Source organism: Enterococcus sp. MMGLQ5-1 (genome assembly GCF_013155265.1).
Classification (GTDB): Bacteria; Bacillota; Bacilli; order Lactobacillales; family Streptococcaceae; genus MMGLQ5-1.
In genome coordinates, this window is sequence record NZ_JABJXU010000007.1 from 115,344 (window position 1) to 168,778 (window position 53,435).

General features: G+C 35.5%; 47 protein-coding genes (1 of these 47 only partly in view). 11 read left to right on the forward strand and 36 right to left on the reverse strand.

The features are described from left to right. The 3 genes from HOY35_RS08650 to gla form a co-directional block, all read right to left on the reverse strand. Nucleotides 1-1,185, reverse strand: the 5' portion of a protein-coding gene (locus HOY35_RS08650; protein ID WP_349627500.1) for a PTS sugar transporter subunit IIA. The gene continues 714 nt to the left of window position 1, outside the view; the window shows 1,185 of its 1,899 coding nt (coding positions 1-1,185); the start codon lies at nt 1,183-1,185; its stop codon lies off the left edge, out of view. Next, entirely contained in the window at nt 1,166-1,966 is an 801-nt protein-coding gene (locus tag HOY35_RS08655) for an SDR family oxidoreductase (RefSeq protein WP_172212435.1), read from the reverse strand. The genes HOY35_RS08650 and HOY35_RS08655 overlap by 20 nt, the downstream gene beginning before the upstream one ends. A 919-nt stretch (nt 1,967-2,885) precedes the next feature. Continuing rightward, nucleotides 2,886-3,698: an aquaglyceroporin Gla gene (gene gla, locus HOY35_RS08660; RefSeq protein WP_349627497.1), complete on the reverse strand. Its 813-nt coding sequence runs from the start codon at nt 3,696-3,698 to the stop codon at nt 2,886-2,888. Between the two features lie 366 nt (nt 3,699-4,064). Here gla and HOY35_RS08665 point away from each other — a divergent pair, with 366 nt between their 5' ends. The 3 genes from HOY35_RS08665 to HOY35_RS08675 all read left to right on the forward strand — a co-directional run bounded on the left by HOY35_RS08665 (nt 4,065) and on the right by HOY35_RS08675 (nt 8,199). Next, on the forward strand, nt 4,065-6,050 hold the full coding sequence (locus HOY35_RS08665) for an ATP-binding cassette domain-containing protein (RefSeq protein ID WP_172212452.1): 1,986 nt from the start codon (nt 4,065-4,067) through the stop codon (nt 6,048-6,050). Between the two features lie 127 nt (nt 6,051-6,177). Further along, nucleotides 6,178-6,876 carry a gamma-glutamyl-gamma-aminobutyrate hydrolase family protein gene (locus tag HOY35_RS08670; protein ID WP_172212454.1) on the forward strand — a complete coding sequence of 233 codons (699 nt, stop codon included), beginning with the start codon at nt 6,178-6,180 and terminating at the stop codon, nt 6,874-6,876. 60 nt (nt 6,877-6,936) lie between these two features. Beyond that, nucleotides 6,937-8,199, forward strand: coding sequence for an NAD(P)/FAD-dependent oxidoreductase (locus tag HOY35_RS08675; RefSeq protein ID WP_172212456.1), 1,263 nt, complete (start codon nt 6,937-6,939; stop codon nt 8,197-8,199). Nucleotides 8,200-8,665: 466 nt separating this feature from the next. On the opposite strand, the gene HOY35_RS08680 is transcribed toward HOY35_RS08675, so the two are convergent. From HOY35_RS08680 to HOY35_RS08740, 13 genes are all read right to left on the reverse strand, one after another. Further along, a complete protein-coding gene (locus HOY35_RS08680) occupies nt 8,666-10,444 on the reverse strand; it encodes an ABC transporter ATP-binding protein (protein ID WP_172212458.1) in 1,779 nt (592 codons plus the stop codon). A gap of 2 nt (nt 10,445-10,446) precedes the next feature. Continuing rightward, nucleotides 10,447-12,186 carry an ABC transporter ATP-binding protein gene (locus HOY35_RS08685; protein WP_172212460.1) on the reverse strand — a complete coding sequence of 580 codons (1,740 nt, stop codon included), beginning with the start codon at nt 12,184-12,186 and terminating at the stop codon, nt 10,447-10,449. 227 nt (nt 12,187-12,413) lie between these two features. Further along, a complete protein-coding gene (locus HOY35_RS08690) occupies nt 12,414-13,460 on the reverse strand; it encodes a 2,3-butanediol dehydrogenase (protein WP_172212462.1) in 1,047 nt (348 codons plus the stop codon). Nucleotides 13,461-13,825: 365 nt separating this feature from the next. After that, entirely contained in the window at nt 13,826-15,082 is a 1,257-nt protein-coding gene (locus HOY35_RS08695) for a dihydrolipoamide acetyltransferase family protein (protein ID WP_172212464.1), read from the reverse strand. Between the two features lie 15 nt (nt 15,083-15,097). Further along, a complete protein-coding gene (locus tag HOY35_RS08700; protein ID WP_172212466.1) occupies nt 15,098-16,123 on the reverse strand; it encodes an alpha-ketoacid dehydrogenase subunit beta in 1,026 nt (341 codons plus the stop codon). Nucleotides 16,124-16,144: 21 nt separating this feature from the next. Then, on the reverse strand, nt 16,145-17,113 hold the full coding sequence (locus tag HOY35_RS08705; protein WP_172212468.1) for a thiamine pyrophosphate-dependent dehydrogenase E1 component subunit alpha: 969 nt from the start codon (nt 17,111-17,113) through the stop codon (nt 16,145-16,147). 21 nt (nt 17,114-17,134) lie between these two features. Beyond that, the gene (lpdA, locus tag HOY35_RS08710; RefSeq protein ID WP_172212470.1) at nt 17,135-18,487 is read right to left on the reverse strand and encodes a dihydrolipoyl dehydrogenase; all 1,353 of its coding nucleotides are present in this window, start codon (nt 18,485-18,487) and stop codon (nt 17,135-17,137) included. Nucleotides 18,488-18,794: 307 nt separating this feature from the next. Next, entirely contained in the window at nt 18,795-20,585 is a 1,791-nt protein-coding gene (locus tag HOY35_RS08715) for a sigma-54-dependent Fis family transcriptional regulator (protein ID WP_349627498.1), read from the reverse strand. A 187-nt stretch (nt 20,586-20,772) separates the two neighbouring features. Next, the gene (locus HOY35_RS08720; RefSeq protein ID WP_172212479.1) at nt 20,773-21,657 is read right to left on the reverse strand and encodes a diacylglycerol kinase family protein; all 885 of its coding nucleotides are present in this window, start codon (nt 21,655-21,657) and stop codon (nt 20,773-20,775) included. A 150-nt stretch (nt 21,658-21,807) separates the two neighbouring features. Further along, nucleotides 21,808-22,899 (reverse strand): SLC13 family permease, encoded by a 1,092-nt coding sequence (locus HOY35_RS08725; protein WP_172212481.1) that lies wholly within the window; start codon nt 22,897-22,899, stop codon nt 21,808-21,810. Between the two features lie 133 nt (nt 22,900-23,032). Continuing rightward, nucleotides 23,033-23,557, reverse strand: coding sequence for a GNAT family N-acetyltransferase (locus HOY35_RS08730; RefSeq protein ID WP_172212483.1), 525 nt, complete (start codon nt 23,555-23,557; stop codon nt 23,033-23,035). A 158-nt stretch (nt 23,558-23,715) separates the two neighbouring features. Beyond that, complete coding sequence (locus tag HOY35_RS08735) at nt 23,716-24,177, reverse strand: MarR family winged helix-turn-helix transcriptional regulator (protein ID WP_172212485.1); 462 nt, start codon at nt 24,175-24,177, stop codon at nt 23,716-23,718. A 283-nt stretch (nt 24,178-24,460) separates the two neighbouring features. After that, nucleotides 24,461-26,737 (reverse strand): bacterial Ig-like domain-containing protein, encoded by a 2,277-nt coding sequence (locus HOY35_RS08740; protein WP_172285827.1) that lies wholly within the window; start codon nt 26,735-26,737, stop codon nt 24,461-24,463. Between the two features lie 295 nt (nt 26,738-27,032). Here HOY35_RS08740 and HOY35_RS08745 point away from each other — a divergent pair, with 295 nt between their 5' ends. Then, entirely contained in the window at nt 27,033-27,791 is a 759-nt protein-coding gene (locus tag HOY35_RS08745; protein ID WP_172212487.1) for a LytTR family DNA-binding domain-containing protein, read from the forward strand. 14 nt (nt 27,792-27,805) lie between these two features. Then, nucleotides 27,806-29,074, forward strand: coding sequence for a GHKL domain-containing protein (locus HOY35_RS08750; protein ID WP_172212489.1), 1,269 nt, complete (start codon nt 27,806-27,808; stop codon nt 29,072-29,074). 174 nt (nt 29,075-29,248) lie between these two features. On the opposite strand, the gene HOY35_RS08755 is transcribed toward HOY35_RS08750, so the two are convergent. Continuing rightward, a complete protein-coding gene (locus tag HOY35_RS08755; protein WP_172212491.1) occupies nt 29,249-29,983 on the reverse strand; it encodes a LytTR family DNA-binding domain-containing protein in 735 nt (244 codons plus the stop codon). Nucleotides 29,984-30,115: 132 nt separating this feature from the next. Next, the gene (locus tag HOY35_RS08760) at nt 30,116-30,919 is read right to left on the reverse strand and encodes an AP2 domain-containing protein (RefSeq protein ID WP_249641515.1); all 804 of its coding nucleotides are present in this window, start codon (nt 30,917-30,919) and stop codon (nt 30,116-30,118) included. Between the two features lie 265 nt (nt 30,920-31,184). Between HOY35_RS08760 and HOY35_RS08765 the strand changes: the two genes are divergently transcribed. Then, entirely contained in the window at nt 31,185-31,610 is a 426-nt protein-coding gene (locus HOY35_RS08765) for a hypothetical protein (protein WP_172212493.1), read from the forward strand. After that, nucleotides 31,597-32,055, forward strand: a complete 459-nt coding sequence (locus HOY35_RS08770; RefSeq protein WP_172212495.1) for a MarR family winged helix-turn-helix transcriptional regulator — start codon at nt 31,597-31,599, stop codon at nt 32,053-32,055. The genes HOY35_RS08765 and HOY35_RS08770 overlap by 14 nt, the downstream gene beginning before the upstream one ends. Nucleotides 32,056-32,181: 126 nt before the next feature. Here HOY35_RS08770 and rplS read toward each other — a convergent pair whose 3' ends face one another. From rplS to HOY35_RS08820, 10 genes are all read right to left on the reverse strand, one after another. Further along, nucleotides 32,182-32,532: a 50S ribosomal protein L19 gene (rplS, locus tag HOY35_RS08775; protein ID WP_172212497.1), complete on the reverse strand. Its 351-nt coding sequence runs from the start codon at nt 32,530-32,532 to the stop codon at nt 32,182-32,184. Nucleotides 32,533-32,698: 166 nt separating this feature from the next. Next, nucleotides 32,699-33,763: an ABC transporter substrate-binding protein gene (locus HOY35_RS08780; protein ID WP_172212499.1), complete on the reverse strand. Its 1,065-nt coding sequence runs from the start codon at nt 33,761-33,763 to the stop codon at nt 32,699-32,701. Further along, nucleotides 33,747-34,532 carry an ABC transporter permease gene (locus HOY35_RS08785; RefSeq protein ID WP_172212501.1) on the reverse strand — a complete coding sequence of 262 codons (786 nt, stop codon included), beginning with the start codon at nt 34,530-34,532 and terminating at the stop codon, nt 33,747-33,749. The genes HOY35_RS08780 and HOY35_RS08785 overlap by 17 nt, the downstream gene beginning before the upstream one ends. After that, nucleotides 34,516-35,331, reverse strand: coding sequence for an ABC transporter permease (locus tag HOY35_RS08790; protein WP_172212503.1), 816 nt, complete (start codon nt 35,329-35,331; stop codon nt 34,516-34,518). The genes HOY35_RS08785 and HOY35_RS08790 overlap by 17 nt, the downstream gene beginning before the upstream one ends. Further along, nucleotides 35,312-36,454: an ABC transporter ATP-binding protein gene (locus HOY35_RS08795; protein WP_172212505.1), complete on the reverse strand. Its 1,143-nt coding sequence runs from the start codon at nt 36,452-36,454 to the stop codon at nt 35,312-35,314. Before HOY35_RS08795 ends, HOY35_RS08790 begins: the two co-directional genes overlap by 20 nt. Nucleotides 36,455-36,495: 41 nt before the next feature. Beyond that, nucleotides 36,496-37,398, reverse strand: coding sequence for a UDP-N-acetylmuramate dehydrogenase (gene murB, locus HOY35_RS08800; RefSeq protein ID WP_172212507.1), 903 nt, complete (start codon nt 37,396-37,398; stop codon nt 36,496-36,498). Nucleotides 37,399-37,687: 289 nt separating this feature from the next. Then, nucleotides 37,688-38,857, reverse strand: a complete 1,170-nt coding sequence (locus HOY35_RS08805; RefSeq protein ID WP_172212509.1) for a phosphoglycerate dehydrogenase — start codon at nt 38,855-38,857, stop codon at nt 37,688-37,690. 13 nt (nt 38,858-38,870) lie between these two features. After that, the gene (gene serC, locus HOY35_RS08810) at nt 38,871-39,962 is read right to left on the reverse strand and encodes a 3-phosphoserine/phosphohydroxythreonine transaminase (RefSeq protein WP_172212511.1); all 1,092 of its coding nucleotides are present in this window, start codon (nt 39,960-39,962) and stop codon (nt 38,871-38,873) included. A 312-nt stretch (nt 39,963-40,274) separates the two neighbouring features. Further along, nucleotides 40,275-40,616 carry a P-II family nitrogen regulator gene (locus tag HOY35_RS08815; RefSeq protein WP_172212513.1) on the reverse strand — a complete coding sequence of 114 codons (342 nt, stop codon included), beginning with the start codon at nt 40,614-40,616 and terminating at the stop codon, nt 40,275-40,277. A 47-nt stretch (nt 40,617-40,663) separates the two neighbouring features. Beyond that, nucleotides 40,664-41,881 (reverse strand): ammonium transporter, encoded by a 1,218-nt coding sequence (locus HOY35_RS08820; RefSeq protein WP_172212515.1) that lies wholly within the window; start codon nt 41,879-41,881, stop codon nt 40,664-40,666. A 397-nt stretch (nt 41,882-42,278) separates the two neighbouring features. Here HOY35_RS08820 and HOY35_RS08825 point away from each other — a divergent pair, with 397 nt between their 5' ends. After that, nucleotides 42,279-43,715 (forward strand): hypothetical protein, encoded by a 1,437-nt coding sequence (locus HOY35_RS08825; protein WP_172212517.1) that lies wholly within the window; start codon nt 42,279-42,281, stop codon nt 43,713-43,715. Between the two features lie 287 nt (nt 43,716-44,002). Here HOY35_RS08825 and HOY35_RS08830 read toward each other — a convergent pair whose 3' ends face one another. The 4 genes from HOY35_RS08830 to HOY35_RS08845 all read right to left on the reverse strand — a co-directional run bounded on the left by HOY35_RS08830 (nt 44,003) and on the right by HOY35_RS08845 (nt 47,874). Continuing rightward, a complete protein-coding gene (locus HOY35_RS08830; RefSeq protein WP_172212519.1) occupies nt 44,003-44,716 on the reverse strand; it encodes a GntR family transcriptional regulator in 714 nt (237 codons plus the stop codon). Between the two features lie 200 nt (nt 44,717-44,916). Then, nucleotides 44,917-45,900 carry a peptidylprolyl isomerase gene (locus HOY35_RS08835; RefSeq protein ID WP_172212521.1) on the reverse strand — a complete coding sequence of 328 codons (984 nt, stop codon included), beginning with the start codon at nt 45,898-45,900 and terminating at the stop codon, nt 44,917-44,919. Nucleotides 45,901-46,038: 138 nt separating this feature from the next. Further along, a complete protein-coding gene (locus HOY35_RS08840; protein ID WP_172212523.1) occupies nt 46,039-46,755 on the reverse strand; it encodes an O-methyltransferase in 717 nt (238 codons plus the stop codon). Between the two features lie 24 nt (nt 46,756-46,779). Continuing rightward, nucleotides 46,780-47,874, reverse strand: coding sequence for a hypothetical protein (locus HOY35_RS08845; RefSeq protein ID WP_172212525.1), 1,095 nt, complete (start codon nt 47,872-47,874; stop codon nt 46,780-46,782). Between the two features lie 219 nt (nt 47,875-48,093). On the opposite strand from HOY35_RS08845, the gene HOY35_RS08850 reads away from it, so the two are divergent. Together HOY35_RS08850 and HOY35_RS08855 are read left to right on the forward strand one after the other, a co-directional pair. Further along, complete coding sequence (locus HOY35_RS08850; RefSeq protein ID WP_172212527.1) at nt 48,094-49,137, forward strand: ring-cleaving dioxygenase; 1,044 nt, start codon at nt 48,094-48,096, stop codon at nt 49,135-49,137. A 21-nt stretch (nt 49,138-49,158) separates the two neighbouring features. Next, entirely contained in the window at nt 49,159-49,770 is a 612-nt protein-coding gene (locus tag HOY35_RS08855; RefSeq protein WP_172212529.1) for a flavin reductase family protein, read from the forward strand. A 136-nt stretch (nt 49,771-49,906) separates the two neighbouring features. Here the strand turns inward: HOY35_RS08855 and HOY35_RS08860 are convergent, their stop codons facing one another. From HOY35_RS08860 to rpiA, 3 genes are all read right to left on the reverse strand, one after another. After that, entirely contained in the window at nt 49,907-50,374 is a 468-nt protein-coding gene (locus HOY35_RS08860) for an RpiB/LacA/LacB family sugar-phosphate isomerase (protein ID WP_172212531.1), read from the reverse strand. A gap of 79 nt (nt 50,375-50,453) precedes the next feature. Continuing rightward, on the reverse strand, nt 50,454-51,431 hold the full coding sequence (locus HOY35_RS08865; protein ID WP_172212533.1) for a Gfo/Idh/MocA family protein: 978 nt from the start codon (nt 51,429-51,431) through the stop codon (nt 50,454-50,456). Between the two features lie 39 nt (nt 51,432-51,470). Then, nucleotides 51,471-52,133, reverse strand: a complete 663-nt coding sequence (gene rpiA, locus HOY35_RS08870; RefSeq protein ID WP_172212535.1) for a ribose 5-phosphate isomerase A — start codon at nt 52,131-52,133, stop codon at nt 51,471-51,473. Between the two features lie 155 nt (nt 52,134-52,288). On the opposite strand from rpiA, the gene HOY35_RS08875 reads away from it, so the two are divergent. After that, entirely contained in the window at nt 52,289-53,116 is an 828-nt protein-coding gene (locus HOY35_RS08875) for a MurR/RpiR family transcriptional regulator (protein WP_172212537.1), read from the forward strand. 73 nt (nt 53,117-53,189) lie between these two features. Here HOY35_RS08875 and HOY35_RS08880 read toward each other — a convergent pair. Beyond that, nucleotides 53,190-53,435: IS3 family transposase (locus tag HOY35_RS08880; RefSeq protein WP_172285821.1), on the reverse strand; the 246-nt coding region annotated here is incomplete at its 5' end.

Genomic DNA, 53,435 nt, shown 5'->3' on the forward strand with positions numbered 1-53,435 from the left:
ACGTTTCGAAATTTGTAAATTCTTTTGTAAAAACAATTCAAAATAAATAGCAAGATAACTAATTTCTGTTTCTGGTGGCACACGACCCACAATATTTCCTAATGCCTCTAAAGCAACCTTTGCCATCTTATAGGCGAAAGGATAGGAATTAACAATTTCATCAATAAAAATATCTGTTGTCTGAATATGAAATAATAAGCGATTCATCATCATCATTAAGTGGTATTTTAGCTCTTGAAATAATCGTGACTGGTCAATTTCTACATAGTATTCCTTCTGAATTTCAGCCATCATCTGATTAAAAATATTCGCTAAGCGCTGCTCATCCAGCTCAGTAATTTCAATTTGTGAAAAATGATTGATGTATATTGGAAATTGAATGAATTCACGTTCATATTGGCTTAATGAAAAGGCAAACTCTGTTTCGACTTCATAAAAGAAATGCTCTAGGCGAGATTCATCAATAATCCGATTATAGTAGTAGTGAATTGCCGATTGAATTGCAGCATTATGCTTAATACGATGCATGGATACTAATAAGCTTTTTCTTAATAATGAATAATTGGCCTTTTCAATATGTAAATCATTACATAAATTTATTAAAGTCTGTTCAATTTCATCGGATAATTCAAATTGCTCTGGAAAATAATCAATAACGTGTTGAATCATCAACAATCTTAAATCAAATTCCTCACCCTGAAGCTGTAAGCCTTTATTCGGTGTGCCCTGCAAATTGATACCATATTCCTTAAGAAGACTACGTAAGCCTCTCAAGTCCTTATTCATTGTGCCACGACTAACATCTGTGCGCTCAGCCAAGTCATCGATTAAAACATAATCCTTTTCAAGCAATGACTTAATAACATAAGCAATGCGCTTAGTTGAGGAATTAAAATCACTTTGCCCCTTTAACGAGCCATCCATTATCTGATCAAATTTATTTTGATTTAATATCACAATTTGATAATTATTTAAATCAGCTTGAATGCGAGCAATACCTTTCAATTGATCATTTAACATTTGAATTCCAGTTTTGATATTATGTCGACTAAAACCCGTTTTTTGACAAAGCTCTTGAATAGAAATTGATTGAGAAAGTATGAGTGTATTTAAAATTTGATACCAACGATTAACTAACACCTTAAAAACTTCCCCCTCTCTCAAGCTATCCTCTTGTTTTTCCACCAGCAACGTTGGTAGTAACTCCCGTAATATAACTCGAACGGTCCGATAAGTAATAGCTCACCAAATCTGCTACCTCGGTCAATTTACCACTTCTTCCCATTGGCGTCGCACTCGTATTAGTATATCCTTTTCTAAGCTGTTCCACTGTAATACCCCGAGTATAAGATAAGGCCGTTTCGTAAGCAAGCGTTCTCAAGCCTGTTTCCTCCATGATACCTGGCGCAATGCCCACCACTCTGACATTATATTTTCCAAGCTCCTTTGCCCAAGAACGTGTAAAGCCGTTGACAGCTGCCTTGGTTGCCGCATAGCAGCTTTGTCCCTCTGAACCTTCTAGTCCACATTCAGATGACATATTAATGATAACACCAGCCTTTTTTTCAACTAAAACTCGACCTACGGTCTGAGCGACTAAAAATAATCCTTTTTGATTAATTGCCACCATCTTATCAAAAATACTATCTGACAATTCATATTCACCATGTGGTTTTTTAGGATCTATTAAAAGTCGAGGAATATTAATCCCAGCGTTGTTGACAACACCGTCTATGGTACCAAATTTTTCAACACCCTGTCTGACTGCATTTTCAACCTCTGCTCGATTTGTAACATCCGTTTGAATAAATAATAGCTTGTCATCAGTCAGGCTACCCTCTCGAATATCTAAATTGATAACGTTTACATTTTGTGTCAATAATGATTTAACAATTGCGTGCCCGATTCCAGAAGCACCTCCCGTCACAACAACAACCTTACCACTAATTTTTAACCAGTCTGACATTTTAATCACTCCTAATTTATTATTTAGTTAGCAAAAATTTTTTAACTGCTTAAAACTTATCCTTGCTACAATTTAAGTATAAATATCTGAAATAATAAATTAAGACACACTTTTTTGATTAATCAAAAAAAATGATAAACGAATTACTGGACAAAAAAAGGAAGTGGGACAAAAGATGTTTAACGACGTAAAAATGTTGCTTTCTCTCTCCGATTAAAACTGTGAAAAATAGACAAGTCATTCGTTTATTCAGTCAGACGCTTTCTGTCTGACCGGATGACGTATCTATTTGAACAGTTTTGAGAGAGAGCCTGCCAAAACGAGTCGTTTACGCTTTTTAGACAATCTAGCTTCAACGGCTTGAAAGTATCGGCATAAACTGAAAAAATAGATAGGCAAAGAGCGCCTTTTACTATTTTTCAGTCTTATGCTCAACTTTCAAAACAAGCCGTTTACGCTTTTTAGGCAATCTAGCTTCAATGTCTAGAAAGTTTCACATAAGTACACTCTGCGCTCGGGCAAAGTCTGCCTGAGTAAATTTAGCTTATGTTTCAACTTTCTGAGCAAGGCATTTCAGCATCTTAGATAAGCTCGTTTACGCCTTCTTTCTAAATTTCTACAACAATAAGGTGTTAAATCAACTCTCTCAGAAAAGTGTGGACCAGCTAGGCTTGCATTCATTCACTTTGGCAATTTGTGCCAAAGTGCAGGACGTATTTGTATCGATACTTTTCTAGTTGATTTAACCCATTCACGCTAAACGAGTATTTCAGCGACTTACGTAAAAGCTAGTGACAACGTGCCTTAGCAGATTTTCTGCTTAGGTATTGACTAGTCGTTGTCGCATTGTCCTTCGTAAGTTACAAACAATACAAAAGGGGCTAGGACTTTTGTCCCAACCCCTTTTCAAATACTCGATTTATAAATAAATTAATTTAAATAATGCCACACCTGCAGTTGCACCCAAAATTGGTGCTAAAATTGGTACCCAAGCATACCACCATTGAGAATCACCCTTATGCTCACCTAGAATAGATTTCGGTAAGAATTGGTGTAGTAAACGTGGACCAAAGTCACGAGCTGGATTTAAGGCTGGACCTGTCGGACCACCAACAGAGGCAACCAAAGTCATCACCAAGAAGCCTAGTGCTAGATGACCAACCTCTAAGGCACCACCATGAATTGCTGCTAAGCCATGCTCAGTAATCCCATTAATCCCCGCTAAAGCTTCACTGCTCGCTTGTGCACCAAAGAAATTTTTAGTAATGGCGACCGCACCAAAGAAAAGCACAAATGAACCAAAAAATTCATTTAAAAAACCATTTAAGCGAGTCCCTGCATTATCAATCGTTGCAAAAGTACCCAAAATATGATTTTTATTATCTGTTTTCAAGTAATATGGGCGGTAAATTGCAACAACGACTAATTGACCCGCCATTGCTCCTAAAAGCTGCGCAATAATATATGGCAAAACATGTGCCCATGGGAATAAACCTGAAATCGCTAAACCAAGCGTAAACGCTGGATTAATATGATTACCTGAAACATTACCAAACATTAAAGCAGGAATCATAACCCCACAGCCATATCCCCATGCAATTGTCATCCAACCTGATGCAAAACCCTTTGTTCCTTTTAAGTCAACATTAGCTACGGCACCATTACCTAAAATTAATAAAATTGCCGTGCCCAGAAATTCTGTAATGTACTTGACTGTCCAAGAATAGTCCACTTTTTTCCTCCTAAATAAATAAAATATTATTATAATTACCATTTGCAATAAGTGCTTGCAATATGAAATTCTATCAATTTTTGCAGGTATTGTAAACGTATTTTTTGAAATTTTCTTAAAATTTTCCTTATATTTTCATTAAAATGTAAAATGCTACAATTTTTGTCAAAATAATGAACGAACTAATAAAAATAGCCACCCCTAAATATTTTAAATGAAGTACAAATTAAAACGATTAATTAAAAAAATGAAAGCCTTTTCTAAGATTTTAGCACAATTTATTAAAAATAATATCTATTTTGTAAATAAATGAAGTATAATTTTAGTAACTATTTCTATAATTAATTGATAAATCAAGGAGAAAAAATGAGCTACTTAGAATTAAAAAATGTTGAAAAAAAATATCAACTGGAAAAGGCTGAATTTCAAGTATTAAAAGGCATTGATTTATCACTTAATCGGGGCGAGTTTGTCTCTATTCTTGGAGAATCAGGTGCTGGAAAATCAACATTAATGAACATTATCGCTGGTTTAGACCATGATTATACCGGAGATGTTATCTTAGATGGCGTTTCAACAAAAGACTTTAATGAAAAACAAATGGATGGTTATCGCCGTCAAACAATTGGGTTTATCTTTCAATCCTTTAACCTTATTAATCATTTAACCGTTTTGGATAACGTATTAATTAGCTTAGAGATGACGACACTCAGTCATGAGGAACGCCAAAAAAGAGCACTTGCTTTACTCAAACAGGTTGGTTTAGAAGATCATGCCAAAAAACACCCCAATCAATTATCTGGCGGACAAAAACAAAGAGTTGCGATTGCCCGTGCCCTTTCAAGTGATCCAGACATTATTATTGCTGATGAACCAACAGGTGCATTAGATGCCAAGACAACACTTGAAATATTAGATATTATGCAGGAAATCGCTGAAGCCGGAAAATTAGTGATTGCTGTAACACATTCTCAGGAGGTCGCAAAATTCGGAACAAGAACAGTTCATATCTCAGATGGCAAAATTGATGAAGATATCATTCAAAAAGCAAGCTATCCTGTTCCAGAAAAAAGAGAGGTCTTAGTTTCTAAACCCTTATCGAGATTTTCAAGCTATAAGAACGCATATAAGCATCTAATGCATAATTTTTGGCGTAATTTTTTAATCATGCTAGGGACAGGTATTGGCATTTTTGCCGTTCTTGTTTTCTTAGGACTTGGCAATGGTATTAATCGCTTCATCCAAGCGCAAATTAATTCTCTAATTAATCCACATTCAGTTACGGTCGTCAAAAATCCAAAGGGAACAAAAATTGGGAGTAGCCAAGACTATCAAGAAGCCGTAGCTGAGTTTCAAAATGATCCTAGTAAAATGGTAATTGATGATAGTTTAATTCAAAAAATCAAAGCAATTAAAGGTGTCAATCAAGTTGAGCCCGGCTATCAATTTTCGAGCTTTATCTTAAGCTACGATGGGCAAAATGTGAATGGGCAAAGCTTTCAGACATGGACAAGGGCTTTCAAAGAAAACAGCATTAAAGCAGGCAGTAAAACGCTTGGCGACAATGAAATTATCATTGATAAAACACAGGCTCTGAAATTTAATCCTGATGATTATAAAGCAATGATTGGACAAACGGTCACACTGACACTTAATTCAATTACAGCTGAAGGCCTACCTACTCAAATCAAAGCTGATTTAAAAATTAGTGGTATTGCCGATGGCGGACAAACCGGCGCAATTACCGTCACTAATTTTGATACAATGCAGTCCATTTTGAAAAATAATCAAGCACTTTCACAGGCAAATTACGTTTCAGTTAATGTAGAAAACCTTGATAATGTTGAAAATGTTGCTAAAAAAATTAATGAAATTAAAGTTGATGGTCAATATCAGCTTTATGGTATTACGGTAGGTAATATTCTCGATACAGTCAATCAATATGTTGAGGTTGCTGCCATAGCCTTGGCTGCTATTGCTGGTATCTCATTAGTTGTCTCAGCATTAATGATTATTGTTTCAATGTATATGTCTGTTTCAGAAAGAACAAAAGAAATCGGTGTCTTACGCGCATTAGGTGAAGGTAAGGCAGACATCCGACGATTGTTTACAAGTGAATCATTGCTGATTGGTGCATTTTCCGCAGTAATTGCCTTAGCTTTAGCATATGCCGCCAGTTTCTTACTAAATAAGGTTCTTTACTCAATTGTCAAATTTAATTTAGTGCAAATTACCGTGAATAATGTTATATTTGCCTGTATTATTGCCTTAGTTATCGCTTTCCTTGCCGCATTATTGCCAGCAAGACGTGCAGCAAAAATGGACCCAATCAAGAGTTTATCTGTTGAATAATTTCAAAAAAACAGCTTAATCAATGATAAAGGTCTGCATCACATTTTACAAATTCATATCGTGCCAGTCCTTTTCTATGCTAAAATAGAGGAGGACTTTTATTAATTAAGCAAAAGGAGGCAATTAATTGGCACAAATTATCATCGGAGTCGCTGCAAATGAACGGAAAGATTCTGGACAGGAAATGGGACATATGCCAATTAGCTATAATCCTTCAGGCTATATAAAGGCGGTTCAGCTTGTCGGAGGATTACCGATTATGATTCCAATTGGCGATCCGAACACAGTAAAAACTTATGTATCCATGATTGATAAGCTGATTTTAGCAGGCGGTCAAAATGTGGCACCTGAATTTTATGGTGAGGTTGAATTAATAGAATATGCCGATTATAATCGAGAAAGAGATGCCTTTGAGCTGGCGTTAGTCAATGAAGCGATTAGACAGGGCAAACCGATTCTCGGCGTCTGCAGAGGAATGCAGCTCGTTAACGTAGCTCTAGGCGGTACAATTAAACAGAAGATTAAGGGGCATTGGCAAACTGAAAATTTCCAATTGCCAGTCCATCCAATTAATATTGAAAGCGACAGTGTGCTGGAAAAAATATATGGTAAAAAGGTATCTGTTAATTCCTTTCATCGTCAGGCAGTTAAGCAGGTCGCCAATCAATTAAAGATTGTGGCAAGCTCGGAGGATGGCATTATTGAGGCGGTTGAATCTAGTGATCCAGAAATTCATTTTTTAGGTGTTCAATGGCATCCAGATTTTATGTACTCTGTCCGAAAAGAAGATTTAAATATCTTTCGCTATGCCGTCCATCAGTTATAATCGTTTTCGCTTATAAATATCTTATTAATAAGCGAATCGCTAAACAATAAAGGAAAATAAATGAATTCAAAATTATATGATGTCATTGTAATTGGCGGTGGTACAAGCGGAATGCTTGCTGCCTATAGTGCCGCTCAAAATGGGGCTTCCGTTTTATTATTAGAAAAAAATAAACGTCTCGGTAAAAAATTACGCTTAACTGGTGGCGGACGCTGTAATGTGACGAATGCCAAATCACCGGAGGAAGTCTTACAGCATATTCCTGGAAATGGCAAATTCCTATATAGTGCTTTTTCGCAATTCAATAATTACGATATTATTCAGCTATTCACCGAAAATGGTGTTGAGCTAAAAGAGGAAGATCACGGTAGACTCTTTCCAACTACCAATCGTTCAAAAACAATTGTTGAAACACTGGAAAGGCTTTTAACACAAGCCAAGGTCAATATCTTCTATGAAGCGAGCGTCAGTAAAATTTTAGTCAACCAAGCAAATCAAGTAGGCGGAGTTAAACTAACTGACCAGCAAGAAATTTATGGACGTGCTGTTGTGATTGCAACGGGTGGGAAAACTTATCGTTACACTGGTAGTACGGGAGATGGCTATGAGCTTGCAAAACGACTTGGCCATACGATTACAAAATTATATCCAACTGAGGTCCCTTTATTATCTGAGGATGGCTTTATCAAAAAAAATGCCTTGCAAGGCTTAAGTTTGCAGGATGTGGCGCTTTCAGTTTTAAATAATAAACAAAAAAAATTGACAACTCAACGCTTAGATTTATTATTTACCCACTTTGGCCTTTCAGGACCAGCTACTCTGCGCTGCAGTAGTACCGTTGTAAAATTACTTGAAAAACAAGACTTAGTAACCGTTTCACTAGATATTTTTCCAGACCAAGCGCCAAGTGAAATCGAAGCATTTTTAGTCCAAAATGCACTAGATCAAGCACCAAAGTCAATTAAAAATGGCTTACGCCTCTGGCTACCGGAGCGCTTATTAGCCTATCTCTTAAATCAAAGCTCACTCTCAATTGAGCAGCCTATTCAACAGGTTACTCAAAAGCAATGGCAGCAGCTTGCCCAGCTTGTCAAGGCCTTCAAAATGTCGATTAACGGTACTTGGCCATTAGACAAAGCGTTTGTGACAGGAGGCGGAATTTCTCTCAAAGAAATCAATCCGAAAACGATGGAGAGTAAGCTGATTGATGGACTTTATTTCTGTGGTGAAATTCTAGATATAAACGGCTATACTGGTGGCTATAATATCACTGCTGCCTTTAGCACAGGCTTTGTAGCAGGTAAAAATGCCGCCACAATCTAAAAAAAAGCGAACCTCTGTTCAAGGTTCGCTTTTTCGGCTCTAAATTGGCCGGATTGATATTTCTATCCAATTTTTATTTGTCTTAAAATGTTAAAAAGGACAGAGCATCCTACAGTGAAATCACACTAATATTGGCGCATAAGCCAATATTTCCGATAACGCGTGAAAATGGTATTGTTTCAGAGAAACAATACCATTTTCACAATAAGCACCAGCTATTAAGCTCAAAGCTGGTGCTCTAGTGTATCATGCTGGACGGGCTAATATTTAACAATATTATTAGTAGCCCTATGAGAAGGTTCGCAGCTTTGTACGAACAAAGTTGCATACGTTCACGATGGCCCTTGTTAAATCAGATCAAGTCCTACGAATTCAAAGATTTAGAGGGCACATGAAAAGTGCTGCCTCATGACAATTAATCTTTTTTGTCAAAGCAGTTCGATTATTCATCGAACCACTTTTTTAATTAAGCTTGCAATAAATTATATTGTGATTGATAGAGCTGATAATACTTACCTTTTTTATTAAGCAATGTTTGATGATTACCTGCTTCAATAATTTGACCATTATCAATATAGAAAATTTTATCGCTATTCACAATGGTTGACAGGCGGTGCGCAATAATAAATGATGTTCGTCCCTTTAGCAATTCTTGTAAGCCTTTTTGAAGATATGCTTCCGTTTTAGTATCAATACTTGAAGTTGCTTCATCTAAAATTAGAATCTTAGGATCAGCAAGCAATGCACGTGCAAATGAAATAAGCTGGCGTTGACCAGAAGATAGCGTACTCCCTCGCTCTTCAACCTGTGTGTGATAGCCGTCCTTTAAATTTATGATAAAATCGTGTGCATGGACAACCTTTGCTGCTGCAATTACTTCTGCTTCCGTCGCATCCAATTTACCATATAAAATATTATCGATAATCGTACCTGAAAAAATAAAGGTATCCTGCAGCATCACACCCATCTGAGAGCGAAGCGAATTTAAGGTCACATCTCGAACATCATAATCATCGATTAAGACAGCACCTTCATTAACATCATAAAAACGGCTTAACAGATTAATAATTGTTGTTTTCCCAGCACCTGTTGGGCCAACTAAGGCGACACTTTCCCCTGCTTCAATATGAAAGCTAACATCATTTAAAATATTCTTTCCAGCTTCATAGCGAAATGAAACAGATTTAAAGTCAACTTTTCCTTGAATAAGCGGTAATTCAATAGCTTCTGGCGCATCGACAATATCCGGCTTTTCATCAATTGTTTCAAATATCCGTTCTAAATATGCCGTTGCTGTGATTAAAGAATTGTAAAAATTTCCAATATTAATCACTGGATCCCAAAAATTATTTATATAACTGAGAAAGGCGATTAAGGTTCCTGTCGAAACCTCAACACCAACTTGACGAATTGCCACAAAATAAATTAAAGCAGTTGTAATGACCGAAATATTTTGGACACCCGGCCAGAGTAAAAATTGAATTTTAGCCGCACTCATCCATGAGCGACGATATTCATCACTCACATCATTAAAAATGGTTAAATTTTCTTGCTCTCTTGCAAATGACTGGGTAACTTTAATACCTGAGATGCTCTCGTGAATATATGCATTCAAATTGGATTGCTTATTACTTAAACGCTGGAATGCCTTCCGTTGCTCCTTCTTAATTATCATTACGATTAAAAATAAAATGGGTAGCAAGGCCAAGCTGTATAGCGTTAGTTTTGGATTAATCCAAATCATAAATGCAAAAGTAATTACAACATTAAATAAATCAGAAATTAAGTTAATTAAGCCATTACTTAATAAATCACTAAGCGTATTAATGTAGTTTACAACTCGAATCAATATTTTTCCATGTGGTCGATTATCAAAATAAGAAAATGGTAGATGCTGCAGATGGACAAAAATAGATGCCCTCATATCCTTTAAAACATCTTGTCCTAGCTCTGTAATAGCGATAATCCGATATCGCATACACCAACCAATAACAAATAATGATACTAAAAAAATCAAGCTAATTTTTATTAATAATGAAAAATCTTGATTCGGAATCACATTATCAATTGCAATTTTTGAAAAATATGGTCCAAGCATGCCAGCGGTATTTGCAAGCAAAATAATCGTTAAAACCTTAAAAAGTCTGGCTCGATACGGTTTGATATATTCAGCTAGCCTTTTATAGTAAGACCAATTAAATTCCTGTTCTAGCGTTTCATCAACATCAAATTTATTTCGTGCCATTATTACTCCTTTTCGCTGCTTAAGCCAAGCTGTTTTTGATATACTTCGTAATACAGGCCTTTCTTGGCCAAAAGCGCTGTATGAGTACCGCGCTCCACAACCTGACCTTTAGACATCATTAATATCATATCTGCATTGCGGACAGAGGAAATTCGATGAGCAATAATAAAGGTCGTCATACTTTCAGTCAATTTGGCGATATCTCTTTGAATCTTAGACTCCGTTGCCATATCAACTGCCGAGGTCGTATCGTCTAAAATTAAAATAGCAGGATTTTTTGCTAATGCTCTTGCTAACGAAATTCTTTGCTTTTGCCCGCCCGATAAACCTACCCCACGTTCACCAATAATCGTTTCATAGCCGTCTGGCATATTTGAAATAAAGTGGTGGGCATCGGCAATTTCTGCAACTTGTCGAATCACATGCTCATCGGCATAAGGATTACCAAAGGCAATGTTTTCTTCGATGGTATTAGAGAATAAAAATATATCCTGCATCACAATTGCAATATGCTCACGCAATTGTCGGACTGGATAATCTTGAATATTTCGACCATCAATTAATATTTCACCTGCTGTTGCATCATAAAAACGGCTAATCAAATTAATTAGGGTTGTTTTTCCTGAACCCGTTTCACCTAGCACACCGATTGTTTCACCTGAATGGATTTCAAATGAAATATTCTCCAAGACATTTGTCTCTGGATCGTCTGCAAATTGAAAGCTGACATTTTTAAAAACAATATCGCCTTTTAATTCAAGTAAATTAGTAGACTCAATGACTGGAATTGTCGATTCAGCATTTAGCATTTCACGTATTTTAATACAGGCCGCTGAAAAGCGCTGAAAATCATTAATTAACCAACCACTCATGCGCATTGGCTGATTGAGCATCCAAAGATAGCCATTAAAGGCGACTAAGTCACCTAAGGTCATTTGACGGTTGATTACCAAGAGCCCACCAAAAAAGAGAGTCAATAGGTTTAAGCTACCTGCTAAGCCGTCCAACAAAGGTAAATAAGTACCCGAAACCTTAGCTGCCGCCATATTACGTTGCTTATAATCTTCATTATGCTGATTAAACTTATTAATTTCAAAGCCTTCTCGTGCAAATGCTTTAACAACACGATTGCCGCCGATATTTTCTTCAACCATTGAATTTAAGCGGGCAAAGCTTTCACGTATTTCAAAGAAAAGAGGATGCGCGCGCTTTGACATCCGTTGTGTCAAAAGAAAAATAAAGGGTGTCACAATTAAAAGACCTATCGTTAATGGCAGATTAATCCTACTCATCACGATGACGGCTGATATAAACCAAAGAATACACTCTAAAGAATTATAAGTAACCCATGCGATAAAATGACGAATCGCATCTGTATCACCAGTCATCCTTGCCATAATGTCTCCAACTCGTGTGTGATTAAAAAAATTAAAATCTAATCCTTGCAATTTCTGGTACAGATCATTACGCAATTCAAAAAGTGAATTTTGGCTAATACGTTCAAATAAAATCTGGTAGCTATAACGAATGATTGTTCTAGCTAAAGTAACAGCAATCATTATTAATAATAGTGGAATTAATATATTCATTTGATGATTATCAATAACCTCATCAATGATTTTTCCTGAAATTAATGGATTGATGATAATTAAAAGTGCATTTAATAATACAAAAATAAGTGCAAGAATGATCTTAAAGCGGTATTTTTTTGAATACTGCCAAATCCATTGATAATTATTCATAATGCTTAAACCTCCTAAACGATATATTCTAGAGTATCTCTATTTAGATATTAAGCAAATGGTTTTTCTTATTCAAAATGATGGATATTGTGATGCAAAAGCTAATTATGATAACAAAAAGAGTGGATTACTCCACTCAATATAATCAAATAATTGCTAAAGACTCATTTGATATAAATCTCAAGCCGCCTTAACATTTTAAAATACTTTTACAATACATAAATAAATTAATTAATTGATAAATCAACTAAAATTTTTGCCTGTGTTTTATCAATTGTTAAGCTTTCAAAGCCAGCCTCAACGATCTCGTCAAGTGTTATTTTTTTGGTAATTACTGGGCTCACTTTTAGCTGACCAGTGCCGATTGCTTCAATTGTTTGTTCAAAAGTTGTCCGACTATAAGCAATTGTAGAGGTAAGCTTCACACCAGAATTAACCAGCTGCATTGGATCCCAGGAAATTTCATGAGCAAAAATTGAAACAATTACCATCGTACCACGTGATTTAGTCACTGCAATCGATTGTTGAACGGTAATTGCCACACCAGCTACTTCAAAAGCAACATCGACACCACCATGCGTAAGGTCACGAATCATTTCAACAACGTTAACTTTAGCCGAGTTTAAAACAGTCGTTGCACCTAATTCTTTCGCCTTTGCAAGTCGTTCCTCTGATAAATCACAGACGATAATCTCAACAGCACCCGCCGCCTTCGCCGCTGCTGTAATTAAACAGCCAATCGGACCCGCACCAAAAATGGCCACCTTATCACCAAACTTTACAGAGCCTTCCTTGCAGGCTTGAACAGCAACCGCAGTTGGCTCAACAAGTGCCCCTTGTTCAAAGCTCATATTATCTGGAATTTGATAAACTGATGTCGCTGGTAGAGTACAATACTCAGCAAAGCCGCCATCTCGAGCGAAGCCAATAAAATTATAGCCATCGTATATATCAACATCTTCTGATTTTTTTTCATGGGATAAGGTTGGATAAATAGCTACTCGATCACCAAGCTTCACATTTTCGACCTCTGCACCAATTTGGTCTACGACACCAGAAAACTCATGTCCCATCACAATTGGAGCAGTCTTCCCAGTAAATTGATTAGGCGCATCGGTCGGAATAAAAATTGGACCTTCTAAGTATTCGTGCAAATCAGAACCACACATACCAGTGAATGCAACCTTTACACGTACCTCATCTGCGCCACATGGCTTTATATCAACCGCTTCAACTCTTACATCCTTTTTTGCATGCCAAACTGCTGCCTTCATCTTAAATTCCTCCACAAAATTAAATTAATTTCAGTATTTCACTAAAACAAGAAAGAATAAGCAATTAGCATGCCATGCCTAAAAGTTAATATTAGCATCAATATTAATAATATTTTACACTAATTAATGATACATTTTGCAACAAAATGGATCCATTTGAGACAATATTGATGCTAAAAAAGGGGTTGGGACAAAAGTCCTAACTCCTTTCATATTGTTCGTAATTTACGGGGGACAATGCGACAAAGACTAGGAAAATAGACAAATTCCCGAACATTTGCAAGCAAATGCCATCAATTTCCTAATTTTCTACGTCGTTAAACGTCTTTTGTCCCACCTCCTTTGCCATTTTAATATTAACTCAATCATAGAATTAAGCTATATGGATGCTCCAAATAGAAGATAACTTTTCCTAGGAATTCTGCTGCTGGTGAGCCATCAATAATTTGATGATCAAAGGTCAAGCTTAAAGGTAATTTTGAAATTTCAATGATTTCACGATTTTCATCAAAGGCCAGCTCTTTTTGTAAGGAGCCAACACCTAAAATGCCAATCTCAGGTGAGTTGATAATCGGTGTAAAATACTCTACCCCGCTTTTACCGAGATTACTAATCGTAAAGGTCGAACCCGTATAATGCTTGCCAGCCAAAGTGCCTGCTCTCGCTTGTGAAATACGCTGATTTAATGATTTTGCTAAATTCGTTAATGTCTTACGGTCGGCATCTTCAACAACTGGTACAACGAGACCATCTGCAACTGCAACTGCCATTCCTAAATGAACAGCCTCTTTTTTTTCATAGCTACCATCTTTGTACCATGCATTCATTGCTGGCGTTTCCTTAAGTGCTAAAATAACTGCTCGCGATAGTAAAGTTGTAATACTTGTTTGACCATCAGCTAATGGTAAATCTGCTTTGGCTTTGAGCTCTTTTTTGAAAATCAAAAGCTTAGTTAAGTCGGCTTTTTGATGAATCGTCACTTGTGCAGTCGTTTGAATACTTGTCATCATCCGTTCTGCAATGGTTTTGCGCATGCCACTTAAACCAGCACCGAATGATGCTGCTGCTTGAACAGATGACACTTCACTGGTCTGAGTTGCATTTGCAACTGGTTGATACCTTTCCACATCACGTCTAGTAATCCGACCATTGCCACCTGTACCTGAAATAGCCGAAATATCATAGCCATTTTCTTTTGCCATTTTACGCGCCAAAGGTGTAATGAAAATTCGTGTCCCCTCTGAATGATTAGTAACAGGCGCAGTAACTGCTGATGCTAGCGATTCAGCAGTCGCTGCTTCAGCTATAGCTACTGTTTCAGGTAATGGTTCAGCAGCTTCATTGACTACTGACGAATTTGTATCCTGACCATCAATCGCTTCACCTGCTTCACCAATATAACCAATTGGCGCTTGACATTCTACCTCATCCCCTGCTGGAACAACAATTTTTATCAAAACACCATCCACTGGTGCCTCAACATCATGTGTTAGCTTTTCTGAACTAATACTACAAACAATATCGCCTTTTGAGATGCTATCGCCTTCATTTTTTAACCATTCATCGACAGTACCTTCTGTCATGGTGAGCCCAAGTTTAGGCATAATAATTTCCGTTGCCATTTATTTTACACCTCCTTATTTCTTTAAGTCATCTATTAATTCACTTGCTGTTTCTAAAACACGATCAGCATTTGGTAAATACAATTGTTCTAAATTAGTCGCAAAGGGTACCGGTGTATTTGGAGCACAAACACATTTCACCGGTCCATCTAAATAATCAAATGCTTTATCACTAACAACTGATGCAATATCAGTTGCGACATTATTATGAGGATTAGCTTCATCAATAACAATGAGACGACCAGTCTTTTTAACCGATTCAAGAACTGTTGCTTCATCCCAAGGTGCAACTGTCACTAAATCAATGACTTCAACTGACACACCGTCTTTTGCCAGCTTATCTGCAACTTCTAAGGCAACATATAGCATTTTACCAATTGTAACAATTGTTAAATCACTACCTTCTTGCTTAACCTTTGCCTTACCAATTTCTACTTTGTAATATTCTTCTGGTACTTCACCTTTTAGACCATAAAGTGTTTTATCCTCTGAGAAAACAACAATATTATCATCCTCAATCGCTGCCAATAATAGACCTTTGGCATCATAAGGATTTGATGGTACAACAACCTTAACACCCGGAATTGAGCCAAGCATGCCATAGTATGAGCCTGAGTGTTGTGCAGCAGCACTCGCACCTGCACCATGACAAGTCCGAATCGTCATTGGAATTTTCGCTTTGCCACCAAACATATAGCGCATTTTTGAACCCTGCGCCAAAATTGTATCCAAACAAAAACCAATGAAATCATTAAACATTAACTCAGGTACAGGCCTGAGACCAGTTGCGGCAGCACCGACTGCAGCACCCATATAGCCCATTTCAGAAATTGGTGTATCGATAACTCTTTCACGGCCAAATTTTGGGGCAAGCCCCTTAGTGACACCGAAGACACCACCCCAAGCATCTGTATCACCTAAATGAGGCACGTCAGCACCACCTGCTATATCTTCACCAAGTAAAATCACACGATCATCTTTTTCCATCGCTTGTTCTAAACCTTCATTGATTGCTTTCATAAATGTAGCTTTTCTTGTCATTTTAGATTCACTCCTTCTCGATTAGTTCGCAAAAACATCTTCATATAAGGCTTCTGGACGTGGTACAGAGCTTTCATGAGCAAACTGAATGGCATGTTCAGTATCGGCTGTAGACTGTGCTGAAATTTCATCTACTTCTTTTCTCGTTAATAGTTTCTTTTCAATTGCTTTATCAATAAATTCTGTAATACAATCACGTTCAGCACGCTTTAACTCATCACCCTCTGTTGCTTTATATTTTTGCTCATCACCTTCAAAGTGACCATAATTTCGATAAGTTACACATTCAACAATGGTAGGGCCTTCGCCATTACGGGCACGATCAATTGCTTCGCCTGCAGCTTCATAGACGGCAAAAATATCATCACCATCCACTGTTACACCTGGAATGCCATAGGCAGCAGCTCTTTCAGCAATCGTTTTAGAGCCTGAAGAATACCATTGAGGTGTTGCTTCTGCGAAAGAATTATTTTCATTGACAAAGACAACTGGTAAATCCCAAATCGATGCCATATTAATGCCTTCGTGGAAAGTACCTTCATTAGCAGCACCATCACCAAAGAAGCAAACCGCAACATCCTTTGTCTTTAAATATTTATTTCTTAAGCCAGCACCAACAGCGATTGGGAAGCCACCACCAACCATACCATTCGCACCAAGCATTCCCTTATCAATATCGGCAATATGCATTGAACCGCCTTTACCTTTACAAAGACCTGTTTCCTTACCATAAATTTCTGCCATCATGCCATCTAAATCACAGCCCTTGGCAATACAGTGACCATGACCTCTGTGGGTACTCGTGATATAATCATCACTTGTTAAATGGGCACAAACACCTGTTGCGACAGCTTCTTCACCTGCATATAGATGGACAAAACCTGGAATTTCACCACTTGTAAAAATCCGATGTACTTCATTTTCAAAATTTCGAATATCGTACATTGTTTTTAAAATCCATTTTGCTTGATCTTTTGTCAATTTCTTCATTATTCATTTCCTCCTTATAAATTAACCATGAATCGCTTTGCCAAATATACCATTTGCTGTTTCACCAATCACTTCTGACATCGTTGGGTGAGCAAAAATAACTTTACTAATTTCGTCTACAGTACCTTCTGCTTCCTTAACCGCTAAAATTGTATGAATCATTTCTGTTGCATGACTACCAACAATCACAGCACCTAGGATTTGATGGTATTTAGTTTCACTAATAATTTTGACAAAGCCTTCTGTTTCAAGAGCTGCAATCGCCTTACCATTACTAGCAAACGGCATCGTTTTAACGACAATTTCTGGATAGGCATCACGTGCCTGTGCTTCAGATAAGCCAAAACTTGCCACTTCTGGACTCGTATACAAGCAACGTGGCACAGCTGTTAAATCTACTGGAAATTGTGGGTTGCCAAACATAACCTCAACTGCACGAATGCCTTCATGACTAGCGACATGAGCCAGCTGATAACCACCAATCAAGTCGCCAATCGCATAGACATCAGCTAAACTTGTTTGATAATTTTCATCAACCTTTACAAAACGGCTTGCTTCATCTAATTTTAGGGATAATTGACCAGCTAAGCTTAAATTGGCTTTTCTCCCTGCTGCTACCAACAATTTATCAAAATCAATCGTTTCTGTATCCAATACAATTTTTCCTGCCGCTACCTTTTGGATTTTAGCTGAAGTGATTATATGAATACCCATTTTTGTTAACTTTTTCTTAATGATTTTCCGAACGTCTTCATCTTCAGTTAATAAAATATCTGTTGCGACTTCGACCAAAGTCACCTCAACCTGCAAGGGCTGCATCGCAAATGCCAATTCAACTGCAATTATCCCACCACCAATAACAACAAGTTTCTTTGGTAATTCTGTCATTGAGAAAAATGTATCAGTTGTCTCATGTGGTGTCTCATCAATGCCATTAATTGGTGGGACAAAGGGTCTCCCTCCTGTTGCAATCAATAATTTTTTTGTTGCCAATTTTTGATTACCAACTTTAACCTGGTGATTTGATATCAATTCCGCCTCACCCTCAATATAATCAATATGGTTAGATTGAAATAGGTGATGGATTCCTGATTGTAAGGTTTGCACAACCTGATTTTTACGTTCAACTAATTTTGGAAACGCAATATCTGTAATTGTAGATTCAATCCCAAATTGATTGGCTTCCGCTATTGAAAGTAACCAATGAGCGTGTTGAATATAGCTTTTTGATGGAATACAACCGACATTTAAGCAGGTGCCACCAATTTTATTCTTTTCAATCACTGCTACTTTTTTTCCAAATTGCGCTGCCCGAATTGCGGCGACATAGCCACCAGGTCCAGCACCAATGACAATTAAGTCATAATTTGCCATTTCTATCCCTCCTTGGTCAGAATAATTGCTTTCATCATTCTCTTAGCAAAAACCAAGCCAACTTTTCAAAAATTCAAACCTAGTTAAATAAAAAATGGGAAACACTGATATAATCAGTATTTCCCAACTCAGTATAATTAAAAATATTTTTTATATAATTAATTGAAAACCATATTATTGTAAGCGCTACCAAATATTTGTAAATCACGAGACACTTAGGCTGAAACAAAGTGTCGCAGTGATACAATTTATCGCAAATTCACTAAAAAAATTGAGCAGATTATCAGTTATCTGCTCAATTTTAGGCTTAGGACTCAATCACGATTTCATATTTCTTCAGCCAACGATAAAGGGTTGCACGAGAAATCTCAAGATATTTAGCCGTTTTTGTCATATTAAAGAAATTCTTTTCAAGCGCTCGTTGAATTTTCACCTTCTGATCAACTGTTTCAGATGAGGCTGGTGCTTCTTGGTCTATGGCTTGATAGACGATGCCTGATTGAATCAATTGACTCAACTCAACAACGGAGGGCTCAGCATTCCGATAAAAGATGGAGGCGCGCGCTAGAAAATTATTAAATTCTCGAATATTACCGTACCAAGGATAAGTTTCAGCAACCTTGATTAATTTTTCTTGCCAATCAATCAACCACCCATGTTGAATTGCATATTGCTCGACGAGTGGTCGTAAATCCTCAATATGCGCTCTTAATGGTGGTATATCTAGGCTGCAGACATAGATGCGATAGAACAAATCTTCTCGAAATTTACCAGCCTTGACAAGTGCTTTCAGGTCCTTATTACTGGCCGTGACCAAGCGAAAATTAGTTACCACTGGCTTACCGCTGATTGGTGTCACTAGCTTGTCCTCAAGAACCCTTAATAAAACCTGCTGCATTTTTTCAGGCATACTATCAATTTCATCTAAAAATAATGTACCACCATTTGCCTGCTCTAGCTTACCCTTGAAGCCCTTGGCATTCGCTCCAGTAAAAGCACCCGCTGCATAACCAAATAATTCACTTTCCAGCAGGCTTTCACTGACGGCACCACAATTAATCGCAATTAATTCACCCTTACTCATCGCACTATTATAATGAATCGTTTTAGCAATAATTTCTTTACCACTACCAGATTCACCAAAAATATGGATTGGTAAGTCACTATTAGAAACCTTAAGGACATCACTAAGAAATGCTTGATATTTTTTACTTTGACTAGCTACTCCCGGATAATAGTAGCTTTTTGTCTGACGAACAGGCGGCTGAGTGCCAGAGTATATTTTATACTTATAGCCAATTAATTCTTGATTACTTAAAATTGAGGTTTGATTATAAATCGTTTTATCATCAATACTATCTCGAATATCTGTACCCAGATGAAAGTCAAGGGCGGCATTGCGTGGTAGCTTGATAAGGCGGTAATGCGAATCACAATAATAGACCTCCTCAAAATCATTCATTGCAATTTCTAATAAAGTATTTCTTTGAGCAAAATGATACTTCATCATTTGATTAGCAACCCGCTCAGTCAAAACGGTTAATAAAATCAGAGCATCCTTTGCAGATTGGTTTTGATAGGTTGAAATGTCTAATACACCTAAAATTTGATCATTCTCATCTAAAATCGGTGACGCAGCACAGCTCCAGTGCTGCGAAGCTTTCGAAAAATGTTCGTCTAGCGATAAAAATGAGGCTTCCTTAGTTCGTAATGCCATCCCGATTGCATTCGTACCTACCTGTAACTCTGACCAGTTGCTACCTTCTTGAAACGCAATTTCATTAGCATAATCTTTAGCTTGATAATTTCCAGTTCGCCACAAAATATTGCCCTCATTGTCCGTTAAGACAAAAAGTGGTCTTCGTACCTTCAGCTTCTGCTCTAAACGATCTAATTCATTTTTGACACAACGGATTAGCTCCTTATTAGCTCGCTGTTTTACCTGTAATTCTTTATAGTCTAATATTTTTTCTGGTCGAGTGGCTAATGGATTAACTTGATGCTTAAAGCAAAACTCCCAAGAGCTTGCAACCTTCGGCGAAAGCCTAAAAGGAATGCGGCTATTATGTGTGATTACTGAATTTTCTTCACTTGCCACAATTATCATCTCCTTTAATAGCATACTTAGAACAAATAGCTGATTTATCGTTTTTGAAAACACTTACATTTTTATGTAGCACACCTTTAATTTCAATTCTACGCCTAAGCCACATTATTATCAAAAAAAGGCTTTAAAATATAATTTTCAATCATCAGCAATCGCAAAACTTATTTCAGGCTCAAACTCAAGGTACAAATAAGGATAAAAAAGCTTCAAGATAGGTAATTTGAATTGGTAAAGCAGGGCCTTTATCACCATCAATTCTAACAATCACTTCAGCACCGTCCTTAGAGCTCAATTTTAATTCATTCATTGTAAGATAAGTGATTGCCTTAGAATGATTTAGTTTGCCCGTTAAGCCAAAATAGATATAAGGAATTATCTGGCTAAAGCTAATATTATTTAGCACACTCAAATGAAGCTTTGTCGGAGCAGGATCGCTATAAATATGCCCGCCAATTGATGAAGTTGTTGTTAATAAGGCAAACCAAGTTTTTAACTCTTTTCTCACCTGACCATCAATTTGATATTCAATTCGATAGGACTTATTTTTGCCAATTCGACGAAGCGCCTCAATAAAATAGACAATCTTGCCAAATCTTTGCTTATCCTTCTGCCTGACCTCATTGGATAAATCAGCTAGATTACCTAATGCAAGTGAGCTGACTATGGCTTGCCCATTATCACATTTGCCAATTCCTACGGATTGTTGACACCCAGCCACAATCACTGCAATGGCAGCCTCAACCTCCAAAGGAATTTGAAAGCGTTTAGCAAAATTATTGACTGTTCCTGCAGGAATAATGCCAAAGGGAATTGATTTATTAGCCTTTAATAAAGCTGTAATCGCCAAGCTAAGCGTGCCGTCACCACCAATTGCAATCAATGCGTCCAAAGTATCTAAAATTTCAGCTAACCTAGCAATTGATTCTGTCTCACTCTTTCCTGTGATAAAACAGCCAGTGATTCCAGCTTCACTTAACTTTTCCTTCAGCTGATTTGCAGCCTGTTCAGCCTTGCCATCTCCTGCATTAATATTAAAAAAAATACCGTATTTTTGCTGATTCATGGCAGCTCACCTCACAATCAATAGTATTCAAAAAATTTATCATCAAGAGCTACTCTTTTCCATATCATATCACATATCAGAAATAAAAAATAATATCATTAAAAACTATTATAATTTCGATTTAAAATATTGTAAGCAAGCATTCAGCCATTAAAAAAACATTAGCATTATGCCGCCTAAAAGGATTAATAATAAAAAATTAATTTTGGAAAATGTAACTACAAACTCCTTCATATCAGCATTCTCATCTTTATTATATTGCTTAAGGGCTAATAAATTAGCTAATGAAGCAATCATAGTCCCTAAACCACCAACGTTAGCACCCAAAAAAACCGGCAAAAATGCAGAGGAATAGCTTGACATCAAAACCGCAGCTGGAACATTACTAATTAGCTGACTCACTAAAATAGTAGTAAAATAGGTTGAATAGTTACCATTACATATAGCACTAATTAATTGTGTGAAAAATGGAATTTGCTTCAATGAGCTGACGGCAAAAAAGAAGCCAATAAAAATAAAAATTAATGAATAGTCAATTTGAAATATTACTTTTTTATCATCACATAAAATAAAACAAATAGTAGCAGTCAAGCTAAGCCAAATTGGAATAATGGATAATATTCCTAAAATAGCAATTAAAAGAGTAATCAAAAATAAAACAGCATGTCGTTCATCTGCACGATACTCGTCTAAGCCTTTTGAGCCAAGCTCAAGCTTTTCAGCAAAAAGGGTAAATAGTAGCAAAAGCAATAAACTAACGCTGCCTAAAATTGCCGAGGCAGCAAAAAATTCTCGCAGGCTTACATCAAAATGATTATAAAGATAAAGATTTTGGGGATTGCCAAAGGGTGTGACTGCGCTCCCCAAGTTCGCAGCAATCGTAATCAGTGTAATTGGATAAATTTTTTTCATCTGATGCAAATTTGCTATTACTAAAAAAATCGGTATCAGAGTTAAAATTGCAATATCATTCGTTACAAGCATTGAACAAAAAAAGCTTAATATGGCAAATTTAAAGGTTAATTGCCTTGAGCTGTGAATTCCTTTAGAAATCTTATAAGCTAAAAAATTTAGGTAACCTTTATTTTCCATTATTTTGACACAAAAAAGTAGATTTAATAAAGAAATAATCGTTTTTAAATCAATATCAGCCATTTTTGGCAATTTAAAAAAGCCTAAAAATAAAACAATAATAAATGTAATAATCAGTATTCTGTCGTGAAATATTCTTTTTAATAGCATTTCAAATTATCTCCATTTCATATTATTTCATTATAAATCATCCAAAATAATAATGACTATAAAAAATAACTAATACTGATATTACTTACCTAATTTAAACAAGGCCATAATTATTTTTATAGTAGTAAAAGCATCATTCGCCTAATACTTTTTCATAAGCAAAGCGTTCACCATTTTTTATTGGTAAATTAATAATACCTTTAAAACAATAGCCATTATTTAATATTACTTTTTGCATAGCCTTATTGATTGGATGAGTATCTACTCTAATATCAATAGCACCTTTTTCTTTAGCGATAACGGTTAATAAGCTGAAAAAAAGCTTTGCATAGCCCTTACCGCTCTCTAAAGGATCAATCGCAAATCGATGAATAGAATAATAATTACGCTCAAGCTTATCCCACGAACCATATTTTATTAATTCATAGGCTGGCTCTGGTTCATTAGTTAATATAGCTGTTCCAACTATTTTTTCATTTATCTTTAATATATATATATTATTTTTATCCAAGGCTTTAGAAATTGATTCCTTAGTTGGAGAATCATCCTCAGACCATTGTGGCGAACCCGACGCCTCTAAGAGTCTTTTGGCTCTGTTTAGAATTAATAATATCTCGCTCAAATCTTTCCTACCAGCACTCTCAACAATTATAGACATAATTGTAGACCTCCTTATAATTTTTAAAATTAAATAAACGTTTAAACCATATTCCTAATTTGTCTAATTATATTCTTAGTGACCTTTAAAACTAATTATTTAATCAAAATCTACTGTTTAGTAATTTAATTTATCAATAAAGCAGAAAGGTTAAATAATTATTTTTTAGCTAAGCTAGTATCGCTAGCTAACCAATAGTTTTCAACACTGTCACTCATTTTTTCTATCAAATTGGTTACCATTTCTATTTCATTTTCACTCAAAGATGCCACAATAATTTTCTGCTGTAGCCTTTCTTCTGCAAGAATAATATCGTAAACTAATAACCCTTCATTTGTTGGAAATAATTGAAATTTCCTCTGATCATGACTATTTTTTCTTTTCCAAATATAGCCAATTTCTTCTAGCTTATTAACAGCCTTCGTCGTAGTTGTCTTATCCACCTTTAACAAATTGGATAATTCCGATAAATTAATCTCTGGGTTTTCACAAATTCTCGTCAAAAATAGATACTGACCCTTTTGTAAATTTAACTGTCTGTATTTTTTGTCCGCTTGAGAATTTATTGCCCTAGATATTGTACCGATAAATCTTAATAAATTTGAAGCCGATTGTTCCAATTAATTGCTCCTTTGCCTCGAAATTAGTTGAAATGTCAACTAATTTAAAAATAGCACAGCAGCACTTGAAAATCAAGCAGGTGTTTTCGGATTGAAATGGCATTTTATCTAAATATTTTTCTCAAATAAATTAAGTTTAACTTTCTAAGATTGGTTAATTTAAAAAGCTTCACGCAAAAAAAGGAGGTGGGACAAAAGTCCCACCCCCGTTTATATTTATATAGAAAGCAATGCCTAACTATATATCAAGCTAAGGATACTCGGATAAATTTCTCGTTTAAAATTATTGTTTATTCTTTCTTCTAAATAAAACAAATGAAGCAAGCACTGTTAAGATCCCCGCAATAACGCTAACACTCGTTTTAACTTCACTGGTTTGTGGTAAACTTTCTGAATCCTTTTTACTAGTTGAAGCTGAAGTACTATCCTTTGACTTAGGATCAAGTGGTTTTTCCTTAACCGTTAGCTTAACAGTCTTCGTTTGACCATCGGCACTCGTAATGACAACCTCATATTCACCAGCCGTGCTCAAATCTGCCTTGGATAAATCAATACTTACCGCTGATACAGCACCTGTCTTATCTGTCGCACTCGCTTTAAAGCTGTCAGCAGTCGGCTCTAAATCACCAACATACATTGAGAAATCCTCACCATTGATGCTTTGTTCGTTCGCCTTAACCGTTAGCTTAACAGTCTTCGTTTGACCATCGGCACTCGTAATGACAACCTCATATTCACCAGCCGTGCTCAAATCTGCCTTGGATAAATCAATACTTACCACTGATACAGCACCTGTCTTATCTGTCGCACTCGCTTTAAAGCTGTCAGCAGTCGGCTCTGAATCACCAACATACATTGAGAAGTCCTCACCATTGATGCTTTGTTCGTTCGCCTTAACCGTTAGCTTAACAGTCTTCGTTTGACCATCAGCACTCGTAATGACAACCTCATATTCACCAGCCGTGCTCAAATCTGCCTTGGATAAATCAATACTTACCACTGATACAGCACCTGTCTTATCTGTCGCACTCGCTTTAAAGCTGTCAGCAGTCGGCTCTGAATCACCAACATACATTGAGAAGTCCTCACCATTGATGGCTTGTTGATCCTGCAGTACTGTCACTGTAGCTGTTTCTATAGCTGTATTGCCCGCCTTATTTTCCACATAGTAAGTAATGGTATATTCCCCTGCAACTGCTTGATTAAAACCACCATCATCTTGAATTTCAATAAATTTTGTAATGTCTCCGTCAGTTTGATCTGAGGCAGTCGCTAACGATTTAAGATCTAAAGCTGGATCAGTCGTATAAACCTTTGCATCGCTTGTATTAATTACTGGAATAAATGCACCGTTAGGAACGTATTTATATACACCAGTCCCCTTCTGTCCATCCATAATGACTGTACCCTCACCATTTGTTAAAGTGGTACTAATTTCAACCTTTGCACCATTCGAATCATCACCGGTAATCACATAATAATTTGTAGCAAAGGCTGCACCATTAATTAATTTTGGAAATGTAACCGTAAAGCCATAATTCCCTGGCAACCAATTTACTGAATACCGATCACTCCCATCAATAAAACCAGAAATCTTACCTCTTGAAAGCTTGATTGAGCTTGTTTCTATCGGATAATTCGTTGTAACAGTAAAGGTATACGGTCCATCACTTTCCTCATAATCATGGCCTATACTATTAAAAAATCCAGAGGTCCATATCTGTGCTCCCTGTGTATAGTAGTATTCAAAAATTCCAGCTGAATTTGCTTTTGCATCATTCGCTTGATATTTATCACTAATTGCAGGCAACTCACCCCAAACGTTAGTACCAAAACTACCGCCACCTAATATATTATACCCAGTATTATTATTTAAAACAGACAAAACCATATTAGCAGCAGTATAGTCAACCGTTTGACCAGCTTGCGAAATAAACTGTGAAGTAAATGGATAAGTAACGGTTTTATCAGTATTTTCCGCCGTTTTTGTTGGACTGCCTGAAAGAGTGATCACTGTCGGTGTTGAGCTGGTAAAAGTCATACCACTACCAATATACGTTAAAATAATCTGGTTATTGTCTGAATCAGTACTCAGCTGGAAATTTTCCATAGTAGTTGAACCATTTGAAAACTTCACCGTAGTATAATCTAGACCCGCTGAGGAAATATTTAAAACAATCTTATCACCTGTGTGGACCTCTTTTTCACCTTTAACTGTCGAAATCGCCCAATTAAAGTCAATTCCTGTATTAGAATTAATTGCCTTTGTTGGAACATTGTTAGTAAAAACAATGTCAGCTGGGTCAATAGCTGTTTCCGCCAGGAGACTTGGATTATTATCTAACGATATTTTTGCTCCATCATCCCCTGCCTCATTAGTTGCTGTTGCTGCAGCTGCAGCTGCAGCCACTTCTGACTGTTTGATTTCACCATCAGAATCCTTTACTTTACTTACTTCAGGTTCAGCTAAACTCGTTTCAGCCATCACTGAAATTGAATCCAAAGTTGAAGTACAAAGTAAGAACGTAGCTGTAAATAAAGATAATAATTTTTTTTTCATGTCCATTCATTCCTGCCTTTTTAAATTTTAGTAAATCGTAACTGCGATAAAAATAACTCTTTAAGTCATTATTTATACAATATGAATATTATAATTTCTCTAGCAGCACTTTTCATTAATTTGGAAGCGCTATCAATTACTTTTAAGCTTTTTTTGTTTCTTTTTTCATTTATTCGATAAAAAATTTTTAAATATAACTTTTTTATTTAATCATTTAAATATATTATTAAATAGACATATGGAATGAGCACTAACAATCGATTTTCTTCCCATCAGCAGAGAGTGTGGTATATCTATGATAAATTCTAGTATCTATCTTATTGAAGACGATTTTGCCTTCAGAAACTCCACCAAAGCATTATTACTGAATAATGTTCAAAATCATCTTAAATATTTACAGCTTAATATTGTCGAGGTTAATAATCTCGTCAATTTTTATAAAAATATTGAAAATATGGTTATTCGAGATTTTGATATTTTTATAATTGATATTCAATTACAAAGCTATATGGATGGATTGGATTTTGGTAACCTTATCCGAACCAACAATAAAGCTTGTAAAATTATCTATTTAACTTCCCTAGAAAATAAAGCAATTCAGATTATAAATAAAGGTATTTTTCCAGAAGCCTATCTAGTTAAAGAGGCTGACCACGAAATCATGTCATTTAAACTAATGGAGGTATTTAGTAATATTGAAGCAGAATTTATTCGTGATGCCGAGATTTCTAATAAAACAATTATGCTGAACGATAATGATCGAACCTTTCTAATATTGCTCAATCAAATACTCTATTTTTCGGTTATCCCTGGACTTAGAAATGGACTTTTACTAAAAACCATCAACAAAGAGCTAATTGTTAATGGCTCATTAAATAAAATCAAAAAAGAGCTACCAGATCCACCATTCATCTTAAATTTAAAATCACATATTATAAATAGTACAAATATTAATATGCTATCGGTTAACGATGGCTTGCTGCAATTTAAGAATAATGATGAATTATATCTCAGCCCTAAAATAATTACTAAAATAAAAAATAAAACTGATTAGAAAGGTAATTTATTATGGAATATTCCATTTTTATATCTCTTTTGACCACTAACTTATTAATTGTGACTTGGCTGATTGGCTATCGACGACTTTTCACTAAATTGCACACTATTATCCTATCTATCCTATTATTTAGTGCATTTGGTTTTTCATTATTCAGCTACTCATTCTCAATTATCGCATTGGCCATCTTTACTTTAATGGAGATTATATTTTCATATCGTAAATTAAGAAATCTACTAACGCCTGCACTTTTTATTATTCTTCAAAATGGCTTTGCAGTCTTAACTTGGACTACCACCTATGATCTTCCTAGATATTTTCTAAATCATAATTTTAAATTAAATGATCCATTAGATAGCTTACAAATTTGGCAATTATATGTTACACAGGCGTTTTTTTTAATAATTTCAATTTTTCTAGTAAAATTATTAGATGACCGTTATAAGATATGGCTGTCACTAAGTGAGATAAGAAAAAAATATATATTTGTCTCAATTAATTTGATTGTCTTTGATATTTTCTTATTTTTTATGAGGCAAAATGCCGCATACAAGGAATTTAAAATTACCTATTATTATGTAACAATTTTAATTTTATTATATTCACTCATTTTTATTTTTTTTGTTTTTTATAGTATCCAGCTTTATAAAAATCGAATTGAGCTTCAGATACTCTATCAGGAAAGAGAAAATATTGATAAAAAAATTTCATTATCAAATGATTTTAGACACGATTTTAAATCACTAATCATTGCGATGAATGGCTATTTAGAAATTGACGATCTTGAAGGTGCACGCGAATACCTGAGTAATATCGAAAGCTATTCCAAAGAATTAATTAATGAAAATTATTATTCACAAATCAGAACAATTCCAGTACCAGCAATTCAAGGCTTGCTGCTTAAATTTGTCTCAAGCTGCCAAGAAAAAAAAATCGACCTATCGCTTAATATTCAGAAAATGCCTATTAGGATTAATATGGGCTTAATTGACTTTATTCGATGTGCCTCTATTTTATTGAATAATGCAATTGATGGTACAACAGGTAAGATTTATGTCGCTATCATTGGTGTTAATGACGGCTTAAGGATGACCGTAAGAAATACCACAAACCTGTCAAGCGGCATTGGTGACTTTTTTATGAATGGCTACTCCAGCAAAAAAAATCATCAAGGAATTGGTTTAAACAATTTTGTAAAAATCATAAAAATGTATAATAATGTTACTTATACCGCTGACATTGAAAATGGGTGGATTACTTTTACTATGTCCATCAATTAATATATTAAAATATACCTCTCCTTAGGCTAGACCTTGTGCTAACTTAAGAGACAGGTATATTTTTGGATTTCAACGCTAGAATTTGCAGCTTTTATCTACACTTTTAATTACTTATCTTTTCTTAATAAAGCTCAAAAATACAGAAAAATATAATAGTTTTATACTCATTTCCATTTATTCATAATTCTTCTTTATTTTGTTGATTAATTTGGGACTTAAATATAGTTTTTCATTATTATAAAAAGTAATCATACCCTCTTTTAACGAAAAAGCATCTATATTATTTTTATGTATGATATATGACTTCAAATTCAAAATAAACGTTGAGCTAGGTAACATTTTTTTTATTTCGCTAATCAAGCCTTCTATTATTATTTCTTTAGCCCTTGTTTTTAATAATATTGAATTTTTTAAACCAGGTAACACCTTGAGATATAAAATGTCGTCAATTAAGACGAAATGATTGATATTTTGACTATTAAAAATAATGCTCTTTTCTGCTATTTCCTGATGAATAAAATCTGATTCAATTTGTTTAAGTATGTCCTGTAATTTAAATTTCGTGATCTCTAAATTACTACTTTTCATCAGATAGGCTTCTGGAATTATATTTTCATTAATAATTTGTATTGCTCGATCCTCTACTGAAGTCAAATAAATAATTTTGCAATTTTGATTTTGCTTTCTAATTTTCTTACCAAAATCCAAACCATCCACATAGATTTTTAAATCAATATCAATTACAAAAATATCAAAATCTTCAATAGTAATGTTGGAGAGACCATTATAAAAAGGAATCACGTCATTAACTTCTAATATATTAAAATTAAAAACTGAAAAATTACTTGTTACTTCGGCCTTTAAAAACTTTTTTATTGTCTTTCTAAACATAAAATCATCTTCAATCAAATATAAATTGCAGGTTATCATTTATCCCCCCCTTTTATATAACCATTTTCTACATAAAATTATCATCAATTGAATTAAAAAATAATAAGCTATTATTTATTGAAAATTATTAATATCTAAGAAATGTGATATCTATTTATTTTGAATAAATTCTGGTTGTTTTAAATACTTTTTTATTAAAGGCTCAAATAATTTATTTTCTGCATTTTTTCTAGCTATAATTGCATCATTTAAATTTTCAAAAGCACCTAAGGCATATCTTTTACCCTTAAATGTAATATAAGCAAGCCATTTATCACCACTTTTAGAAATACCCTTGTGACCGCTTCGATTGTTTACAGGTACCATTTTACTTGCAATCACATCAATGCAAGTCCCGTCGGCGAATAGTCTTTGCTCCTTTTTCTGCAGACAGCCGCAGCTTTTAGTGTGACCAGAAAGTAAGTTCCCCTGTGAGACAACCGTTAAATTGCCACATTCACATTGACATTTCCAATACCTCTTAGAAGCATTTTTATTATTACTGTATTCAAAAACAGACAGCAAACCAAATTTCTTTCCAATTAAGCTTGTTTTTTTAAGACACCCACAAGAAATAATATTATTTTTTTGTAATTGTCTTGAGCTTAAATGAACCTGTTTGCCACAATCACATTGACAATTCCAAATTACAGAGCCACTTGAATCTCTTTTTTTCAGCTCATTTTTTATAACCAAATAATTAAAACGTTGACCAACAAAATTATTTTTTTTAGCACGATGCATCTGACATCCGCAGCTTCGAGTTTTTCCAGCTTTTAAATTATGAGCGAAAACCTCGGTCTCTTTGCCACAATCACATTGACAAAGATATTTTTTTCTTCCGTTAACCTGAATTAAGCTTTTTATTTGTAAATGTCCAATTTTTGTATTCAATAAATTCAAATCATTTTTCATAATTTTCTCTCAATCTAAATTCTGTCATTCTATAATCTAATTTTACAAAAATGATTAATTATATCACGTTTTAGGAAGCGCTTTCATTTTCTTTTGCGATTTTAATTTAAAATATCAAGCTATGTAACCATTCCGTCACCGTATTCTAGACTAAAAAATAAAAAACATTATGATTAATTAATAAATTCATATTCATAATATTTTTGTTGACAGCTATATAGTAATCATTTATATTATAATTACACTTATTAAAAGGAGAGTTAATATGAAATATAGCTTTGAATTAAAAACAGACGCACCAGCTGAAAAAATATGGGAACATTATGAAGATGTTAACAAGTGGTTTAAATGGGAAGATGATTTAGAAGAAATTTCCTTAAAGGATAAATTCAAACAAGGTACTGTTGGTAGTATGACCCTAGAAGGTCAGCCACCAATGGATTTTCTACTGGTTTCGGTAATTACGGGCAAAAGCTTTACAGATAAAACTACTATCCCAAAACTTGGAGATATTTATTTTAGCCATGAAATTATTACTGAAAATGCTCAAAATTCTATCAAGCATTCAGTAGAATTTGTTCCAGCTGATAGAAGACCTAGTATCGAAGATTTAGATTTTATTTCACAAATCTTTGCAGATGTACCGGCTTCTGTGTTCTCGTTAATCAAGGCTGCAAATGAAACAGTTTAATTCAGAGTTTAAAGACAACGCTTCTCAATCTATTGGATTATCATTCATAAAAACTTATAATCTATGGCACAGAGCTATTAAAGATAAACTGGCCTTGATAAAATTAACGCATCCGCAGTTTATTGTTTTAGCAGCCCTAGGTTACTTAAGTCAAAACAAGGGCGAAGTAACACAAATTGCAATTTCCCGACAATCTGATATAGATGTTATGACGGTTTCAACGATTATTAGAAATTTGGAAAAAGCACACTTAGTAATTCGTCTTGTATCAAAAGAAGACTCCAGAGCAAAAACGGTTAAATTGACTGATACAGGACAAATTATTTTAGATAAAGCGCTACCAATGGTAGAAGAAGTAGACACTCAATTCTTCAGTGCCTTAAATTTTGATAAATCGTTATTTAATGAGTTATTACTTAAGTTAATTGACAACAATCTTCAATAAAAAAGCGACAAGTAAACTAAATTAAAATTTTAGTTTACTTGTCGCTTCATATGCTCACTATTTCTATTCGCCCATCCTAATCATAAAAAAAAAACCCTTGATAGACAAGGGTTTAAATCATCAATATTAACGACGAATTTCTTTGATACGTGCTGCTTTACCATGTAATGCGCGTAAGTAATAAAGTTTTGCACGACGTACTTTACCGTAGCGAACAACTTCAATCTTATCAACACGTGGTGTATGGATAGGGAATGTACGCTCAACACCAACACCATTTGAAACTTTACGAACTGTGTATGTTTCAGAAATACCAGCGCCACGACGTTTAATAACGACACCTTCAAAAATCTGAATACGTTCACGTGTACCTTCGACAACCTTTGCATGAACTTTTACCGTATCACCTGCACGAAATTTAGGAATGTCTGTGCGTAATTGTTCTGCTGTTAATGCTTCGATTAACGGATTTCTCATTTTATCATTTCTCCATTCATTGCAATCTTTAAAATATTCATTTAAGCGGATTACAGTAATATGTGAATACTCACGCTCTATAATTTAACACGAATCTCAATTAATGTAAAGATTATTTTTCAGATAAACAAAATTCAAATCAAAAAAATGCAATGCATCAAATCATTTAACTCATCTTAAACTCTAAAAATAAATCATTATAACGTTCTAAATATTTTGAGCCTAAATTTTGATAAACCTCCAGATTTTTCAAAACAGCTTCATTTGGATAAAACTGCTCATCAGAGGCAATTGACCTTGGCAAGAGCTTTTCCGCCTCTTTATTTGGTGTCGAATAACCAATATATTCAGCATTTTTAGCCGAATTTTCCGGTATGAGCATAAAATTAATAAACGCATAAGCACCAGCTTGATTTTTCACCGTTTTCGGAATCACCATATTGTCAAACCAAAGATTGCTTCCCTCACTTGGTATAACATAGTGCAAATGTTCATTTTCAGCTAACATTTCTGAAGCCTCACCAGAAAAGGTTACTGCTGCCTTCGCCTCATTTTGAATCATATACATTTTGATTTCATCTGCAACAATTGCTTTAACATTCGGCATTAATTGCTTTAGGTGGTCGCTTGCTGCAATAAGCTCTGCATCATTTTTACTATTCAAGGAATATCCTAATGAATTTAGGCTAAGTCCCATGATTTCTCTCGCACCATCGATTAGCATTAGACCATTCCGATATTGACTATCCCACAAATCATTCCAATGCTCAGGTGGCGTACTAATCATTTGATCGTTGTATACGATGCCTAAAGTACCCCAAAAATATGGGATTGAGTATTGATTACCTGAATCAAAGGACTGGTTCAAAAATCTTTCATCAATATTCTCAAGACCTTTAATTTTGGAATGATTTAGCTTGATGAGTAGCTTCTCGTCCTTCATTTTTTCAATCATATATTCACTAGGTATTGCTAGATCATAAGAGGTTCCACCTTGCTTTATCTTTGTATACATCGCCTCATTTGAATCAAATGTTTCATACGTCACATGATAGCCAGTTTCTTTTTCAAACTGCTTAATTAAATCGGGGTCAATATAATCGCCCCAATTATAAATCGTAAGACCATTATCAGCTGATGTCACCTGTGATTGATCAAAACTCCTAGCACCAATAAATAACAAGAGGATTATCGTCAAAATACCTAGAAAAAAACTAATTAACTTTTTCACGACGCCCTCCCTCATCCTTTGAAATAAAATAATAACCAACTACTAAAAGTAAGCTAAACAAGAACACAATTAAACTTAATGCATTAATTTCTAAATTAATACCTTGTCTTGCTCTTGAATAAATTTCAACTGAAAGCGTTGAGAAGCCATTACCTGTAACAAAAAAAGTAACCGCAAAATCATCTAGCGAATAAGTAAAAGCCATAAAAAAGCCAGCAATAATACTATTAGTCAAAAAGGGTAATAATACACGACGTAAAATTTGAAGCTCATTTGCACCCAAATCCTTAGCTGCAGAAATCATTGATAAATTCATTTCCTTTAGCTTTGGTAATACCATCAGCACTACGATTGGGATACTAAAGGCAACATGGCTCAATAAAACAGATAAAAAACCTAATTTAAAACCAAGATAGGTAAATAAAATTAAAAAACTGGCACCAATCATTACATCAGGAGAGACTAATAAAATATTATTCAACGATAAATATATATTTCTAGTTTTTCTTTTGCTAAAATGCAAAAAAATACTACCAAAAGTACCAATAATTGTTGCAATCAGACCACTTAAAAAAGCAAGGAGAAAGGTATTGAGCACAATAATTAATAACCTAGTGTCAGAAAATAAAGTTTCGAAATGCTCAAGTGTAAAACCTGTAAAAGCATTCATCGTGCCATTTTTATTAAAAGCATAAAGCATTAAATAAAAAATTGGTATATAAAGTAGGAGAAATACAAAGACTAAATACAATCTACTTAATCGCTTCATGCCTCTTACCTCCTTCACGCGTTAGAAACATTGTTACAAGCATCGCAAAAATTAATATCACACCAATCATTGAGCCCATTCCCCAATTTTGAGTGACTAAAAAATGCTCCTCAATTGCTGTCCCCAGAGTAATAACTCGATTACCACCAATCAATCTAGTTAGCATAAAAAGACTAAGCGAAGGAATAAACACCGCTTGAAAACCGCTTTTAACGCCATTTATTGATAGTGGAAAGATAACATAACGAAATTTTTGCCAAAAATTTGCACCTAAATCACTGCTCGCTTTAAGCTGTAAAGGTGAAATTTCTTCCAATGCATTAAAAATTGGTAAAATCATAAATGGTAGCTCAATATAGCTTGCGACAAAAATAAAACTAAAATTTGTAAACAAAATCTGCTGTGGTGCAATACCTAAAAATCCCAAGAAGTCATTAACACTACCGTGAATTGCAAAAAGACCGATAAAGGCATAAGCCTTTAAAAGCAAATTAATCCAAGTCGGCAAGACAACTAGCATCAACCAAAGCTGCTTATGCTTTAAGGTTGTCAATATATAGGCTGTAGGATAGCTTATAACAAAGGTCACTAAGGTAATGATTAATGCATAAAAAATTGAGTTAAGAGTCATTCTTAAATAAACACCATTTTTAAAAAAGGTTACGAAATTAATCATCGTAAATTGATTATTAATAAAAAATGCTTGATAAATAATCAAAAATAATGGTAAGCAAACAAAAAAGACAATCCAGAATAAATAAGGCATTAAATAAAATGATCTATTCTTCACTTTGCTCATCCTCACTGATTAAACCAATTTCTACTTCAACATCCTCAACATACTCTTCAATTCGAGCATCAAAATCTTCTTCTGTCTCATTAAACCGCATAACATGGATTGCCTCAGGCTCAAAATCCAAGCCAACCACCTCACCGACGATTGCTTGACGCGTCGAATGAATCAACCAAATATTGCCAAGCTCATCTTCAGTTCTAATTTCGTAATCACTACCACGATAAAGCTGAGTTTTCACCGTCACCGTAATTTTCCCTTGCTCTTCAGCTGTGATTACTAAATCCTCCGGACGAATTACTACCTCGACAGGTTCATTACGTCGCATACCCCCATCAACACTCTCAAAGCGCTTGCCAACAAACTCAACTAAGTAATCCTCAAGCATCACACCATCGATAATATTACTATCACCGATAAAGGTTGCCACAAAATGATTGATTGGTTCGTCATAAATATCACTTGGCGTACCTGATTGTACAATTTCACCATCATTCATGATAAAAATTTCATCACTCATCGTCAATGCTTCTTCTTGATCATGCGTCACAAAAATAAACGTAATACCCAACCTTTTTTGTAGCTCACGTAATTCAATCTGCATTTCTCGTCTTAAACGTAAATCCAGTGCTGATAGCGGTTCGTCTAATAACAGAACCTCCGGTTCATTAACAATTGCTCTTGCAATACCGACACGCTGTCTTTGACCACCAGAAAGACGATCAATTGACCGATTTTCAAATTCGGACAAGCGAACCAAGGAGAGCGCCTCTCGAACTCGTCTTTGAATTTCCAGCTTCGGCACCTTTTTAATAACCAATCCAAATGCGACATTCTCAAAAACATTCATATGCGGAAATAATGCTGACGAATCTTGAAATACAGTATTTATCGGTCGCTTCTCAGCGGGAATTTGATTAATTCTCTCACCATTGAGCAAAACATCACCACTATCAGGCTCTAACAGACCTGAAATCAAGCTTAGAATGGTCGATTTACCACTCCCTGAAGAACCCAATAAAGTATAAAATTTACCAGATTCAATCTCTAAGCTAATCTTTTTCAAAATAGGAGTCTCACTATCATCAAAAGTTTTTACAATATCTTTTAACTCAATTAAGTTCGCCAATTCATCCTCCGTTTATACGCCGATTTCACAGGGCGTAATCATTATTTTTGACCAATAATACGTACCTCAGGCTGTAAGGTGACACCAAATTTTTCCTGAACAGCTTTAATGATAAATTCAATCAGATTCTCATAATCACTTGCTGTTGCCGTACCAAGATTAACAATAAAGCCAGCATGCTTTTCAGAAATTTGAGCACCACCTAGTATTTTCCCTTGAAGTCCTGCATCCTGAATTAGCTTACCAGTAAAATAGCCGGCCGGCCTTTTAAAAACAGAACCACAGGAAGGCAAATCTAATGGCTGCTTAGCACACCGTTGCGCATTTAAGGCTTCCATTTCAGACGCAATTTCGCTAATATTCCCAACCTCTAATTGAAAGGTCGCCGAAACACAAATCACTTCTTTTTTTTGAATTGCTGACATTCGATAGCTAAAAGACATTTGTTCTGCTGTCCAAGTCTCTACATGGCCATCAGTCAGCATCACTTGACAGCTGATAAAAACATCCGAAATTTCACCGCCATAAGCACCTGCATTCATAAAAACAGCACCACCTACTGAGCCGGGGATACCTGCTGCAAACTCCAAACCAGTTAAGGAAGCATCTCTTGCCAGCTCTGAGACTTCAATTAATTTAGCACCCGCAAAAGCTGTCATCTGAGCTCCTGAAATCTGAACCTGATTCATCTGCTCTAGCATTACAACAATGCCTCGAATACCGCCATCTCTAACAATCAAATTACTTGAATTACCAAGTACGATTAGCGGAATTTGACGATTCGTTGCATATTGACGAATTTTTGCTAATTCCAAAACTGTTTTTGGAAAAAATAATAGGTCGGCTTTGCCACCTACCTTAGTATAAGTATATTCGCTAATTGGATAATCTAGATAATAAGTATAACTACTAAATAAGCCTTCAATTTCATCTTTGTCTATCATTTATATTTACACCTCGTGTCGATTATTTAATAATTATAAATATAGAATAATTATTATTAATTAAAAAATAAAGAAAATTGATTAGAAAAAAAGCAGATTGTTCTAGCACTATCTCTAGCCAATTCTTTTTTTATTTTACCATTTATTTCTCCAGCATACTATCTATGAAAATAGCCTCAATCATATTATTTATAATTGATAATAGCTGAAGATAAAAAGTTGCTTTGATAAATCGACAATAAAAAAGCAATTGCTCATCTCGAACAATTGCTTTGATTTAAAATAATATTTATTTTCTAATTAATCTTGCTCTCAATACATTTTCTGCGGCATTAAAACGTGCTAAAATACCTTGGATTTTAGTTTCATCTTCTTCTTCAATATCAAGTAACGTATAGGCATAATCACCGCGTGAACGGTTAACTAAGTTATCAATATTAATTTCAAAATCCGAAACCGCTTTTGAAATACGACCAATCATATTAGGCACATTTTCATGAACTAAGGTAATTCGAGTTGGTGCAGCTAAAACCTGCTTCACATTTGGGAAATTGACAGAATTAATGATTTCTCCTGTTTCAAGAAAACGACGAATTGTTTGACTAGCCATGACAGCACAGTTAAATTCTGCCTCTTCAGTCGAACCGCCTACGTGTGGTAAGACAGTAATATTTTCATGATGTAATACCTGATCCGTGCCAAAGTCAGTAATATATTTACGTACCACACCAGCCTCAAGTGCACCAAACATCGCTTCATTGTCTACCAATTCACCACGAGCAAAGTTTAAAACGACCGTTCCACGTTTCATTTTTTGACAGGCCTCACGACCAATAATCCCTCTTGTTTCATCCGTTAAAGGTACATGAATTGTAATATAATCACAGGTTTCAAAGATATCGTTGACGTCATCGACACGACCAACACGACGTGAAATACTCCAAGCTGTTTCAACAGAAACATAAGGATCATAACCAACCACTTCCATACCTAAGCGATAAGCATCATTAGCCACCATGGCACCAATGGCACCCAAACCAATAACACCAAGCTTTTTACCTTGAATTTCAGTACCAGCAAATTGTTTTTTACCCGCCTCAACCTGCTTTGGAATATTTTCACCGGTCAAAGCCTGAGTCCAAGCACTTGCTTTAATATAATCACGTGCTGAAAACAGTAAAGAAGCCAACACTGCTTCTTTCACCGCATTAGCATTTGCACCGGGTGTATTGAAGACCACAATTCCTTGTTTTGAAGCCTCAGCGATTGGAATATTATTGGTACCTGCACCTGCGCGCGCAATCGCTAATAGACTTTCTGGGAATTCATACTCATGTAAATTTTCACTCCGTAAAATAAAAGCTTCTGGACTGATTTCACCATCAACTTGAAAATCATTTCCAAGGTATTCAAGACCCTTAGGATTAATATTATTAAACGTTTTTACTGCAAAAGTCATCTAATTTCCCCTATTATCCGTTATTTTTTTCAAATTTTTCCATAAAGTCAATTAAATCTAAAACACCTTGTAATGGAAAAGCATTATAAATTGATGCACGCATACCGCCGACACTACGATGTCCCTTGATGTTTTTAAAACCTGCTTCATCAGCCTGACGATTAAATAAAGCATCTAATTCCTTAGAAGGTGTCACAAAAGGAATGTTGTTTAAAGAGCGATCTGCTTTTTTAACTGGTGAGCTGAATAAATTGGATTCATCAATTGCCGTATATAATAGCTCAGCCTTTTCACGATTCAATCTTTCAACCTCATCGACACCGCCCATTGATTTAACCCATTCAAAAACTAGCTTAGCAATATAAATTGCAAAGGTTGGTGGCGTATTGTAGAGTGAATTATTATCAGCCTGAATCTTGTAATCAAGCATCGCTGAAAGCGTTGGTTCCACGTTTAGATAATCCTCACGAATAATCACAACTGTAACACCAGCCGGTCCAATATTTTTTTGTGCCCCTGCATAAATCAATGCAAAATCTTCAACCTTATATCTAACAGACATAATATTACTAGACATATCAGCTACTAATGGCACACCATTTGTATCTGGTAACTGATACCAAGTCGTTCCTTCAATTGTATTATTCGTTGTAATATGTAAATAAGCAGCATCCTTTGGAATTGCATTAGGATCTACCTCTGGTAATTCAGAATAGTTTTTGTCAGCTGAGCTTGCGATTAATTTCACATCGAATGTCCCTAGCGCTTCAGAAAGCTTTTTCGCTTCACCATAGGCTTTTTTACCCCAAGAACCCGCTTCAACATAACAAGCAGTTTTCCCTTTGGCCAAATTCAATGGAATCATTGTAAACTGTGTGGAGGCGCCGCCTTGTAGGAACATTACTTTATAATTATCGGGAATTGCCATCAATTCACGCAATAAAGCTTCTGCTTCTTTAATAATATCATCGAACTCTTTTTGACGATGGGATAATTCCATCACACTCATACCACTTCCTTGGTAATCAAGTAGCTCGCGTTGTGCTAATTCTAAGACAGGCTTTGGCAAGACAGCTGGTCCTGCTGAAAAGTTATAAATTGCCATTTATTTCCTCCATTATTAAATTTTCTGACAATTTTGATTATAGCAAAAATAGTTTGTGAAAAATAGTATAAATACTAGAAATCAAAAAAAATCCTTCTAAATATTCGTTTAAAACAAAAAAATACTATTATGACCAAAAAGGAAAAGCCCTATAATCAAGATATTTTATGGATTGATAGTCTAAATCGCTACCAGACATATCAAAATTATAAAAAGCATTTTGGCTTCTACAAAGTGTAGAGACCAAAATGCTTTTGACATTATCTATTATAAGTAATACTCATGAACGCATTACCACAGTCATTTCTGCTATTAAATGGCAGCCTCACCGCGTTCACCTGTACGAATGCGGATAACCTCATCTACTGGATAAATGAAAATTTTACCATCGCCGACTTCTCCTGTTTTTGCAGTCGCCTCAATTAATTCTGCCACCTTTTCAGCTCGTTCATCCGTTGTAATAATTTCTAATTTGACTTTTGCTAGTAAGGTTGTCAAAATTTCCTGACCACGAACATATTCAGCAAAGCCCTTTTGCGTACCATGACCCAATACCTGAGAAACTGTCAAGCCCTTTGCCAAATCACCACTATCTAACGCAGCCTTAATATCCTCAAGCTTCTCCGTACGAATAATCGCTTCAATTTTTTTCATATTCTTCCCTTTCCAATCCACTTAATTTTGCTAGTAAAGACTTGCAATTATGAATCTAAGCCCATAAATGTTGGGTAAGCAGTTTCTTCATGCTCAGTATCATCCATCCCGATTGCTTCTTCACGATCGCTAACTCGAATTTTCATGAATAACTTAATAACTGAGATGATTATAAATGAAATAACTGAAGCAAAGATTAAAGTAAAGATAATTGATTCAATTTGGGCAATAAATAAGTCAACACCACCGTATATTAAACCTGTTTGACCATTAATTTCAGGTTGAGCAAAAATACCTGTTACGATACCGCCGAAGATACCGCCAACACCATGACAACCAAAGGCATCTAAAGCATCATCTAAGCCAAGCTTGTGCTTCAAGACTGAAATAAAATAGTAACAGAACGGGCTTACTAAAGCACCAATAATGAAAGAACTCCATAAGGATACAAATCCTGCACCCGGTGTAATGGCTACCAAGCCAACGACAGCACCTGTACATGCACCAACAACTGTTGGTTTGCCAATTAAGACTTTTTCAATTAGCATCCATGATAGCATCGCACACGCAGCAGCAATACAAGTAGTTAATAAAGCATGAACAGCTATCCCATCAGCCACACCAGCACTACCAGCATTAAAACCAATCCAGCCGAACCATAATAAGCCCATACCTAGTACAACGAAGGGAATATTATGTGGTCGATAATCTAATTTATTAAATTCACGACGTTTACCAAGTACAATTGCTACAACTAATCCAGAGATACCTGAGCTGATATGAACAACATTACCACCAGCAAAGTCAATTGAACCAATTTCGGCAAGGAAGCCACCGCCCCAAACCATGTGTGCCAATGGCGCATAGACTGCTAACACCCAGACAGCAATAAAGACGAAAATCGCTGAAAAGCGCATTCTACCAGCTACAGCACCCGTTAAAATAGCTGTCGTAATCAATGCAAACATCATTTGAAAGACGACTGTCAAGCCCTCAGGATATGGATCACCCTTTAGCGTATCTACACCATTCAGAAATACCTTATCCAAATTTCCAATAAAGCTGCCATCTCCACTAAAGGCAAGTGAATAGCCAAACGCAGCCCAAAGCAATGATACGATACCCATAACCATTATCGACATCATCATTGTGTTAAGAACATTCTTCCTTCTAGATAGGCCACCATAGAAAAATGATAATCCTGGTGTCATTAGAAATACCAACGCAGTACAAGTAATAATAAATGCAATATTTCCTGCTTCCATAACTTACTCCTTTTTCTTTTTATTTTTGTTATGTTATAAAATCTAACACAGCGACACCGATTTGAAAAGCGTTTTTTTCTAAAAATTCTAAAAAATCTGTCAATTCTCACATGTCATGTTATGTTAAATTACATTTAGCGCTTTCATTACGAACATTAGTCGCTTTATGGAGTAGACCAATTTCTAACCATTAAATTAATGAAAAAGAAATTTTAAATTTATTTGTTTTTATTTTTTTCTTTTAAAAAAAACATTTAAATAAAATATTTTGAATTATGCTAAATTTAAAATAAATTATCAAAAAGTAAGCAAATACAAATTAGCTACTCTCCTCTAAATGAAACGCAGATTGGAGATAGCAGCATTTGATTATTTTGGCAGATTAAGGAGTGATTAAGTGAATAAAGAAAGTAAAAAATGGGTATTAGCAGGAATTACAGCATTAGGTGGTGCACTCGGAACGACAACAGAGGGCGCTTATGCAGCAGAAATTCAGACCGCCACTACTACAACGATAGATACCTTGGCAAATCAAGAGATAGCAACAATTCCACCTAATGAGCAAGCACAATCATCGTATGAGGAAAAGGCACCTTCAAAAAATGTGAGTTCAGAAGAAGCAATTAATAATGCTACTTTTGAAGAGAATGCCGTGGCCTACGCTCGCCAATCACAAACAAGCTTTGATTATACTAGCCTATCATTATCAACCTCCTTTTCAGAAGCAAATTACGAAAATGATAGCGCTTTAAATTCTGAAGCAATCAACCAATCTCATAGCACAAGCGATACTCTATCAAATCAGTCAGCCTTAAGCTCAGAAAGCAATTCATTGCGTGCAAGTCAGGTAAGCAGCCAATCTGCTTCCGCCTCAGCGAGTCAAGCAATACGCTCTAGCAACTTGACAAGCCTAGTTAATTCAAGCTCAGAAAGTAGCGCATTGCGTATCAGTCAGGTAAGCAGTCTAGCTGCTTCGACTTCAACGAGTCAAGCAATACGTTCCAGTAATCTAGCAAGTTTAGCTAATTCAAGCTCAGAAAGTAGCTCATTGCGTATCAGTCAAATCGGGAGTCTCTCAGCATCGGCATCAACAAGCCAATCATATAATTCAAGTACCTTATACAGCACTTCAAATTCGGCTTCAACCAGTCAATACAAAAAAAATAGCACGCTTAGCAGTCTGTCAGCATCGGCTTCTGACAGCACTTGGAATGCTAATAATCATAATGCCGATCAAAATTTAATTCCAAGTATCCGATTGGATTCTATGGGTGGCTCAGGCTATTTATTGGACGAAGTCGATGACACAAAGCTTTATAGCTTCACTGATTTTCTTTATAGCTCGCCTTATTTAGATTACAATCCAATTGATGGCTATGTTAAGGTGCCAAATTTAGATACTAATTCGGCATTTGTTAACGTATGGAGTGGCTATAAATTTAGCCATGCCTACTACAAGGGACAAGCCTACCAGATTGGCGATAGAATTTACGACGAAGCATTTAAAGATGGCAATTTTGAAGGATTAAAATTTTATTTTACACCACAAGAGATGACTGTAAATCTTTCATACGGCATTTATAGTCAATCTCAAACAGAAATCGATGCCTTTAAGGCCGCTCTAAGCAAAGCTAATTTACCAACAAGCGTTCAATTAAAGCCTGGTGAGCTTGTTGAATCACCGACAATTGATATTCCGGGCTATCAGCTAAAATTAAAAATAATCCCAACTAATATTTATCCAATGCCTGTACCGGTTGATACACCATACTACGTTGTAGGCACAGCATATAGCTCATGGGTTACCTATCAGTATGAATTGATTGATAGCTAATTTTATTCAATTAATTCAAAGCTAAATTAAACTCAAAAAGAGGCTGGACTAGCTTTTTTGAGCGGCATAATAAGTCCTAACCTCTAGCATCAGTAAACAGTGCTATATAATGGGTTAAATCGATAGAAAAGTGAGAAACAAGCTAGGCCTGCTTCTCACTTTTCTATCAGTTCATTTAACATCATTTGCCAAATCTTCTTTTTATTATCAATTATTTCAGAACTAATATTTATCTATCTACAAAATTATCTTGGTTATTTTCCAAGCATGACTTACCACATGATAACCTATTTTTCGAGTAAAATTTCAAATCGATTACCAGCATATTGCGACAGAACATACTCAAAGGGCCTTTGATCCTTTAGATAGGATATTTGTCTTAGCCTTAAAATTGCATCACCACGTTTTAATTCAAGTAAATCAGCTGTTTTTTCATTCGCGGTACTCGCCGAAATTTTTTGAGAGTTACCCCCAATTTCGTGCCCGAGCTTTTCAATCGTTTGGTAGAAATGTTTAGAAACCTCATCCTTATTGACGTTTTTGACTAAATAATGAGGTATCGTTGCAACCTCATAACAAATTGGAATCAAATCTCCATATCTCACACGCTCCATGCGTACAACCCATTGATCCTCAGTAATTTCTAACGCCTCGCATTCAACAATGCTCGGCTTAGTCACAAAATAAGAAATCAGCTCACTAAAGGGCTCCTTACCTTGAGCAAGCATCAGTTCAGAGAAGCTGGTTGTGCCACTTAATTTTTCTTGTACTTTCTTACTCGCTACATAGGTACCTGAACCGATTCTTCGTTCAACAATCCCCTCCTCAGCTAAGTTTAGCACTGCTTGCCTTAATGTCATTCGACTGACATCAAATTGAATTGAAAGCTCACGCTCACTTGGTAAACGTTCACCAATTTTCCAAACGCCCTGTTCAATTCTTCGTTTCAATTCATCATGTATTTGAATATAAATTGGCGTCTTTTCACCAGAATCCATCATTATCCCCCGTTCACTACCCACTTCAACGATTAGTTGGCCTTTCAGCTCAATTACTTTAGCTTTTATTATAACCTTGATTGTTTACGCTGTCACTGAAGTATACCAATTTATGTAAAAATATATATATAATAATAATATTAATAAAAAAGCACAAAGGGCAAGCTAAAATTGCTTGCAAGCCTTTGTACTCAAATTAATTTTTATTTAGAAGATGATGATGAGCTCGATGAAGTCGTGCTTGAGCTTGAAGATGATGAATCAGTTGAGATAAAGCTACTTAATGCCGAATCAAATGCTGAATCCTTCACCTTAACATTTGCTGCCTTTAATTCCTTAGCAATTACTTCTGTTACAAAAGTCTGATCATTCAGCTTCGTTTCTTCAGCAATTTTCTTTAATTCTTTCTTATATTTAGACATATCATTGCCTTTTTTAGAATTCTTATCCATTTTGAGCACATAGTAAGAAGTCGTATAGGTTGACGAATTAGTAGATGAAATCACCGAACCATAAATCTCACCATCTGCTAAATCCCATGCAGCTGTTTGTACTTCAGCAGGAACCGTAGTCGAGGTTGAATCAAACTTAACTTGACCACCATCTGCTTTTGTTTCGGTATCAGTAGATTTATCTTTAGCAATTGAAGCAAAATCAGCACCTTCAGCTTGAACAGAAGCTAAAATTGCTTTCGCATCATCCTCAGAATCTGCCTTAATGATTGACGCAGTTACTTCTGGATGGAAGCTTTCCCAAGCAGTTTTTAAATCTGCATCCTTAATCTCGATATTGGCCTTTAAGCCCGCCTCTAAAGATAAATTGTTTTTTAAGTATTCTTTAAAGGTTGCTTCTGTATAACCAGCTGAAGATAAGGCTGTTGCAAATGGATTTTTATCATCATCGGTCGCATTTTGCTCGTTATAGCTATCCTTTTGCTTATCAAAGGCATCGTTAACATCATCCTTAGAAACCTTATCACCGTATTTATCAGTGAAGACCTTATAAATAGTTAAATCACGGACAATACTTTGACTAGTACTTTGTGTTTTAGCCTTATCATAAAAATCCTCTACTGTAATCGTAGCACCCTTCATTGTTACAATATCTTTAGATGATGAACATGCTGCTAAGGTCGCAACAGCCACTAAGGATACAACACCAGCGATAACTTTTTTACTTTTTTTCATTGAAATTTACTCTCCTAGTAATCCTAATTATTTCCCATTTCTAATTTCTCATTCAATCTTTATCTTTTTCATACTAACATAAAACTGGTTTTTAGCAATATATTTTAAGTAAAAATTATCCTTTTTTTAGAAAACAATTTAATTATTTGACAATATTTTTACATAATCATTTTCTTTCGTTATTAATACTAAACCATCGCCGAGCGGGACAATTGAAGTTGTTAGGCCCTCACAATTTAGTACAGAATCTAAAAACTTCGTCAATCCTTTGTGAATTGCCCGTTTGCCTCTAGGAATTTCAGAAAAATCCTGAACAATTGTACCACCTTGCAGAACATCATCAACCATTAAAACAGCACCCTTTTTCATGATTCTTAGTATTTCAGGTAAAAAAACGATATATTTAGACTTGGCTGAATCCATAAAAATAAAATCATACGTATCACTTGGTAATGTTTTTAATATTTCTGCCGCTTCGCCTTCAAGCAGCGTAATTTTCTCTGTTAAATCCAAGCGTTTAAAATTATTTTTAGCCTGTTTAATCATTACATCATAACGATCAATAGTTGTCACCTCAGCCTGCGGTAAAATCTCACTCATCAAGCTTGCAGAAAAGCCCACGGCAGCACCAATTTCCAAAATTTTCTGCGGCTTTATTTGACCAAGCAAAAATTGCATAAACGCCACCGTTTCCTGCGGAATAATTGGTACATTTTTTTTCTGTGCTTCCTTTTGTACCTCTCGCAATTCACCATGCAGTGGTCTTAATTTTTGACGCATATATTTAACTACTTCTGGTTGGACAACTGGTCGATTCATCATTTCATTTCGTGGACTATTTGGTAGAACTGACATTCACCATACTTCCTTTCAATTATTCTAATATCTTGTTTCCAGCAAAGCGTTTAAGCGAATGTTCTCTCGTTTAATTAACTCTGAATACTGGCTAATCACTTTCATTCTTTCTAAATCGGCAGCTAAGATTTTAACTGCTATCAATTGGCGACCAACATTACGTACTAATTTAACTCGCGCATCAATCCATTCGACTTCCTTTTGTAGCATAGCGATATCAATTTGCTCATATTCTTTTTGAAATTCAATCGCTTCAAAAGATTGACCCGAAAAAAGTCGTTTAATTTCTGGATTGAGCTCTAATGACAATTTCTTTAGAATCTTCAAATAATAATTCCATGCTGCTTCCAAGGTCAAAGCTGAACGCAAAATCATTTGATACTCCAAAATAGGCTGCTTAACCATCACGTCTAACCGCTCATCGTGCTTATCGTCAGCTGAGTAGGCAAGTAATGTTGTCCGAACCGTTTGCAATTCAAGCTTTAGATGGTAATTTTCAAGCACCAGTTTTTCAAAGCCTTCACTCTTGGCTAGATTAAGGCTGATCGCCTGCGTGTCACCTCTTCTGAGCGCATCAACCTCAGAGCTTGAGAAATCATCATCATCGAGACTATCCTTGGCACCTGTAAATTGATAGATATAACGAGTTAATTCCTTTTCTAAATAGAAAGCTAAAGCATTTTGCTTAACCGATGCGTTTTGTTGGCTAATCGCCTGCTTTAAATCAATATTTAGTCTCGAACCGCTTGCATCAAAGTATAGTGGCAATATTTCAAAATAATATATTCTTGAGCCACTTGAATATTCCGTATAGATATTGATAATCGCAAAATTTAAGAATAACTGATTAATAATTTCAATTAATTTTTCAATTGCTATTACTGAACGCGCACTTAAAAATTCAACCTTAAAAAAAACCGTTTGATTAACCGCATTCATTAGCTCTAAAATTTGAAGATTAATGCTAGCATTAGGGTATGCCTGTTCATCAAAGTGATGTGCATAAATATTTTGAGCAGTCTGTTTGACATTCTCAAGCGGCTCAGTTTCATCCACTTTTTGATGATAATTTACATTTAGACTATTAGAAAAAAAACTAACATGAACAACTCTTCTCAATACTTTCCCCCGTTTCTCAATCAATTTATATTTTAAGGTAAAGACAACATACAGCTAATCTTGATGCTAACACGTTATTAACTAAATACTATTCTATCACAAGATATTTATAACAACCTACCAAGCATTCAGAAAATTTTAGTCTGCCAAGCAATATCTTTGCAATCTTGTGGCAAACCTTTATACTTACTTTTAGTAAGTTAAATATTGGAGGAAAATATGGCTAATAATGAATTATACATCAAGGAACAATTTCAATTAAAAGGCATTCATCATGTCACTGCAATCACTTCTAGCGCTCAGCATATCTATGAATTTTTTAGTAATATTTTAGGACTACAGCTAGCCAAGGTAACCGTCAATCAAGATGATTATCAAACCTATCATCTATATTTCACTGATGAAAATGGTGCAGCCGGAACAGATATGACCTTCTTTGATTTCCCTAATATCCCAAAGGGAAGTAAGGGCACAAATAGTATTCAAAGAACAAGCTTTAGAGTACCCTCTAATCAATCATTAGTCTATTGGCAAAATCGTTTTAATGAAGCTGGCATTAAGCACCAAGCAATTCAAATGAGATTTGACAAGCAGTATCTTGAATTTGAAGATTTTGATGGGCAACAATATCAATTGATTTCCGATGAAAATAACCTCGGTGTTGCAAGCGGGCAACCATGGAAGCAGTCGAATGTATCCTTAGAGCACGCCATTACCGGCTTGGGGCCTGTTTTCGTTGCTGTTAATAATTTGGAGCTCATCACATTAGCTTTAGAATCCGTTTTAGGCTTTAGAAAAACGGCACAAGCGGGCAACCTTCATCTATACGAAGTAGGATTAGGTGGAAATGGTGGTTCCATTATTATTGAAGAAGACACCAATAGTTCGCCTGCAATAGAAGGCTACGGCAGCATTCATCACTTGGCACTTCGTGTTAAAGATCAAGAAGGTCTCAATTATTGGATTAATCGACTTAAAAGCTTCCGCTTACCGCAATCTGGGCTAGTTGATCGTTTTTATTTTCAATCTGAATACTTTAGAGTCGCACCACAAATTTTATTTGAAATCGCTACTGATGGCCCTGGCTTTTGGGTGGATGAGGCTAAAGAGAAGGCTGGTTTGCAGCTAAGCCTACCACCCCATCTATTCCCAGATGATGAGGCAACAAAAGCGCAAGCAGCAGCAAAATTACGACCACTTGATACAGCAGATGCGAGAAGTAAAAGGACAGTAGAATGGAAAATCACTGATATTATTCGTTAAAGCTAGTCGAAAGGAAAAAAGATGAAGCACTTTAAGCCCGAGCAATTAAGCAGTAGTCTTCAGTATAAATTATTAACTGGTATAATTGTACCGCGTCCAATTGCTTGGATTACCACTCAGAATACTGCGGGTATTGTCAATGCTGCCCCATTTAGCTTTTTTAATGCTGTTGCCGTGGGTAAACCATTGCTCTCTGTTGCAATATTGAATGGCGGTATGCGAAAGGACACTGCAAATAATCTATTACAGACAAAAGAAGCCGTTGTACATTTAATCAATCCAGATAATGTTAAAGAAATGAATCTTACCGCTAAAAATCTGCCAAGTACGGTGTCAGAGCTTGCTTCTTTTGGCATCGAAACACAAGCAAGCGAGCTTATATCAGTGCCTAGTATCAAAAATAGCTCCGTCAGATTTGAGACTGTTTTATATCAACATATTCCAATTATTGAAAAAGAACTTGTTTTGACTGATTTTTTTCTTTTAGAGATTAAAAATTTTATAATTGATGAAAGAATAATTGATTTAAATCAATTTTATATCTCCACTCAGCAATTAAAGCCAATCGCTCGGCTGGCGGGTAATGAATATGCTGAACTTGGCAATATTTTCAATATTACACGACCAAGCTAATATATATTTATTACTACTTTGAGTATAATAAAAAGAGGCTTGGAATATCTAGCTAATTCAATCAATTAGTTTTTTATACTAATTAAAGGAATTGCGATAAATAATCCTAGCCTCTTATTTTTCATTAGTATCTTAGTTAAATTTCTGACAGTGGTTTCAGATGCTTTTCTGAGATTGCCTTTACTTTTTCAACGCGACGAATATACTTTTCTTCCGCTAGAAAATCTGTCGTCATCCATATTTTAACAATCTCAAGTGCAATCGCAGAGCCAATAATTTTACCACCTAAGCAGAGAACATTACTATCGGTATGCTCACGTGCGAGCTTTGCGCAAAATGGATCCTGACAAACAACTGCATCCAAGCCATAAATACGATTGGCAATTAACGCACTGCCATAGCCAACCCCATCAACAAAAATGCCGCGCTCTGCCTCACCCTTGGCTACTGCTAAAGAAGCTGGATAAACATAATCGGACAAATCCGCAGGTTCTTTAGTATATGGTCCCATGTCTTCTACTGTATGACCATTTGATTCTAAAAATGCTTTAATTTCTAATTTCAAATCAACACCAGCATGGTCACTCGCCATAATAATTTTCATTTTTGCTTCTCCTTTTAAAACTGTTTATGAGTCGTCTTGCATTGTAAGCCTAACATTTTAAAATTAATACTTCAAATATTTATTTGACTTCAAACGGATAGACAAATCCCCATTCTTCCCGAATTTTATCTAATATTTTCATCACATCTAGTGTTAACCCAATCGCACCATCTAAATCAGCATTTTGGATAAATCCTTCAAAGTCATAAACCTCATAGGCAAGTGCTTTTTCTTGTTCACCAGCTTCAATTTCAACTGTTTGACCAGTTAAGGTTTCAGTGAAATAGGCTTTATTGCCTCGCGGATAGTCATATATCTCAAGATACCCTTTTTCACCAGCAATTAAAGCACGTTTAGGTTGTTTTGCCTGCATTGTTAAGGTAATCGCAGCCATTTGCCCTTCTTTATTTTTCAAAATAGTTGCCGATTCTTCATCCACACCCGTTTCAAAATAATTCACCGTGGTCATTAAAAGCTCAGGCTGTGATTTCAAAAATAGACGCGCAACACTCGTCGCATAACCACCAATATCAAGCAATGCACCACCTGCTAAATTAGGATTAAAGAAACGATTTTTAACATCATATTCTTTATGACTACCAAAATTGATTTGCAGAAGCTTAATCTCACCAAGTAAGCCATTATTAACTTTCTCTGATAATTTTTTAAAGATTGGCATGTGAAAAACAGTCATCGCTTCCATTAAAATTAAGTTCTTTTCACGAGCAATTTCAAGCAAATACTCCAATTGTCTGCTATTGATTGTAATCGCTTTTTCACATAATACGTGCTTGCCGGCCTTCAGTGATGCTTCAATCATTTCTGCGTGTAAATGGTGTGGTGTAGCCACATAGACAATATCTAGCGCATCATCTTTAAGCATTTCTTCTAAATTAGTATATAGATGTTTAATCTGATGCTTTGCCACAAACTCATCTAATGCTTCAGATGGCTGACTCGTAATAGCATAAATTTCGCCATGTACTTGATTTAAAGTAGCTGCCATTTCTCCAGCAATCCAGCCCGAGCCAATAATGCCCCAATTAAATGTACTCATAATTTTTACTCCATTCATTTTATTTATTAAATTCATTTACTAACGACCATAATGCTCAACGGTCTCATTATACCCTACTAAAGCATCAGTTACTTGATTGATAAAGAGACTATGTGAGACAATCCCAATTTGTTGATTTAATAGCTCAGAAATTACTTCTGGTTTTTCATCTGAGCGCCAGCTTAAATCAAGCAGATAATTGCCGTATTTAGTGACTTCCGGTTCCTGATTAATCAACCTTAATTTCCCAGTTAAATCTCGCGATGCCATAAATTGTCTAACCGCGGGCATGGCGTCAGGAATCACTTCACAGCAAATCGGTAAATCAAGCACTAATTTTTCTTGAAATTTATCTGCTGTAGTCAATAAAATATAACGCTTGGATAAGGCCGCAGTTATTTTTTCCTGAGTTTGAATGCCACCTAACGTCTTTAATGCCCGTAGCTCATAATCTACCAAATCACAGCCATCAAAGCTAAAATCTAACTGACTAACGGAATCAATATCAATTATCTTAAGCCCTACTGCTTGGCAAGCATTGCGTGTTTCATCAGAAAGTGTAAAAACTGAAATATTTTGAAAATCAGCTTGCGCAATTTTTTTAGCTAATAATGCAACCGTCGAACCACCACCTAAACCAATAACCATATCCTCTCTAAGCAGCGTTAAGGCCTCATATGCAATTTTTTCTTTTATCTCCATCTGCCACCTCTTTCATATCCACTATTTTAAAGAAATTAAATTTCATACAAATTATAACTCAAGAAATTAAATTTCACAAGACTTTTTTAAGCTATACTTTTAAGCTATTTTTTCGTATAATTCACTGGAGAGTATCTCAGAAAGGCGGCAGAAAATTGACCATTTTAGACCAAATCCAACAAAATTATCATTCTTTTTTCAATGCCGAAAAGAAAATTGCTGACTACATCTTGGCAAATGCCAAGGAGGTTTTCGACTTACCAATTGCTGTTTTAGCTGAAAAAAGCCACGTAAGTGAAGCAACAATTTCTCGCTTTTGCAAAAAGCTCAGCCTAACTGGTTTTCATCAGCTAAAAATCGAACTGGCTAAGCTGGCAAATGAGCCAGAAGCCCAAACAATTCCCTTTAAAAAGGCAACATTGACTCAGCGGCTTGAACAAATTGCCCATAATAAATCAACCGAAATATTAGCGACAACTCAAAATATAGATGTCAGTATGCTAAAAAAGGTACTACGTCAGCTTGAGCAGACACGCATCATTCATTTTACCGCGTCAGGTAATACAACACCTGTTGCGATTGATGCGGCCTATCGCTTTAATCAAATCGGATTATCAGCTGTCGTTTTTGAAAGCTGGCAAACACAGCTTGCCTATACGATGAATATGCAGACTGATGATTTATTAGTCGTCATTTCAAACTCGGGTGAGGCCAAGGTTCTTTTAAAAAACATTGAAATTGCGCAAAAAAAAGGCATTAAGATTTTAGCAATCACCAATCACCCTAAATCACCAATCGCCAAGCTTTCAGATTATCATCTGACAACAATGAGTCATGAGCATTTTTTTCACAAGGAATATTACTTTTCCCGAATTGCTGCTATGTATGTGATTGAATTATTATTTTTACTATTATCGGAAAGTCAAGAACGTAAGGCACATGTCCGTTTGCATGAAGATTACTTAGCAGATGAAAAAATCTAGCTGATAATTAAAAAAAGGCGCTAAGACTCTGCGGAAGTGCAACTACTTTTTGATACAAAATAAAAAGAGCGACTCAATTTAATCTTGCTGATCGGTATTCAACGGGCGAAAGATACCCTAATTTGGATAAAATTCTATTATGATTCCAAAAATAGATGTATTTTTCTACAATATCGATTACTCTAGTATTAGAGCCTATCGGCTCTTTTGAGATGTAGAACGTTTCTGACTTTAGTGAGGCATGAAACGACTCTATTGGAGCGTTATCTGAAGGTGTACCCTTACGGGACATACTTTGGATAACGTTTTTCTGTTTTAC

Bases quoted from the DNA above. Each gene is read 5' to 3' on its own strand.
- HOY35_RS08655 (WP_172212435.1), bottom strand. From the start codon at position 1,966: ATGTCAGACTGGTTAAAAATTAGTGGTAAGGTTGTTGTTGTGACGGGA.
- HOY35_RS08665 (WP_172212452.1), top strand. From the start codon at position 4,065: ATGAGCTACTTAGAATTAAAAAATGTTGAAAAAAAATATCAACTGGAA.
- HOY35_RS08675 (WP_172212456.1), top strand. From the start codon at position 6,937: ATGAATTCAAAATTATATGATGTCATTGTAATTGGCGGTGGTACAAGC.
- HOY35_RS08680 (WP_172212458.1), bottom strand. From the start codon at position 10,444: ATGGCACGAAATAAATTTGATGTTGATGAAACGCTAGAACAGGAATTT.
- HOY35_RS08685 (WP_172212460.1), bottom strand. From the start codon at position 12,186: ATGAATAATTATCAATGGATTTGGCAGTATTCAAAAAAATACCGCTTT.
- HOY35_RS08690 (WP_172212462.1), bottom strand. From the start codon at position 13,460: ATGAAGGCAGCAGTTTGGCATGCAAAAAAGGATGTAAGAGTTGAAGCG.
- HOY35_RS08695 (WP_172212464.1), bottom strand. From the start codon at position 15,082: ATGGCAACGGAAATTATTATGCCTAAACTTGGGCTCACCATGACAGAA.
- HOY35_RS08700 (WP_172212466.1), bottom strand. From the start codon at position 16,123: ATGACAAGAAAAGCTACATTTATGAAAGCAATCAATGAAGGTTTAGAA.
- HOY35_RS08705 (WP_172212468.1), bottom strand. From the start codon at position 17,113: ATGAAGAAATTGACAAAAGATCAAGCAAAATGGATTTTAAAAACAATG.
- lpdA (WP_172212470.1), bottom strand. From the start codon at position 18,487: ATGGCAAATTATGACTTAATTGTCATTGGTGCTGGACCTGGTGGCTAT.
- HOY35_RS08720 (WP_172212479.1), bottom strand. From the start codon at position 21,657: ATGAATCAGCAAAAATACGGTATTTTTTTTAATATTAATGCAGGAGAT.
- HOY35_RS08725 (WP_172212481.1), bottom strand. From the start codon at position 22,899: ATGCTATTAAAAAGAATATTTCACGACAGAATACTGATTATTACATTT.
- HOY35_RS08730 (WP_172212483.1), bottom strand. From the start codon at position 23,557: ATGTCTATAATTGTTGAGAGTGCTGGTAGGAAAGATTTGAGCGAGATA.
- HOY35_RS08740 (WP_172285827.1), bottom strand. From the start codon at position 26,737: ATGAAAAAAAAATTATTATCTTTATTTACAGCTACGTTCTTACTTTGT.
- HOY35_RS08745 (WP_172212487.1), top strand. From the start codon at position 27,033: ATGATAAATTCTAGTATCTATCTTATTGAAGACGATTTTGCCTTCAGA.
- HOY35_RS08750 (WP_172212489.1), top strand. From the start codon at position 27,806: ATGGAATATTCCATTTTTATATCTCTTTTGACCACTAACTTATTAATT.
- HOY35_RS08760 (WP_249641515.1), bottom strand. From the start codon at position 30,919: ATGAAAAATGATTTGAATTTATTGAATACAAAAATTGGACATTTACAA.
- HOY35_RS08765 (WP_172212493.1), top strand. From the start codon at position 31,185: ATGAAATATAGCTTTGAATTAAAAACAGACGCACCAGCTGAAAAAATA.
- HOY35_RS08770 (WP_172212495.1), top strand. From the start codon at position 31,597: ATGAAACAGTTTAATTCAGAGTTTAAAGACAACGCTTCTCAATCTATT.
- rplS (WP_172212497.1), bottom strand. From the start codon at position 32,532: ATGAGAAATCCGTTAATCGAAGCATTAACAGCAGAACAATTACGCACA.
- HOY35_RS08785 (WP_172212501.1), bottom strand. From the start codon at position 34,532: ATGAAGCGATTAAGTAGATTGTATTTAGTCTTTGTATTTCTCCTACTT.
- HOY35_RS08790 (WP_172212503.1), bottom strand. From the start codon at position 35,331: ATGAGCAAAGTGAAGAATAGATCATTTTATTTAATGCCTTATTTATTC.
- murB (WP_172212507.1), bottom strand. From the start codon at position 37,398: ATGATAGACAAAGATGAAATTGAAGGCTTATTTAGTAGTTATACTTAT.
- HOY35_RS08805 (WP_172212509.1), bottom strand. From the start codon at position 38,857: ATGACTTTTGCAGTAAAAACGTTTAATAATATTAATCCTAAGGGTCTT.
- serC (WP_172212511.1), bottom strand. From the start codon at position 39,962: ATGGCAATTTATAACTTTTCAGCAGGACCAGCTGTCTTGCCAAAGCCT.
- HOY35_RS08815 (WP_172212513.1), bottom strand. From the start codon at position 40,616: ATGAAAAAAATTGAAGCGATTATTCGTACGGAGAAGCTTGAGGATATT.
- HOY35_RS08820 (WP_172212515.1), bottom strand. From the start codon at position 41,881: ATGGAAGCAGGAAATATTGCATTTATTATTACTTGTACTGCGTTGGTA.
- HOY35_RS08830 (WP_172212519.1), bottom strand. From the start codon at position 44,716: ATGATGGATTCTGGTGAAAAGACGCCAATTTATATTCAAATACATGAT.
- HOY35_RS08835 (WP_172212521.1), bottom strand. From the start codon at position 45,900: ATGAAAAAAAGTAAAAAAGTTATCGCTGGTGTTGTATCCTTAGTGGCT.
- HOY35_RS08840 (WP_172212523.1), bottom strand. From the start codon at position 46,755: ATGTCAGTTCTACCAAATAGTCCACGAAATGAAATGATGAATCGACCA.
- HOY35_RS08850 (WP_172212527.1), top strand. From the start codon at position 48,094: ATGGCTAATAATGAATTATACATCAAGGAACAATTTCAATTAAAAGGC.
- HOY35_RS08855 (WP_172212529.1), top strand. From the start codon at position 49,159: ATGAAGCACTTTAAGCCCGAGCAATTAAGCAGTAGTCTTCAGTATAAA.
- HOY35_RS08860 (WP_172212531.1), bottom strand. From the start codon at position 50,374: ATGAAAATTATTATGGCGAGTGACCATGCTGGTGTTGATTTGAAATTA.
- HOY35_RS08865 (WP_172212533.1), bottom strand. From the start codon at position 51,431: ATGAGTACATTTAATTGGGGCATTATTGGCTCGGGCTGGATTGCTGGA.
- rpiA (WP_172212535.1), bottom strand. From the start codon at position 52,133: ATGGAGATAAAAGAAAAAATTGCATATGAGGCCTTAACGCTGCTTAGA.